The sequence below is a fragment of the Micromonospora costi genome, assembly GCF_003626655.1.
Taxonomy (GTDB): domain Bacteria; phylum Actinomycetota; class Actinomycetes; order Mycobacteriales; family Micromonosporaceae; genus Micromonospora; species Micromonospora costi.
Genome location: NZ_RBAN01000007.1, coordinates 1 through 56,400, shown reverse-complemented (window position 1 = coordinate 56,400; position 56,400 = coordinate 1). Strand labels below are relative to the sequence as shown.

Below are 56,400 nucleotides of genomic sequence, written 5' to 3'. Positions count from 1 at the left end.
GTCGGGCGCGCGCTGCCGGACGTCCGGGACGGGCTCAAGCCGGTCCACCGCAAGATCCTCTACGCGATGTTCGACTCCGGCTACCGGCCGGACCGCGGCTACGTGAAGTGCTCCCGCGTCGTCGGCGACGTCATGGGTCAGTTCCACCCGCACGGTGACTCCGCGATCTACGACGCGCTCGTGCGGATGGCACAGCCCTGGTCGCTGCGCTACCCGCTGGTCGACGGCAACGGCAACTTCGGCTCGCCCGGCAACGACCCCGCGGCCGCCATGCGGTACACCGAGTGCAAGCTCGACCCGCTCGCCATGGAGATGCTGCGGGACATCGACGAGGACACCGTCGACCTCCAGGACAACTACGACGGCCGGGCCAAGGAGCCCACGATCCTGCCGTCGCGGATCCCGAACCTGCTCATCAACGGGTCCGAGGGCATCGCGGTCGGCATGGCCACCAAGATCCCGCCGCACAACCTGCGCGAGATCGGCGCGGCCGTGCAGTGGTGCCTGGAGAACCCGGAGGCGGACGAGGCCACCACGCTCGAGGCGCTGCTGGGCATCGTCAAGGGCCCGGACTTCCCGACCCACGGTCTGATCGTCGGCACCGCCGGCATCCAGGACGCGTACCGGACCGGCCGCGGCTCCATCCGGATGCGGGCCGTGGTGGAGGTCGAGGAGGACAAGCGCGGCCGTGCGGCGCTGGTGGTCAGCGAGCTGCCCTACCAGGTCAACCCGGACAACCTCGCCGAGCGGATCGCCGAGCTGATCAAGGAGGGCAAGCTCGGCGGCATCGCCGACATCCGCGACGAGTCCTCCGGGCGTACGGGTATGCGGATCGTGCTCGTGCTCAAGCGCGACGCGGTCGCCAAGGTGGTGCTCAACAACCTCTACAAGCACACCCAGCTCCAGGAGACGTTCGGCGCCAACATGCTGGCGCTGGTCGACGGGGTGCCGCGCACGCTCAACCTGGCGCAGTTCATCCGCTACTACGTCGACCACCAGGTCGAGGTCATCCGCCGGCGCACCGCGTTCCGGCTGCGCAAGGCCGAGGAGCGGGCGCACATCCTGCGCGGTCTGGCCAAGGCGCTCGACGCCCTCGACGAGGTGATCGCCCTCATCCGGCGTTCGCCCACGGTCGAGGACGCCCGCCAGGGCCTGATCCGGCTGCTGGAGATCGACGAGATCCAGGCGACCGCGATCCTGGACATGCAGCTGCGCCGCCTCGCCGCCCTGGAGCGGCAGCGGATCCTCGACGACCTGGCCAAGCTTGAAGTCGAGATCGCCGACCTCAAGGACATCCTGGCCAAGCCGGAGCGGCAGCGGAGGATCGTCTCCGAGGAGTTGGGCGAGATCGTCGCGAAGTGGGGCGACGACCGGCGGACCCAGATCGTGCCGTTCGACGGCGAGGTCTCGATGGAGGACCTCATCGCCCGCGAGGACGTCGTCGTCACGATCACCCGCACCGGGTACGCGAAGCGGACGAAGGTCGACCAGTACCGGTCGCAGCGCCGCGGCGGCAAGGGCGTCAGCGGCGCCACGCTGCGCCAGGACGACATCGTCAGCCACTTCTTCGTCTGCTCGACGCACGACTGGATCCTGTTCTTCACCAACAAGGGGCGGGTCTACCGGGCGAAGGCGTACGAGCTTCCGGAAGCCAGTAGGGTGGCCAAGGGTCAGCACGTGGCCAACCTGCTTGCGTTCCAACCGGACGAGCAGATCGCACAGATCATCGAAATTCCGAACTACCAGGTGGCCCCCTACCTGGTACTGGCCACGAAGAACGGCCTGGTGAAGAAGACGCGGCTCGAGGAGTTCGACTCCAACCGTTCCGGCGGCATCATCGCGATCAACCTGCGCGATGAGGACGAGCTGGTCGGTGCCGCCCTGGTCGGGCCGGAGGACGATCTGCTGCTGGTGTCGAAGAACGCGCAGGCGATCCGGTTCAACGCCACGGACGAGGCGCTGCGGCCCATGGGCCGGGCCACGTCGGGCGTGATCGGGATGCGTTTCGCCGAGGACGACGTGCTGCTGGCCATGGAGGTGGTCCGGCCGGGCATGGACGTGCTGGTGGCGACGAACGGGGGATACGCGAAACGTACCCCCATCGAGGAATACCCGGTGCAGGGCCGGGGAGGTAAAGGCGTGCTGACTGCGAAGATCACAGAGCGACGTGGTGGTCTGGTCGGCGCGGTGGTGATCGACCCGGACGACGAGCTGTTCGCGATCACCAGCAACGGTGGTGTCATCCGGACTCCGGTGAAGCCTGTACGCCGTACGCGTGACCGGAACACAATGGGGGTCAAGCTGATGGACCTTCCGGACGGCGTGACTATCGTGGCGATTGCTCGCAATGCCGACGAGCCTGACGAACAGGACTAGTTGAATGACGGAGACACAGGCGAAGTCGGGGAACACGGGGACCTCGGCCAACCCGGTCGACGAGGAGGCCGCAGGAAGCGGCGCACCAGCGACCGGCCGCGCGGCCGTGGGCCGGGCCACGGTCCCCGCCGACGCGCCTGCCCCGAAATTCACCCGGGCTCCCGGGATGGCGCCGCCGCCGGACAAGCCGAACGACGAGGCCGGGTCCGGTGACAAGACCGAGGCGGTGCCGGCCGAGGCCGCTGCCGCTGCCGCCGGCGGTGGCGGTGCCGCGAAGGCGTCGGGCGGGGCCCGCCCGACCAGCACCCAGCCGATCCCGGTCCGGGCCGGAGCGTCCGCTGGGGCGGCGACCGGCACCCAGCCGCGGATCGCCGGTGCCGCGGCCGGGCCGGATGCCACCCGGCCGGGCCCCGGTCGGGCGCCCAACGGCGGTGGCCTGCCGCCCGGCATCGGCAACCCGTCCGCCGTCGGGGCCGCGCGGGTCGGTGACGCGGTGCGCGCCGCGCGTACGTCGGTCAGCTCGGCCGCGTCCCGCGGACCGCGCCGGGCCCGGCTGAACCTGAAGCGGATCGACCCCTGGTCCGTGATGAAGTTCGCATTCGCCGTGTCGGTGGTGCTCTTCATCGTGGTCGTGGTGGCCACCTCGGTGCTCTACCTCGCCCTGGACGCCATGGGCGTCTTCCAGAGCGTCAACGACAGCCTGACCGACCTGGTCAGCGCCGGCGGTGGGCAGAGCACAGACGGCTTCCAGATCACCGCGAAGGGCGTGATCCTCAGCTCGGCCCTCATCGGTCTGGTCAACGTCGTGCTGTTCACGGCGCTGGCCACGCTGGGGGCGTTCGTCTACAACGTGTGCGCCGACCTGGTCGGCGGCGTCGAGCTGACGCTCGCCGAGCGCGACTGAATCGACGGGACGCCGGGGCACCGCGGAAAGCGGTCGCCCCGGCGTTCCGTACTCCGGTAGGTTCAAACGGCGACGGCGACGGCGGCGCGCGGGCCGGCCCCCGATTTGGGGCGGCGCGAGCGCATGGGTTAACCTTGCTCGTCGCATCGCGGGGCTATAGCTCAGTCGGTTAGAGCGCAGAGCTGATAACTCTGAGGTCGCTGGTTCGATTCCAGCTAGCCCCACCGCACGTCGTCCGACGGCAGCCGAGCGCGAGGGGTCGCCCCATGGTCAAGAAGCTTCTGATTCTGGTCGGCGTTGTCGGCGTGGCTGCCGTCGTGGCCAAGAAGATCAAGGCCTCCAACGACGAGCGCGCGCTCTGGCACGAGGCGACCACCGCTCCCGACCTGCGCTGAGGCCCACGCCTACGGCGCCAGTGACCAGGCGGCGCCGCCCGCCCTCGGGGCCCTAGCTCAACTGGCAGAGCACTGCCTTTGCAAGGCAGGGGTTAGGGGTTCAAGTCCCCTGGGCTCCACCATTTCCGCCTGTGATCAGGCGTCTCGCCGAGACAAGATGAAGCGGGCCAGATTCGGCACAACTCGGCTTTGATCTTGCGCATTCTCAGCGTCGCCGCGCGCTTGCGGCGGCTTGGTTGGTGATCAGCGTGGTTTGGTGAAGACGTTGCCGACGCGAGGATCCTCGTGACCATGACGGACGTGAACGATCTCGTGGCGCGGGCTTACGGTGACCCGGCCGTCGTCGGCATGGTGTTGACCGGCTCACGGGCCCGAGGTTTGGCAACCCGGTACTCGGACATCGACCTGTGCGTCGTCGTCAGCGAGCGCCGCGAGTCGTGGTGGCAGGGCCGGCGAACTGCGGAAGTCGATGCCTTCGTGTGCACCGTCGATGAGCTCGCCGACACGTCCGACATATGGCAGCGGTACGCCTTTCGCGGTGCTCAGGTGCTTGTCGACAAGCTGGATGGCGTCATCGCCCAGCTGGTTCAGCGACAGGCCGTTCCCACTCAGGCAGAAGCCAATACATGGGCCCGCGAAGGCCTCGACGGCTACGTCAACCTTCTCTACCGAGCAGCCAAGAGCCGCCGTGACGGTGACCTGGCGGCCGCGGCCTTGGACATCGCCGAAAGCGTCTCCTGGTTGCTGACCACGATCTTCGCGCTGCACGGACGGCTGCGCCCATACAACAAGTACCTGCGGTGGGAGCTGACGACGTGTCCAATGGGTGAGCCGTGGAGCGCCGACACGCTTCCGGAGCGGCTCCTGCACGACCCAGCTGGGCTATTTCCCGACATCGAGCGGCTGGCGCGAGAACGCGGTCTTGCCGATGTGCTCGACGCTTGGGGCGACGACCTGCATTTGCTGCGTCAGCCTCGAACGGCGTAACGCGTCATCCGACGCCAACCTGTCACGCATCATCCGGAGTACGACAACGCCGGCTGCCGGCGTGTCGGGTCTCAGGACCTGCGTGACAGATCAGTCTCGGGACGTGGGTGACACGTCCGGCTAGACGATCTTGCTCCAGAGCAGCCAGCTGCCCGGTGAGCGGCTACGTGCTCTGGCCCACGTTGTCCGACCGCGCCTAATACCAAAAGGCTTTGATCACCGCGTGTCCGGCTTGTGCGGTCCGCTCATAGAAGGTGCGTAAGTCGTTGTGGTAGCCGAGGAAGATGTTCCTGGCCGCGTTCTCGTCCTCCCAGCCGACGTATGGCTTGGATAGTTTCGCCCCGGCGATCTGCCAGCGTTCGTCGAAGGAGAGGGTGCGGAGGAACTCGGCCGTTCCTCGCGTCTCGTCGGGGTTGAGGATGACGAACGGCGGTTGGTCCTTCACCGGGCTGCTGTATATGTGGCGGCCGCCGAAGATCGGCAGAGTGCTGGCGGCATTCGTGGCGTCGCCTTGATCCGTGCCCATGGTGTAGAGCTCGTCGACGTGGCCGAAGTCCTTCTCGATGGAGTCGGCGATGCCGGCTGCGTACTCTTCCGGGTGCGCCTCCCAGGCGGCCCACATGAAGGCATGCAGCGACGGGAAATCCTGTGGGATCTCGTTGGAGGCCGTGGCCCGCAGGTGCATGTGAAAGCTCACCGGGCTGCTACTCCTTGCGGTGGGCGGGCGAGCGGGACGGCTGCTCGTCGTGGGGCTCTGGTTTACGGGCTTTGAATCTAGCGATGGCCTTGGTGGTGCAATGAGCGACCTCGGTGATCAGTTGATCGGCGTCGTAGACGCGGAAGGTGGTGCCAGCGGCTTCGACGGTTAGGGATGTTCCGGCGTGGGCGATGCCGACGTGGATGCGTTGACCGGCGATGACCAGGGATCCTCGGCAGCTGACGCGGCGTTCCACCCGCATGGGTTCGGGTGCCGGGGTAGGTGGTGGCCCGGCGGGTTGACCGTCGGCGGCGAGGAGCTGGCGCAGGTGGTCGGGGGTAAGTCGGGACGCGTTGCGCCAGGGCCGGACCAGGCCAAGCCTGAACGACGTTGACATGCCGTTTCGACGTGCTTTGGTTGATCTCAGTCTAAGCACAGCCACGCCGTCCCCTCCTGGCTCAGCACGCGATCGATGGCCGAGGCAGCCTGCCGATGCGCTACGGTGCTCGGCGTGATCCGGCAGACCATGGCGGCCTCCGTAGACAAGCCGAGCGAGGTCGAGGCGGCTGAGGTGTGGCTGAACGCCAACCGGGACGCTCTGACCTACGCCGGAGAGGAAGGCGGCTGCGGTTGCTGCGTCCGGATGTGGAAGGTGGAGGGGCCTGCCGAGGTTCTGGTGACGATTCCCTACGAGGTCTCGGCTTCCTCCGACTGGGATACGGCCTAGCCGCCCTGGACCCACGTCAGCATGTCCCGCCAGTGGGCGGGAGACGGTGTGTGAGCAGCGTTCTCACCGATGCGGACCTCGGCGTCGGGCATCCGTGCGGCGATCAGCGGCGCGTCGGGAACAGCTCTGCCGGGGTCGTGTCGACCAGCCCAGATGAGGACGCGGCAGGGCACATCCCGAAGGTGGAATCCCCATGGACGAATGTCTGTGGCCAGCCAGTCGCCGACCAGGCCGGTGGCGCCTTGGCGGGCGCCTTCGAGGTTGGACTCCTCGCCTGGCTGCATCCAGGTGTCCTGGCCGGTCGCGAGCAGTTCGCGGTGCTGTTTGAGGGGGTCTTCCGCGTACCAGGCGGCAGCGCGAGCCACGTAGGGGCGGCCGAGTCCCGGGATGGTGCAAAGCGCCCACGCTTGTAGCCGCTGCCAGCCGCGTACCGTCCGCAGCTCCCGGTACGGGCCGGTGAAACCGGCGGCGACGACACCGGTCAGGCGTTGTGGAAAGCGGGCACCACAGGCCACGGCGTACGGTGCGCCGCCCGAGAACCCGACCACTCCGAAGCGCTCGATTCCCAGGGATGACATCAGCGCACCGACCGCATCGGCGACGCCGAGCAGCGTCGGCCGCCGGGCAGGTGTCGACCGACCGTATCCGGGCCGGTCCACGGTGATCAGGCGAACGCCGACCAGCGCCGCGTCGTCCGGGCGGCTGAGGCGAGAACCTGGCGTGCCATGCAGGTACACCACGGGCACCCCGGCCGGATCGCCGTACTCCGCCCAACCCAGAAGCCGATTGCCCGGTAGCGCGAAATCCATGTCGCTCCTCTGCTTCCAGCACCAGATCGCCGATATCGCGGGATCCCCGCGCCGCGGATACCGCCATATCGGCGAAACGGAGTTGATCAGGTTCGAGTCCGCCTCGGATTTCTCCGGCCAGCGGTAAACAGATCGGCGCGCTGGTGCGTAAACGAGGTGTGGAACGAGATCGTACGGACTTCCCGCGACGCGCTCAGGCTGTCCGTCCCGCGTTCCGGACGAGATCCGCGCCGGGCGGGATGGGTCACGCCGTGCAACCCCTGGCCACGACGTTCGCGTCTCAGGTGCGCGCCGCCCCTGGCGCCCTGCGATTGGGGAGCCCCATGATCACTCCGCGAACCTGGCCCTCGGACGACCGGCGACCGCCCCTTCCAAAAGACCGGCATACCAGGCGACACACCGGAAGCCGACGCGCCGCAAGCGGACGCACCGAAGGCAGACCCGCCGGAAGCGGACCGGTCGTCGGTGACACGCTGGCGGGGCGGGCCGAGTGAGCGGGCGCGGGCCGACCCGTCGCGGGCTGCTGGCCGTGGCGGTGCTGGCGATCACCGGCGGTGGTGCGGCAGGGGCGAGCGCCGCCTGGCGGCTGGCCGGTGGCCGTGACGAGCCGACGACCGGGGCGGGGGACCGCGCGCCTGCCGCGTCACCCACGCCCAGTCCGACGCCCGACCATCTGGCCGCGGCCCGCAGGAAGGTCGCGGCGTACGTGGAGAGGGTCGGGAAGGGCCAGGTCGCGGTGGCGGTGAAGGACCGGAGATCGGACGTGGCGCTCACGGTCGGCACCGCCCGTTTCCAGACGGCCAGCATCGTCAAGGTCGACATCCTGGCTGCCCTGCTGCTCCGGGCGCGGCAGCGGAACCAGGAGATCAGCGGCACCGATCGGCGCAACGCCAAGAAGATGATCACCGCTAGTGACAACGCCGCCGCGACCGCGCTGTACCAGCGGATCGGCGGGAAGGCCGGACTGGCGACGGCGAACAGGACCTTCGGCCTGAAGGAGACCACGCCCCAGACGTCGTGGGGTATGGCCACGACCACGGCCGCCGACCAGATCCGCCTGCTCACCTCCCTGACCGACGAGGACGGCCCCCTGGACGAGGCCGGCCGGAGCTACCTCTTCGACCTGATGAGCCAGGTCGAGGAGGACCAGGACTGGGGCGTTCCCGCTGCGGCCGGCCCCCGGACCACGGAGGCCTACGTCAAGAACGGGTGGGACACGGTCTCCGCCGACGGCGGCCTCTGGGAGGTCAACACGATCGGACGGCTCGTCGAGCCGGGCCGTGACTGGCTCGTGGCCGTGCTCTCCCGCCACCACCAGACGCAGACGGCGGGCGTACGGATGGTCGAGGCCGTGGCCCGGTACGCCGTCGGCGAGCTGCGGAAGATGCCCACGAACCCGACAGCCTGAGTCGCACGTTGCGCACCCCGACCCCGACCCCGACCCGCCGCCGCCGCCGGTCACTCCAACCGGTCAGTCCGTGGCGGTGGCCGCGCGTACCGTCCTGCTCAATGTCGCCACGATCGCGAGGCACGCGAGCCACCCGGCCAGGACGAACGTCAGCGTCGGCGCCCCGATCAGGGCGACCGCCGCACCGCTGGCCATGGTGCCGAGGGCCGCCGCCCCGCCGGTGAGGGTGTCGATCGCGCTGGTGACGCGGCCCCGGACGGCGTCGGGGGTGACCGCGAGCCGGTAGGAGTCGAGGGCGACGTTGTAGATCGGCGAGACCACGGACTCGGCGAACGCCACGACCAGCAGCAGCCACCAGGTCGGTGCCAGCGCGTAGAAGGGGAAGGCCAGGGCCTCGACCCAGAGCATCGTGATCGACAGTTTCCCGAGGGCGAACCGGCGGGTGAGTGTGGGAGCCAGCAGGCTGCCGAGGAGGGCGCCGACCCCGGCGCCGGTGAAGACGACGCCGACCTGTGTGGGGTTCGCGTGCAGGCCCTGGGCCAGCATGATGATCAGCAGGTAGCCGGCGCCGAAGCGCAGGCTGTCGCCCGCGTCGAGGAGGGCGAGCGTCCGGATCACCGGTTTGCGCCACAGCCAGGACAGGCCGTGACCGATGTCCGCCACGAGCGCGCGCGGCGCGGCGGTCGTGGCCCGTTCCGCCTGGAATCCGGCGCGGACGGCCCGCAGGGCCGCGGCCGACGCCAGGAACGAGACGGCGTTGAACGCGAACGGCACCAGACGGCCCAGGGCGTACGCGATGCCGGCCACCGAGGCGCCGACGATCCGCAGCGCGTTGGACATCACCCCCATCGCCGCGAGTGCGGCCGGAAGGTCGGACCGGCCGACGATGTTCGGCAGCGCCGAGCTGTTCGCCGCCTGGAACAGGGTGCTGAGCGCACCGCCGAGGACGGCAACGGCGTACAGCTGGGGCATACCCAGCGCTCCGGCTGCGGCGGCCACGGGAATGGTGGCGGTCAGGAGTCCCCGACCGATCTCGCACCAGATCATCGTGGCCTTGCGATTCCAGCGGTCGACCAGGGCGCCGGCCGCGAGCCCGAAGACGAGCTGAGCGGCGGTCTGGAGGCCGAGCACCACCCCGGCCTGGGTCGACGAGCCGGTCAGGGCCACGACGAGCAGCGGCAGGGCGAGGAACTGGAGCTGGTCACCCAGCTGTGAGATCAGCCGCCCGCCGACCAGCAGGCGGAAGTCGTGCTGCCGCCACAGGCTCCGGGGCGGCGTCGGGGTGAGGGTGTCCATGGTGAAGTCCTGTCGATGAGTGCGTCGTACGACGCGCCGTCACGGGATCGACAGACACGCGGGCGGCAGGTGCGGCCAGCAGGTACGGGCCGCATCGGGCCACCGGGAGCCACCGGGCGATGGGCAGACTCCACCCGCGTGTCGGAGCGTGACAGCTAGGACTTACGCGGCGAGGACATGGTCGGCACTCTATGGCGACGCCGCCGACGGCGGCAACGCACTTTCGCGGCAGGACTCAGTTCACCGGCGGCGCCCAGGTGGGGCGCCTGATGAGGCAGAACGGATGGCCGGCGGGATCGGCGTACACGTGGTCGCCGGCCAACCGCCGTGCCCCCAGCGCGAGCACCGTCTCACCCGCCGCGTCCTGGTCGTCGACCATCACGTCGAGGTGCATCTGCTGCGGCACGGTCGGCTCCGGCCAGGTCGGCCGCGTCAGGTCGGTGGCGCGCTGGAACGCCAACCCGGACGCCGCCGTGCTGGCCGAGACGACGACGAAGTCCTCGTCCGCGTAGGTGATCGGGTCGCCGAGGACGGCGCTCCAGAACCGCGCCTCGGCCATCGGGTCCGGGCAGTCGACGATCAGATGGTGAAGTCGGCCCACCGGCATTGCGGGCACCCCTTCCTGCACCGGCGCGACGAACCACCCGTGCCGGCGGCCGGTCCTTCCCGGTCGCGCGACGCCGTAGTCCATAGCCACGTTCCGGCAGTATCACAGCTCCTGCCGGCACACGCTGCCCGCACGGACGGCCGGCGCGAGCGGGCCGCCGTCGTCCGGAGTGGCCGGTCACGGGGTGTGCATGGCGCGGACGCCTCGGGGTAGGAGGAACAGCACCAACCCCCCGGAAAGTGAGGTGTGTGCCATGCCGACCGCACGCGAGATCATGACGAACGACGTGACCTGCATCCGCGAGCAGGACGACCTGCGGACCGCGGCCAAGCAGATGGCTCAGCTCGGGGTCGGCTCGCTGCCGATCTGCGGTGACGACAATCGGCTCAAGGGCATGCTGACCGACCGCGACATCGTGGTGAAGGTGCTGGCCGAGGGCCGCGACCCGGGCAACGTGACCGCCGGCGAGCTGGCCCAGGGTGAGGCGGTGACCATCGGCGCCGACGACGACGCGGCCGAGATCCTGCGCACGATGGGCGAGCACAAGGTACGCCGGCTGCCGGTCATCGACGGGCAGCAGCTCGTCGGCATCGTGGCCGTGGCCGACGTGGCCCGCTCGCTGCCGGAGCGCCCGGTCGGCGACCTCATCGAGGCCATTTCCGAGCGCGGCTGACCCCGCACCCCCTACCGTCGATCGCCGCCGCCGGCATCGGGCCGGGGCGGCGATCGGCGTACGGCCACAGCCGGCGGGGCCGGGGAGGCTGCCACTCAGCCGGGCGGGGTGAGCGGGACGGTCTCGCCGCGGGCGATGGTGCGGACCTGCCGGACGATTCCGCGCCGACGCGCCTCCTCGACGAAGTGCGACAGCGGCGACCGGAAGACCTCGTAGTCGTCGTAGTGGATCGGCACGGCCAGCTTCGGCCGGATCAGCTCGACCAGGTCGCAGCCCTGCCGGGCATCCATGGTGAGCAGGATCGCCGCGACCTTCGTGCCGCCGAGGTGGATGAGCATGGCGTCGATGTCCGGGTACCGCTCGGGGATCTGGGTCAGCTGCGGGCGGTTCAGCGTGTCGCCGGTGATGTAGAGGCGGAACCGGCGGCTGCCGTCACGCACCAGGTCGACCATCGTCCCCATCACGTCGGGAAGTAGCCGGTCGAGCACGCCGGGACCGTGCTGACCGGGCAGCGAGACGAGCCGGAGGGTCTCCCCGTCGCGGTGCAGCTCGTGGGTGTGCCAGGTGGGCAGCCCCTCGGCGGAACGGAAGCCCCAGCGGCGTAGCTTCCGTTCCGCCGAGGGCGTGGTCACGATCGGCAGGGAGCGGTCGAGCCCCCGGCGGGCCACCCGGTCGAAGTGGTCCCCGTGCAGGTGGGACAGGACCACCGCGTCCAGCGACGGCAGCTGGGCGATGGTCAGCGCCGGGTCCGTACGCCGTCGCGACCACATCCCCTTGCCCAGGTACGCCCGCTGGCCGCGGTGCAGGAAGTTCGGGTCGGTGAGCAGGGTGAACCCGCCGATCCGGAGCACCGTGGTGGCGGTGCCGATGAACGTGACCTCCGGCTGTTCTGCCAACGTGCCCACCTCCACCCGTCGCGGTACCCGGGAACGGGCGGGCCATGCGGAGCATTCACTCCGTCGGCGCGTCCCCGGAGTCGTCGACGCCGGAGTGTTCGGCGTCGGCGGGGCCCTTGGCCTGCGGCAGGCGCTCCACCAGCCGGCTCAGCGCCCCGTTGGCGAAGGTGGCCCCGAAGGCGGACCCGGCCGCGATGCCCCAGGCGACCGGTCCGAGCGGCGTGCAGCCGAAGAACTGGCTGAGCCCGGGCGTCTGCACCACGGCGACGAGCGTGCCGAGCGACGCCGCCGTCGAGGCGAGCACCGCCGGGCTCGTGCCGCCGGCCAGCACGGTCTGGCCGAGCTGCGTACCGACCAGGGACACCAGCGCCACGGTGCCGGCCCGCTGCGGGCTGCCGGGCGTGTAGCGGGCCAGGGTCCAGCCCGCCGTGGCGCCGAGGGTGGTGGCGGCGGCGCGTAGGCCGATCTCCCGGTTCAACGTCTCGCCCAGCGAGGTGTCCGGGCCCTCGCGGAGCAGGCTGTCGGCGTGGTCGGCGGCCGGCGGGCGGACCGCGATGGCCAGCGCGGGCGCCAGGTCGGTGAGCAGGTTGACCAGCAGCAGCTGCCGCCCGTTGATCGCGGACTGGCCGGTCGCCGCCGCGCTCAGGACGCTGAACGCGATCTCGCCCAGGTTGCCGCCCACCAGGATGCTCAGCGCGTGCCGGACCGAGGACCACATGGCCCGTCCCTCGACCAGCGTGGCGATGATGGTCTCCAGCCGGTCGTCGGTGACCACCAGATCGGCGGCGGCCCGGGCGGCCGGGGTGCCCCGCTGGCCGAGCGCGATGCCCACGTCCGCCAGGCGGATGGCGGGCGCGTCGTTGGCACCGTCGCCCGTCATCGCCACGGTGCGGCCGCACTTCTGCAACGCCTGGATGATCCGCACCTTGTGGGCGGGCGTGCAGCGGGCCACCACGTCGGTGCGGGCCAGCCGTTCGGCGAGGCCCTCGTCATCGAGCTGGTCCAGGTCGGTGGCGGTCACCACCCGCTGCTCGTCGTGTTCGGTGATGGTGGCGGCGATCGCCTCGGCGGTCGCCGGATGGTCACCGGTGATCATGATCGTGTGCACGCCGGCCTGGCGGATGCGCCGCACGGCGGGAGCGGCGCTCTTGCGTACCCCGTCGGCAAGCGCCAGGAAGCCGACGAAGCTCAGGTTGCGGACCTGCTCGTCGATGATCGTCCGGTCGGCCGCCCGGCACTCGGCGACCGCCAGGATCCGGTGCCCGGCGCCGGCCCGGTCGGAGAGCAGCCGGTGCAACTCTGCCCGCCCGGCGTCGTCCAGCGGCTCCTCCCGCCCGTCGACCCGCCGCGACGCGCAGCGGGGCAGCACCGACTCCGGGGCGCCCTTCACGCTGAGCAGCAGCCCGTCCTCGCTCTCGCCGATGCTCGCGTGGTAGCCCCGGGACGGCTCGAACGGCAGCCCGCCGACCGGCCGCCAGCCGGCCACCCCCGTCTGCTCGACCACTCCCGCGGTCGCGGCGCCCTGCCGGACGGCGCGGTCCGTCTGGTGGGTTAGGTCCGCCGGGTCGTTGGCGCCGGGGGTGGCGCGCAGCGCCGCGCCCAGGGTCTGCCGCAGGCGGTCGTCCAGCCGGTCGACCGGCGCGTACCGGCTCGCGTCGCCGTCACCGACGCCGGCCAGCATCAGCTGCCCCTCGGTGAGGGTGCCGGTCTTGTCGAAGCAGAGCACGTCCACCCGGCCGAGCGCCTCGATGGTGCGGGGGTTGCGGACCAGCGCGCCGTGCTCGGCGAGGCGCCGGGCCGCGGCCAGCTGCGCGGCGCTGACGAGGAACGGCAGGCCCTCCGGCACCGACGCCACGGCCAGGTTCGCGGCGGTCGCGGCCGTCTGCGCCAGGGGTACGCCCCGGAGCAGGCCGGCCCCGGCCACCGCGACCGCCGAGCCGGCCGCGAGCGGGATGGCGGCCCGGGTCAGCCGGCCCAGCCGGGCCTCCACGCCGCCGGACGGGGGCGCCTGCCGGGCCAGCGCGAGGCTGCGACCCGCCTCGGTGTCGGCGCCGGTCGCCACCACCACGGCGGTCCCGTGCCCGGCGGCGACCGTCGTGCCCTCGTACACCATCGAGTGCCGCTCGGCGACGGCGGCGGCCACCACCGGTGTCGGGGACTTGCCGACCGGAAGCGACTCGCCGGTCAGCGAAGACTCGTCCGTCTCCAGGCCGACCGCGTCGAGCACCCGGCAGTCCGCCGGAACGGCGTCCCCCGGCTCCAGCCGGATCACGTCGCCGGGTACGAGGGCGTCGGCCGCCACCACCCGGTCCGTGCCGTCCCGCCGCACCCGGGCGGTGACCGCCGAGCGGGACAGCAGCTCGGCCAGGGACCGTTCGGTGTTGCGCTGGTGCACCGCGCCGATCAACGCCGACCCGCCGACCACGCCGCCCACGAGAGCGGCGTCCACCAGCGAACCGAACGACGCGGAGAGCACCGCTCCGGCGGCCAGCACGGGCGTGAGCGGGTTGGACAGCTCGTCGACGAAGGCCCGGAGCAGTCCGCCCGTACCCGGTGCGTCACCGCCGCTCCCGCCGTGGTGCCGCCGCTGCGCCTCCACGTCGGCCAACCCGTCCGGGCTGGTGTAGAGCCGGTCGAGGACCGTCTCCACCGGCATCAGGTGCCAGGCGGTCGCCGCCGGTGCCGGTGTGTCGTCCGGCTTGGGCAGCCGGCTGGCCCGCCAGACGCCGTTACCGAAGGCCAGCGCCGCCGCGCCGTTCACCGCGAGCAGGGCTCGGCCGGGCAGTTGCTGGGGTGGTGCGGTGAACGCGTTCAGCGCGCCGAGACCGGTCCCGGCCATGGCCAGGTGGATGCTCTGGCGGGTCATCCGGCGCGCCACCCCGGCCGCCTCGATGAGCAGCGCCGCCACCCGCAGGTCGGTGCCGATCAGCAGGTGGGCGCCCCACGGCGGCAGGTCGTCCGGGCCGTAGATGCCGAGCCCGCAGTCCGAGGCGCCGAGCGCCGCCCGGTCGCCGGAGACCAGCATCACCGTGGCGCCGTCCCGCTGGAGCGAGCGGACCGACTCGGCCAGCCGTTCGCCGCCGGGCAGGACGGCGTCGGCGAAGCCGTACCGGTGCTCGTCCTCGCCGGCGACCACGAGCCGCAGTCCCGCGTGGCGGGCCGCGGTGGGCAGCCCGTCGACGCCCGGCGCGGGTTCGGCGTCCACCCGCAGCAGGGCGGCCAGGGTGCCGTTCTCGGCGAGGCCGAGCAGCCGGCCACCCTCCGAGCGCAGCCGGGCGCTCTCGTCGGTGTCGCCCGGGTCCTCGGCCTCCAGCCGGTCCAGCGGACCGATCCGCCACCCGTCGGCCTCGTGCAGGCGGTCCGGCTGCGCCGGGTCGAAGAGCGCGAACGCCCGCTCGGCCACCCTCCCGGTGTCCGCCCGGGCCAGCGGCGCCAGGTCGGTCAGGACGCCGCGGTCCGAGCCCAGCACGGCGGCGTCCAGCACCACCGTGTCGATCCGGTCGAGTTCGCGCAGCACGCCGCGGTCCATGGCGACGACGCCACGGCGGGCGAGGATGCGGCCCAGCTGGGCGCCGTACCCCTCGCGGCCACTGCCCGGCGCCTTCGGCAGCGCGGAGAGCCCGAGCGCGGTGGCGCGTTTCCGGCCGACCACCGGGAGGGCGCCCGCGGTCGCCGCGGCGCCGGCCGTCAGCATCCGGATCGCGTACCGCTCCAACGCGCTGTCCGGCTTCGGGCGGGGCCGGTCGGCCACCGGCCACCGGGCGACGGCCCGGTCCGGGTCACCCGTCAGCCGGGGCTCCGCCTTCTCCCAGATCCTCAGCTGGGCGCGGTCCTCGCCCCACTGCATGATCCGCTGGGCGCCGTCGAGGACGATCCCGGCCCAACCACCGGTGAGGCCCTGCACCACCGCCTCGGCGAGCGGGAAGATCAGGTCGGCGCGGGGATCGGCGCGCAGGCCGCGCCCGGCCAGGGCGTGCAGCCGCGGGTGCAGGTCCACCGCGCCGAGCAGGCCGGCCACCTCCCCAGGGACCGGGGTGAACGGCAGGATCCGGGTGGCCGCCGAGATGGTGAGGCCCAGCGCGTCCGAGGCGAGCGCACCCAGGGTCCGCGGGGTGCGGGGGCCCTCCTCCGGCGGATGCGGCGGGGGCACCTCCGGGTCCGGCTCGTACGGGCAGGTCCGCTCGACGCGCGCGATCGTGGCGATCAGGTCGCGCAGCTTCGGCTCCGGCGACTCGACGGCCACCACGACCCGCCCCGACGGCGCGTTGACCCGGGCCCAGGCCACGCCGGGCATGCGTTCCAGTGCGCCCTCGACCTGCCGGGCCAGGGCGTCGCCGCCGTCCTGGCAGACGCCGTGCACCTCGATGTGGTGGCGGCCGGGTCGGGACCACACGCGGCGGCTCGTGAGGCCGGCGAACCGGGCCAACCGTGACGCGGCGGAGCCGACGGTCCGCGACGCCTCCCCGACCAGCCGCGGTACGCCGACCGGCGGCAGGAGCCGGGCGGCGACGCGACCCGCCGGCGTCATCGAGGCGTACGGCCGGACGAGTACCGGCCCGACTCCCCGGTGCTGACGACCCTGCCGTACGCCATCTCGCCTCCCACGCGTCGCGTCCGACGGCCTGGCTTCCCGGCGTACCGTCCGTTATGCCCCCGGAGCAGGGGAAGTTTCCGTCGTCGGCGGGGCATGGACCGGATCGGTGGTGGAAAGCGTCGGCGGTCAGGCGTCAATCGGGGAGGCCGGAATGAGCACACTGACCCGACACCTCAACGGAGCATGCGAGACGATGGGAATGTACGGCCGGCGGATGCAGATGCCGGTGCTGGGTGAGGTGGCGGTTCCACCCCCCGACAAGCTCGCGTACTACGCGGCGCTCGGGCTGCTGGCCGCGGTCCAGGTCATCGAGTGGCCGATGGCCCTGGTGATAACCGCCGGGCACCTCCTCGCCGACCAGCACTTCAGCGGGCTGGTGAAGGGGATCGGCGAGGCGTTCCAGACCGCCTGACGAGACCCCGGTCACCCCCCGGTTGACCTCAATCGGGGTTGAGGTCGCAGGCTGGGGCGCATGCTGATCAGTGCGTTCCGCCACGCCTCACCGGACGGCGGCCGGTGACCGCCACCCTCGAGGCGACGGCTCCGGGACTCTTCGCCCCGCGGCTTCGCGCCATGACGGTGGGCAGCGTCGCGCTCATCTCGCTCCTCGCGTTCGAGTCGCTGGCGGTCGGTACGGCAATGCCGACGGTCGCGCGCAGCCTGGACGGGTTCTCGCTGTACGGGCTGGCGTTCGGCGGCCCGTTCGCCGCCAGCGTGATCGCCATGGTGGTGTCCGGCATCTGGTGCGACGCGCGCGGGCCCCGGCCGTCGATGTGGCACGGGCTCGTCTGGTTCGTGGCGGGATTGGTCGTCGCCGGGACCGCGCCGGCCATGGCGGTGCTCGTCGTCGGCCGGGTCGTGCAGGGCTTCGGCTCGGGGCTGCTGTCCGTGGCGCTGTACGTGATCGTGGCCCAGGTGTACCCGGAGGAGCTGCACCGGCGGATCTTCGCCGCGTTCGCGGCCGCGTGGGTCGTACCGTCGCTGGTCGGGCCCGCGGTGGCCGGGCTGATCGTGGAGCACGTCGGCTGGCGGTGGGTGTTCCTCGCGGTGCCGGCCGTGGCCGTACCGGCCGGGCTGCTCATCCACCCGGGCCTGCGCTCGATGGCCCGGGCCGCGGTGACCGGGCCGCCGGCCGGCGCGCGGGCGCGGATCGGCTGGGCGTGCGGGGCGGGGGTGAGCGCCGCACTGTTGCACATCGGGGGCCAGCAGCGCGGCGCGTCCGCCCTGCTCCTCACGGCGGTCGCGGTCGCCGGCCTGCTGGTCTGCGCTCCCCGGCTCCTGCCGGCCGGCTTCCTCCGGGCCGCGCGGGGGCTGCCGACCGTCATCGGTCTGCGGGGTCTGGCCTCGGCGGCGTTCGTGGGCGCCGAGGTGGTCATCCCGCTGATGCTGTCGAGGGAGCGCGGCCTCACCCCGACGGCCGCCGGGCTGGTGCTCACGGTCGGGGCCCTGGCCTGGTCGGCGGGCTCCTGGGTGCAGGGACGGATCCCGAAGCCGACCTCCCGGGCCAGCCTGCCCCGGGCCGGGATGGCCTGCATCACGGCCGGCATCGGCACGGTGGCGCTGACCGTCGCGCCCGGTACGCCGCTCGCCGTCGGTGTCGTCGGCTGGGCGGTCGCGGGCCTCGGGATGGGGCTCGTCTATCCGTCACTGTCGGTGCTCACCCTGGAGTTGTCCGCGCCCGGTGAGGAGGGCCGCAACAGTTCGTCGCTGCAACTGGGCGACGCGCTGTTCGCGGCCACCGTGCTGGCACTGACCGGCGCGGTGCTCGGCGCCGGCGCGGCGCCCGGCGTGCGCAGCTACCTCGCGACGCTCGTGGTGGCCGCCGGTCTGGCCCTCCTGGGCGCCCTCCTGTCCACCCGCGTAACCCCCCGCCCCGCCTGATCCCGGCCTCCGCTTCACGCTGGTGATCAAGAGATTTGCGTCGGAATTCCGGCGAGGGCTGACGCGAACCTCCTGATCAGCGGACGGGTAGTCGGAGGGAACGCGCCCGGGGCACCGTGGGGCGCCGGGAGGATGGGTCGGGATGAACTTCCTGACCGTCCTACCGCTGGCCGTGGTGATGGTCGCCGGGACGCAGATGGTCGCGGCGGTGCTGCTCACCTCGGCCGACCGGCCGCGCGCCGCGCCGCTCGGCTACCTGGCTGGCGTGGGCGCGGTGGTGACCGCCGGTGTGACGGTGAGCTGGGTGGTCACGAGGGCGCTGCGGGGGTTCGCCGACCGGGCGGAGACCGACGCCGTCCACCTCGAACGCACCGCGAAGCGGATCGACTGGTTCGTGCTCGCGGTGGTGCTCGTCCTCGCGGTGATCGTCTACCTGCGTCGTCACGAGAGCGGTACGCCACGGTGGATCACCCTGCTCCAGCACATCGGGCCGGGCCGCGCCGCGCGGCTCGGTGCTGTGTTCGTGGGGACCTCGCCGACGGACGACCTCACCATGGCGGCCGTCGGGGCGAGCGTCGCCCGGCACGACCTGTCCTGGTGGCACCTCCTGCCGTTCATCGGGGTGACGCTGGGGCTGCTCGCGCTGCCCCTGCTCGTCCTGCTGCTGGCCGGTCGGCGGGCCGCCACGGCGCTGCCCCGGATCCGGCACTGGTCGGACCGGCACGCGTGGGTGATCAGCGAGGTCGTGATCGCGTTCTACGCGGTAGTGACCGTGCTCGACCTGGTGAGCTGAGGCCGGGCCCGGACGGGCGGCCACGCACGACCGGTGAGCTGCCGCACACCCGGTCACCTCGGGGCTCGTCATTCCGTCCGGGTGGCGGGACCGGCGACGGCCGGAAGAAGGGGGGACGAGATGAGGGTGCTGGTCACCGGGGCCGCCGGTCGACTCGGCCACGAGGTGCTGCCGCGGCTGCTCGACGACGGCTACACCGTCCGGGCGACGAGCCGGCGGCCGCGTACGGATCCGGGCGTGGAGTGGGCGGTGACCGACCTGGGCACCGGCGCGGGACTGGCCGAGGCGGTGGCCGATGTGGACGCCGTCCTGCACCTGGCGTCCGCGCCGACGCCGGGGCGGCGCACCCACCAGGTCGACGTGCTCGGCACCCGCCGGCTCGCGGTCGCCGCCGAACGGGCCGGAGTCGGGCACCTCGTGTACGTCTCCATCGTGGGCGTCGACCGGGTGCCCATGCCGTACTACCGGCACAAGCTCGCGGCCGAGCAGGTCGTCGCGGCCGGTCCGGTGCCCTGGTCGGTGCTGCGGGCCACCCAGTTCCCCCAGTTCCTCGACGAGCTGCTGCAGGCGTCGAGCCGGTTCGGCCCCACGATCGGGGACAGGGCGATCCTCGCCCAGCCGGTCGACCCCGGCGAGGTCGCGGCCCGGCTCGCGGCCCGGCTGGCCGCGGGTCCGCTGCGCGGCATCGAGGAGTACGGCGGGCCGGAGGTGCTCCGGTTCGACGAGGCGGTACGCGCCTGGCGAGCGGCTCGACGGTCGCGCCGGCCACTGTTGCCGGTCCGGATCCCGGGGCGGCTCGGCCGTACGTTGCGCGATGGCGGACTGGTCACCGGGGCGCTGCCCCGGGGCGAACGCACCTGGGCCGACTACCTGGCCGACACGTACGGGGGAACCACCGGGAAATGAGAACCTGTCCTGTTCACGTTCGACCTAGCGTGACGGCATGTTCGCTGTCGTCACCGCTGTGATCCTGTACTGCTTCGGTTTCGTCTTCCTCTACGGCGTGATCCGGATCGCCGTCCGGCACGGCATGGAGGACCTGGAGGTGCGTCGCGCCCAGGCGCTGCGCGCCGAGGAACTGGCGGCCCACCGGGACCGTACGTTCCTCAAGGAGAACGCCTTCCTCGCCGGAAGCTGACGCGGCCCGCGGTCGGGCTGGCCTCCCAGCCGGCCGGCCGCGGCCGTTCGGCTTCCCAGCGGACGGACCGCGGCGCTGCGGGTGGGCGGGGCGGGCCGGCGGGTGCGAGGATCGCATCCGTGATGGGGACGCTGAAGACCGAACCCGCCCGCACCCGCCTCGACCTGCTCGCGCAGCCGGTCGCCGAGGCCCTCGGGCGGTGGCCCGCCGATGCTCCGGTCGACGTCGACCAGGTGCTGGTCGCGCCGATCGACGCCGACCTCGCCGACACCGCCGCGTTCTGCGCGGCGTACGAGGTGGGGCTCGACGTGTCGGCCAACTGCGTGGTGGTGGCCGGTAAGCGGGAGGGCGTGGTCCGTTACGCGGCCTGCGTCATCCTCGCCACCACCCGTGCGGACGTGAACGGGGTGGCCCGCCGGGCGCTCGACGTCCGCAAGGCCAGCTTCGCGCCGATGGCGGAGGCCGTCGAGCTGACCGGCATGGAGTACGGGGGCATCACGCCGATCGGCCTGCCCGAGCAGTGGCCGATCCTGGTCGACGCGCGGGTGATCGCCACGCCGCACGTGATCATCGGTTCCGGCGTACGCCACAGCAAGATCGCCCTGCCCGGTCCGGCGCTCGGCGCGCTGCCCGGCGCCCGGGTGATCGAGGATCTGGCCCGACCGGCCTGACGGACTCGCCGGGCGGAAGGCGGCCCGGCCCGTCCGCTCACCGTCGTCGATGCCGTTGCACGTGAAACATCACCGGCGTCGGTGCCCGGCCGGGCCGGCCCGGCTCACTTCGCGCCGGACTCCAGGCGTTCGACCTCGGCGAGCGCGGCGAGCATCGTCTGCGGCTCCTGCGCCCCGCTGATGCCGTACTTGCCGGCGAGCACGAACGTCGGCACGCTGCTGATGCCGAGGTCGCGGGCCTTGGCCAGCTCGGCGGCCAGCTCCTTGATGCCCTCGTCCGAATCGAGGTAGCGGCGTACGTCGCTGTCGTCGAGGCCGACCCGCCCGGCGAGCGCGGCGAGGGCGTCCCGCGACCCGACGTCGATCCCGTCGACGAAGTGCGCCCGGTAGAGCGCCTCCACCGTCTCCGCGGCCCGGCCGCGCTCGGCGGCGTACGCCACGAGGCGGTGCGCGTCGAACGTGTTCGCGGCGATGGCCCGGTCGTAGTCGAGCCGGAGCCCGGCATCGGCGGCCGCCTCGGTGACGCGGGCGACCATCTGCCGGGCGTTGGCCGGGCCGCCGAACTTGGCGCCGAGCGCGTCGACCACCGGAACCGGCTCGGGCACCGGCGACGGATCGAGCTGGAACGGCCGGTAGTGGACCGTCACCTCACCGTCGTACGACGCCAGGGCCTGCTCCAGCCGGTGCTTGCCGATGTAGCACCACGGGCACACCACGTCGGCGTAGATCTCGATCTCCATGACCGGTGGCAACTCCCTGGTCAGCCCAGTTGTTCCCGGACCTGGCGCTTGAGCCGGGCCAGGATGGCCGTGCCGCCGCGGACCCGCAGCGGGCTGATGGCCTGGGCCAGACCCATCCGCTGGTAGAGGTCGTCCGGCACGGCCAGCACCTCGTCGGCGCTGGCACCGGCCAGCCCTTCGGCGAGGATGCCGGCGAACGCCCGGGTGGTGGGCGCCTCGGGCGGGCAGTCGAACTGCGTCTCCACCGTCTTCTCCGGTGTCACGGTGGCGCGCAGGAAGAACGCCGTCTGGCACTCGGGGACCTGTTCCATCCCCTCCCGCTCGCCGGGCGGCAGCGGCGGGATCACGTCGGCGTACTCGAGCAGCATCTCCAGCACGACGTCCCGGGGGGCGGCCGCGAACTCGTCGACGATCTCGGCCAACCTGGCCGGCATGGCAGACATGCGTCGAGGCTACCGCCGCTCGTCAGGGCCCCCCACCGCTACCGGAGGGGGACCCTGATCGCTGCGTCACACCGTGGGCGCCTGCTCGGTGATCTCGCTCAGCGCGGACTGGGGGTCGAGCTGCATCGCCAGGTCGCCGAGGGACACGATGCCCACGAGCTTGCGATCGTTGTCGCAGACCAGCACCCGCCGGATCCCGCGTTCGCGCATCAGGCTCGCCGCCTCGCTGGCCGTCGCGTGCTGGTCGATCATCACCACCTCACGGGTGATGATCGAGCCGATGGTGGTGGTGGCCGGGTTAGCCCGCTCGGCCACGGCCCGGACGACGATGTCGCGGTCGGTGAGCATGCCCGCGAGGCTGGCGCCGTCGGTGACGACCACGTCGCCGATGTCGGCCTCCTTCATCACCGACGCCGCCTCGTCCAGAGTGGTCTCCGCCGGCAGGTAGACGACCTGCCTGGTCATCACGTCACTGACCCGGTAACCGGTCATGAGAGCCTCCAGGAACGCGAACCGCCCGATCCGTCTGCGGTACCCCGTGACGCGCCAGCTACACCCGGTGCCCGCGCGCGGCGCGCACCTGGGCGACGAGCCGGTCCACCAGCTCGTCCACCGGCAGTTCGGTGCGCTCGCCGGTCGACCGGTCGCGTAGTTCAACGTACCCCTCGGCGAGCCGGCGACCGACCACGACGGCGCAGGGAATGCCGATCAGCTCGGCGTCGGTGAACTTCACTCCGGCCGAGACGCCGGCGCGGTCGTCGACCAGCACCCGCAGGCCCGCCGCCGCGAGGCGTCCGCCGAGGTCGACCGCCGCCTCCAGCTGCGGCCCCTTGCCGGCCGCCACCAGGTGTACGTCGCACGGCGCGACCGACGCCGGCCACACGAGACCCCGGTCGTCGTGGTGCTGTTCGGCGATCGCCGCCACCGCACGCGAAACCCCGATGCCGTAGCAGCCCATGGTGGGTCGCACCGGCCTGCCCTCCGGGCCCAGCACGTCCACAGCGAACGCGTCGGTGAACCGGCGGCCGAGCTGGAAGATGTGCCCGATCTCGATGCCCCGCCGGATGGTCAGCTCGCCGGTCCCGCAGGCCGGGCACGGGTCACCGGCACGGACCTCGGCGGCCTCGATGGTGCCGTCCGGTGTGAAGTCCCGGCCGCTGACGACGTCGACGGCGTGCCGGCCGGGCTCGTTCGCGCCGGTCACCCAGGCCGATCCCGGCGCCACCCGGGGATCGACCAGGTAACGGAGCCCGAGCTTGGCGAGGATCTGCGGGCCGATGTAGCCGCGGACCAGCTCGGGGTGCTGCTCCCAGTCCTCGAAGACGGTCACCGTGGCCGGATGCAGCGCCGCGGCGACCCGCTTCAGGTCCACCTCGCGGTCGCCCGGCAGGCCGATCACCAGCACCTCGGTCTCGTCGGCGTCCGGCGGGCGTACGGTCAGCACGATGTTCTTGAGGACGTCGGAGGCGGTCCAGTCGTCCCGGCCGCCGTAACGGCGGGCGTTCGCCAGGTCGACGAGGCTGGCGACGGTGGGGGTGTCCGGGGTGTCGTGCACCTCGGCCGGCGGGTGCGCGTCCGGGTCGACGGCGGCCGGCGCCCGGGTGGTGACCGCCTCGGTGTTCGCCGCGTAGTCGCAGGCCGTGCAGCCCACGAAGGTGTCCTCGCCGACCGGCGTGGCGGCCAGGAACTCCTCGGAGGCCGAGCCGCCCATCGCCCCCGACATCGCGTGCACGATCGTGTACTCCAGACCCAGCCGGTCGAAGACCTTCCGGTAGGCCACCCGGTGCCGGTCGTACGCGGCCTGCAGACCCACCTCGTCCAGGTCGAACGAGTAGGCGTCCTTCATCAGGAACTCCCGCCCGCGCAGCAGCCCGGCGCGCGGCCGGGCCTCGTCCCGGAACTTCGTCTGGATCTGGAACAGCGTCACCGGGAAGTCCCGGTACGACGAGAACAGGTCCTTGACCAGCAGCGTCGCCGGCTCCTCGTGGGTCGGGGCGAGCAGGTGCCCGGCGCCCCTTCGGTCGGCGAGGGTGAAGATGTCGTCGCCGTACTCCGCCCACCGGCCGCTGGTCTGGTACGGCTCCGCCGGCAACAGCGCCGGGAAGTGCACCTCCTGGTCACCGATGGCGGTCATTTCCGACCGGACCACCTCGGCGACGCGGTCCAGCACGAGCTTGCCCAGCGGCAGCCAGGCGTAGCCGCCCGGCGCGGCACGGCGGATGTAGCCGGCGCGCACCAGGAGCCGGTGGCTCGGCACCTCCGCGTCCGCCGGGTCCTCCCGCAGGGTCCGGAGCAGCAGAGTCGACATACGCAGCAGCATCAGCGCAGCGTACGACCGACGCGCCGGGGCGGGCGATCCGTTTCCGTCGCTTGATCGGCTGCCTCGGGCTTGATCCACACCGTTTCCCCGATGTTGCGGTGTCCGGGTGGGTTGGACACCGCGACATCGCCGATCTGGTGTGGATCAAGCGGTGGTCAGTGGCCCTTGGTGCGCTCGATGAACGCCCGCCAGGCCCGGGGGTCGAAGGTCAGCACCGGGCCGGACGGATCCTTGCTGTCGCGCACCAGGACGACGCCGGGCAGATTCTCGGCCACCTCAACACACTCGCCGTTCCCGCTGCGGGTGGACGTGTGCCAGCTCGCGCCGGTCAGCTCCATGACGTCATCACTTCCTTCATCAGCAGCATGGACTGCCGCTGAGGTAGGGCCTCGCTGCGGATGCTCTCCCATCTATCGCTGAGGATAGCTACGGCCTCGTCCTTGTCGATGGTCGTGCCCCCGAGCTGGTTCTCCAGGTGGCCGACCCAGCCGCCGTCGTCACCCCGCGCGATGGTGAACGGGCCGGCGAGACCCACGTGGGTGCTCACCTCCGCCGGAACGAGGTGCACGCTGATGTGCGGATGCTCCATGAGCTCCAGCAGATGACCGATCTGCTCGGCCATCAGGCCGCGGAAGCCCTCGTCGGCTCGGCGGAGAACCGCCTCCTCGATCACCGCCACGAACTTCGGCGGCTGCGGCCGGCTGAGAACCGCCTGCCGATCCAGCCGGACCGCCACCCGCCTCTCCACCTCGTCGTGACCGAGCATGTCGTCGGCCCGGATCACCGCGCGGGCGTAGTTCTCGGTCTGTAACAGGCCCGGAATCAGCGTCGGGTGGTAACACCAGAGTTGCCTCGCGGTGCGCTCGGCCTCCAACCACGGCCGGAACCAGCTGGGCTGGCCGTCGCGCTCGGCCATCCTGAGCAGCGAGGCGAGCAGTCCGCCCGTCTTCAGCACCTCGTCGGCGCGCTTGAGGAAGAGCCGGTCGAGTGGCCGTTGGCCCAGCTCGACCGCGGACACCTGGGAACCCGAGTAGTGGACGAGCTTCCCGAACTCCTCCTGGCTGAGGTCGGCGTTCAGTCGCAACCGTCGCAGTTGTGCCCGGATCAGCTCGGCGGTTGGCCCACTCTCCACATTTCCTCCACGGTCTTCCCCGCGCCCTCCACGGCCGTTCCACGCGGACGGGACGGTCGACGCGACTCTGCCCAGACCGGCGTCGATGCCTTCCGAGCGTAGTGGCGTCCTCAGCAGACTGTCACGCAGCGGGTCGCCTCCGGTTCGGCCCGCTTCCGGGGCCCCGGCCCGTACCGCCAAGGAGGTCGAGATGCGCAATCCGCTCCGCCTGCCTCTGGCCCGGCTCGGGCCGTACGCCGACCGTCCCCGCCCGTACCCGCCGGGTCACCCGCCGCACCTGCCCGTACGCCCGACCTGGCTCTGCCGGGCGTGCGGGCGGCCGTGGCCGTGTGCGGAGGCGCGACTGCTCCTCCGGGTCGAGTACGACGGCAGCCCGGTCGACCTGGCCATCTACCTGTCCGGGCTCTACCACGAGGCGACCCACGACCTGTTCCGGCTGAACCCGTACGACGGTCCGACACCCCGTGACCTGTTCGAGCGGTTCGTCGGCTGGGGTCCGTACCGGAGGGGCATCGTCGAGCCGTCCGGGCGAAAGCGATGACCTCCGCCACGTTCGTTCCTCGGCGGGCACCGCCGAGGTGGTAGGCGGTGCCAAACTGGTCGCCGCAGGCAACCAGGGAGCGTGAGGAGGCCGCGGTGCGCTGGCGCAGCTTCGTGGCGGTGGGGGACAGCTTCACCGAGGGCATGGACGACCCGTACCCGGACGGCACCTACCGGGGCTGGGCCGACCTGGTCGCGACCCGGCTCGCCGCCGAGGCCGGGCCGGACTTCCGGTACGCGAACCTGGCCATCCGCGGGCGGCTCTTCCCGAACATCGTGGCCAACCAGGTGCCCGAGGCGCTCGCCATGAAGCCCGACCTCGTGAGCTTCGCGGCCGGCGGCAACGACGTGCTGCGTCGCAACTTCGACGGCGTGTCGCTGGTTGCCCGGTTCGACGAGGTGGTCGGGCAGTTCCGGGCCATCGGCGCGGACGTCCTGATCTTCCGGTTCGCGGACGTGATGGCCCGGCTTCCCGGCCAGCGTCTGGTCGCGCCCCGGGTGGACCTGCTCAACCAGGCGGTCGGCGAGACCGCCGAGCGGCACGGCGCGATCATGGTGGACCTGTACTCCGACGACACGTACCTCAACCCGATGCTGTGGAGCACGGACCGCCTGCACCTCTCCCCGGCCGGGCACCGGCGGGTCGCCGGCCAGGTGCTCGACGCGCTCGGCGTGGCCTGCGACGAGGACTGGCTCCTGGTGCCGCCGCATCCCGCGCCCACACCGTGGCTGGCCGCCCGCGCGGCCGACGTGCGCTGGGCCGGCCAGCACCTGGCCCCCTGGATCAAGCGTCGCCTCACCGGCCGCTCGTCCGGGGACACGGTCACGGCGAAGCGCCCGTCGCTCGGCCCGATCGTCGACTGAGGTCCGGCGGCCTGCCTGCCCCGTCACGTTTCGGGGTCGGCCGCGGGCCATCGGGCGTACCTTGGGGATCATGTCTGTGCCGAGCGATCCTGATCCCCGCCTTCAGTCGTACGCGGAGCCGCAGCGCCTGGTCACCACCGAGTGGCTGGCCCAGCACCTGGGCGACGAGGGCCTCGTGGTCATCGAGTCCGACGAGGACGTGCTGCTCTACGACACCGGTCACATCCCGGGTGCCGTCAAGGTGGACTGGCACCTCGAACTGAACGACCAGGTGACCCGGGACTACCTGGACGCCAAGAGCTTCGCCGAGCTGTGCGCCGCCAAGGGCATCGGCCGGGACGACACCGTCGTCTTCTACGGCGACAACTTCAACTGGTGGGCCGCGTACGCCCTCTGGGTCTTCTCCCTCTTCGGCCACCCGGACGTGCGGCTGCTCGACGGCGGCCGGCAGAAGTGGATCGCCGAGGGGCGGGAGCTGAGCCGCGACAAGGTGACCCGGCCCCGCGCCGAATACCCGGTGCCGCAGCGCGACGACGCGCCGCTCCGGGCGTACCGCGAGCAGGTCATGGCGCACGTCGCGGCGGGCCGTCCGCTGGTCGACGTGCGCTCGCCGGGCGAGTACACGGGCGAGATGCTGCACATGCCGGACTACCCGCAGGAGGGCGCGCTGCGCGGCGGGCACATCCCGGGTGCGGTCAACAAGCCGTGGAAGTCGGCGGCCAACGACGACGGCACGTTCAAGTCCGCGGACGAGCTGCGCGCCATCTACGCCGACCAGCTCGGGCTGAGCCCGTCCGACGACATCGTCGCGTACTGCCGGATCGGCGAGCGGTCGAGCCACACCTGGTTCGTGCTGCGGCACCTGCTCGGCTACCCGCAGGTGCGCAACTACGACGGCTCGTGGACCGAGTGGGGCAACCTCGTGCGGGCGCCCGTCGTGAAGGGCGACCAGCCGGGCGGCCTCAACCCCTGACCCGTGACCGGTGACGGCCCGCCCCCGAACCGGGAGCGGGCCGTCACCATGCCAGGGCCACCTGGCCGGGCAGCTCGGCCAGCACGCCGGTGACCGCGCCGGTCTCGGGCTGCCACCGGATCAGCCCGCCGGCGCTGTACCGCAGCAGCACGCCGCCGTCCGCGTCCCAGCCGAGCACCTCGCAGCAGCCCTTGCTCCGGCCCTCCCGGCCCAGGTCGAGCAGGCGGGTGACGATGCCGGTCTCGCCGTTCACCACCGCGACCCCTTCCACACCGCTCGTGGTGCCGGTGGTGAGCCAGCCGGCGCGCGCCACCTCGTCGCCGCGTTGCCAGCCCCGCCCGTAGAACTCGTCGACCCGGTTGCCCGCCGGCAGTGCGCGGAAGTCGAGTCGCTGCGTGCCGACGTCGTTCGACGTCCATCGGCTCAGTGTCAGACCCTGCTCGACACCGGTCAGCGTCAGCAGGACCCCGGACCCGTTTCCCGGGTCGGGGGTGACCACGTCCCAGGGCGACACGCCGGGCACCTTCTCGGTCGCGCCGGTGCTGGGGTCCACCTCGTACACCGTGTCGTCGTCGCCGACGAGGAGCCGGTCGCCGGCCCAGAGGACGTGCTCCAGGTAGCCCGCGAGCGGGTAGCGGCGCACGGCAGCGGTGGTCAGGTCGACCACGACCACCTCGTCGGTCTGGGCGAACGCGGCCAGCCGCCCGTCCGGTGACAGGTTGCCGCTCTTCAGCGCGGTGGCCTCGTTGCCGGCGGCGTCGCGGGTCGGGCCGAGCGTGACCACGTCGAGATTCCGGACGACGCCGTCGTCGCCGAGCACGCGGATGCCTCCCGCGGCGCCGGTGTTCGGGTCGACGGGCTGGTAGAGCGCCACGGCCCGGTGGACCGGGCGGGCGGACAGCGACGTGCTCGGCGGGCCGGCGAGCCGGGCGAGCGGGCCACCCGAGTACGTGAGCTGGTCCGGCGGACGCTGCACCGGCGACGCGCTCGGGACCGGGTTCGCGGTCGCCGTGGCCGGGGCGACGGGCGCCGGCCGGCCCCCGGGTCGCAGGGCCAGCGTCGTACCGCCGGCGACCAGGACGACCGCCACGGCAACGGCACCGACGGCGCGGCGGGTGCGGCGGACCCGGTGGGCCCGTTCCCAGGCGGCCGCCGCCGGCTGCGACGGGCGTACGTCCTCGGCGGCGAGGGTCAGCAGCTGTCGAAGGTCGCCGTCCCTCACGGTTTCACCTCCATCCCGCTGGCGAGGCCGTCGTCGCGGCCCAGTTCGGGCGCCACCGTCCGGAGCCGGCGCAGCGCGTCGTGGCACTGGCTCTTGACCGTGCCCACGCTCACGCCCAGCACCTCGGCGGTGGCCGCCTCGGTCAGATCCTCGAAGTAGCGCAGCACGACCACCGCGCGCTGGCGCGGCGGCAGTTGGCCCAGCGCCTGGTGCAGCGCGAGCCGGAGCGCGCCGTCCCGGTCGACGGCCACCTGCTCGGGCGGCTGCGCGCTCAACCACTCGCGGCGGCGGCGGCGCCACCACGACACCGCGTCGCGGTAGAGGATCGACCGCACGTACGCGGCCGGATCGCCCTCGCGCACGCTGCTCCAGCGCAGCGCCAGCTTCAGCAGCGCGTCCTGGAGCAGGTCCTCGGCCTGGTGCCGGTTGCCGCAGACGAGGTACGCCGCGCGCAGCAGGCGGTGCTGGTGACTCTCCACGAAGGCGACGTAGCCGTCGCGTCCGTCGGTCGCCGTCGGTGCCATCCGCCCCCTCCCCGGCCGTCGCGTTGCGTGTCATCCGGCAGACGCACCGGAGGCGGTGAATGGTTGGGTCAACGACCGGGATTTCCGGTGAGGTACCGCTGGAGGGTCGGCGCGACCCAGGCGACCAGCTCCTCCGGCGCCATCTCCACCATCGGCGGCAATCGGACGATGTAGCGGGTGAGGGCGAGCCCGAGGATCTGCGCGGCCACCAGGCCGGCCCGCTGGGCGGTGCCGGCCGGGTCCGTGCCGAAGGTGGCCACGGCGGCGGTGAGTTGATCGGCGAAGATGCCGCGCATCTTCTCGGCCGCGCCCGGGTTCGTGCTGGCGGCGCGGAGCAGGGCCGCCATCGTCTCGTCGCCCTCCCAGCGGTGGAGGAAGTGCCGGGCGAGGACCTCGCCGAGCTGCTCCGGCGGCACGTCGGTCAACTCGGGCAACCGCAGGTCGAATTCGGCGGCCGCCGCGAACAGCCCCTCCTTGCTGCCGTAGTAGCGCATCACCATCGACGGGTCGATCCGGGCGTCGGCGGCGATGGCCCGGATCGTGGCGCGCTCGTATCCGTCGGCGGCGAACCGCTCACGGGCTGCGCGGAGGATGGCGGCGCGGGTGGCGTCGGAGCGTTGGGTACGGGGCGTCGCGGTGGCCATGCCCACGACTGTAGGCCAACAACCGTTGACATCGAAGACGACCCACCTCTACCGTCAAGTCAACGAGTGTTGGCAAACGAGCGTTGGCAATCGGAGGTGGGTCATGCTGCGCGAACACACCCAGGTTCTGGTGGTCGGGGGCGGCCCGACCGGCCTCGCCACCGCGCTGACCCTGGCGCGGCGCGGGGTGGAGGTCACGGTGATCGACCAGGCGGCCCACCCACCCGTGACGTCCCGTGCGGCCGTCGTGCACGCGTACACCCTGGAGGTGCTGGACCGGATCGGCGCCGCCGCGCCCCTCGTCGACCAGGGTGTGCGGGCGCCGCGCTTCACCGTGCGCGACCGCGACCGGGTGCTGCTCGCGGTCCCGTTCGACCGGCTGCCGTCCCGCTTCCCCTACGCGCTGCTGGTCTCGCAGGCGGTCACCGAGGCGGTGCTCACCGGACGGCTGGCCGATCTCGGCGTGCGGGTGCGGCGGCCGTGCCGGCTGACCGCGTTGACCCGCACCGCGGACGGCGTGGTGGCGCACCTCGACGGGGGCGAGGTGCGTGCCCGGTACGTGGTGGGCGCCGACGGCATGCACAGCGCCGTCCGGCGGGAGGCGGGCATCGGCTTCAGCGGGCCCACCCACGAGGAGTCGTTCGTGCTCGCTGACGTCCGGGTGCGCAGCGCACTGCCCCGCGACGAGGCGGCGCTCTTCCTCGCCCGGTCCGGCCCGCTCATCTGGGCGCCGCTGCCCGACGAGGTGGTGCGGTTGGTGGCCGCCGTGCCGGAGGCGCCCTCGGTGCCGGACGTCGCGTACCTCCAGGCGTTGCTGGACGAGCGGGGGCCCGCGCGCCGGCCCGACCGGGTGACCGAGGTGCTCTGGGGCTCCCGGTTCCGGGTGCACCACCGGATCGCCGACACGTTCCGGCGCGGGCCGGTGCTGCTGGCCGGTGACGCGGGCCACGTGCACAGCCCGGCCGGTGGTCAAGGCATGAACCTCGGCATCTGCGACGCCGTCGCCCTCGGCACCGCCGTGGCCGACGTGCTCGCCGGCGGCCCGGAGTCCCTGCTCGACGCGTACGCCGCCAAGCAGCGGCCGATGGCCGAGGACGTGCTGCGTTTCGCAGCCGGGTTGACCCGGCTGGCCATCCTGCCACCGTCCCGCCGGCCGGCACGGGACCTGCTGCTCCGGGCGGTCGGCGCCGTGCCGCCGGTCCGGCAGCGGATCGCTTTGCGCCTCTCCGGGCTCGTGCACCGCGAACCGACGCCGGCCCGGCCGGTCGAGTAGCCGGGCGGCCGGGGCCGGCGTCGGCCTGGCCGGCGTGTCGCGGGCCGCACCGGCGGCATCGGTGGCGCCGGCGGCGGCATCGGCTCAGCCGGTGGCGACGGTCTCGCGGGGCGGCGCCGGTGTGGCCGGCTGCCGCAGCACCCGCCACGCCGCGAGGGTGACCAGGGCGAAGGTGGCGGCGGCGGCCACCATCACCGGCACCGTCCCGTACGCCGCGGCGACCACGCCGGCGAGCGCCGCGCCGACGGGTGCGGTGAGCAGGCCGACCATGCGTTGCGCGGCGCCCACCCGGCCGAGCAGCGCGGCCGGCACGTTGCGCTGCCCGTACGACGCCCAGAGGCTGTTCCACACCGACGTGCCGGCGGCGAAGGTGGCCAGCGTGAGGCCACCGGCCACCGGATGGCGGGCCAGCGCGAACCCGGTCAGCGCGACGGTCTGCGCGGCGAGCACCAGGCGCAACGCGGGCAGGGTGCCGAACCGGGCGGCGAGCCGCCCGGCCAGCAGCGCCCCGCCCACGGCACCGATGATCGCGGTGGCCGTGAACAGTCCGTACCCCGTCGGTGTCACCCGCAGCACGTCGAGCGCGTGCAGCACCAGCACGGCCATCATTCCGCTGATGGCCAGGTTGCTGCCGGCCGAGAGGAGCGTGACGTTCCACAGCGTCCGGTCCCCCCGAATCCACCGCACCCCCTCACTGATCTCCCCCCAGAAGCCCCTCTTCTCGTCGATCTTGCAGTTTCGGCCCTTGTTATGTGGCTTTGATCCCGGTTCGCCGGGGCGGAAAGTGCAAGATCGCGGGGAGGGGACGGAGAGGGCGAGGACGAGCGACGCCGCCAGCGCGAAGGTCACGGCGTCCAGGGCGAAGGGCAGGGCTGGTGCGGCGGCGAAGAGCACGCCGGCCGCGGGGGCGCCCAGGAAACCGCCGGCGAGCGCTGTACCGGCCTGGAGGCGACCGTTCGCCCGGGACAGCGCGGCCGGCGGCACCAGGGCGGGGAGCAGCGCGAAGGAGGCGGCGTCGAAGAGGGTGCCGAGCGTGGCGAGCAGGAACGCCGCCAGCAGCAGCGCCGCCATGCCCACCCGGTCGACGGCGACGGCCACGGCCAGCGCGGCCACCACGGCGGCGCGTACGCCGTCCACCAACGCCATCGTCCGCCGCCGGTCCCAGCGGTCCGCGTAGACGCCGCCGACCAGGCCGAAGAGCAGCGGCGGCACCTGAGCGGCCACGGTGACGCCCGCGATCCACCGTGGATCGCGGGTCAGGGTCGCGGCCAGCAGAGCCAGGGCCGGCGTACGCAGCGCGTCGCCGAAGCGGGAGGAGACGGCAGCCGACCACAGCAGGTGGTAGTCGCGGCCGAGTCGGGATCCGGGCATGCGGGCCACCTTGTGACCTCGACCCGGTCGAGGGTCAAACCGCCGGGTGAAAGGGGGACGCGCGGTGTCGGTGATCATCGGTACGGTGGGCGCCGGCATCGGACCGGGGAGCACAACAGGCGTGGACCGCACCTTCCAGGTCGACCTCCGTGGCGTGGTCGACCTCCTCAGTCATCACCTCTACGGGAGCCCGCGGGTGTACGTCCGCGAGCTGTTGCAGAACGCGGTGGACGCGATCACCGCGCGACGGGCCGTCGAGCCCGACGCGCCGGCGCTGATCCGCATCGAGCCGCCCGAGCTGACCGGCGACGGGACGCTTCGGGTGCACGACACCGGCATCGGCCTCACCGAGGCGCAGGTGCACGAGCTGCTGGCCACGATCGGCCGCAGCTCCAAGCGGGACGAGCTGGGTTTCTCCCGGCACGAGTTCCTCGGGCAGTTCGGCATCGGCCTGCTCTCCTGCTTCCTGGTCGCCGACGAGATCCGGGTGTTCACCCGGCACGGCGACCAGCCGACCGTGTGCTGGACCGGCCACTCCGACGGCCGCTACACGGTCGAGCCGGCACCGGCCGGAGCGGGGCGGAGCGAGCCGGGCACCACGGTCACGTTGGTCCCGCGCAGGGACGCCGACCAGTGGTTCGCCACCCCCACCGTCACCGACCTCGCCCGACTGTTCGGCTCGCTGCTGCCGGTCACCGTCCGGGTCGGCGACGTGGTGACCACCGCCGGCCCGCCGCCCTGGCCGACCACGCCGGGCGCGTCCGTCGACCGGCCGGCCCTCATCCGGTACGCGCGGGAGTCCCTCGGCTACGACCCGTTCGACGTGCTGCCGCTTGCGGTGCCGGAGGCGGGACTGACCGGCGTCGCGTACATCCTGCCGGAGCCGGTGAACCCGGCCGCCCGCGCCGGCCACCGCGTCCACCTCAAGCGGATGCTGCTCACCGAGCACGCCGACGGGCTGCTGCCCGACTGGGCGTTCTTCGCGCACTGCGTGGTGGACGCCAGCGAGCTGCGGCCGACCGCCAGCCGCGAGGCGCTCTACGAGGACACGCTGCTCACCGCCACCCGGGAGGCGCTGGGCGACCAGGTGCGCGGGTGGCTCGTACGGCTCGCCAAGCACGACCCGCGCCGCCTGGCCGAGTTCCTCCAGGTGCACCACCTCGGGGTCAAGGCGCTCGCGCTGCACGACGACGAGATGCTCCGCCTCGTCGACGAGTGGTGGCCGATGGACACCAACGTCGGCACGCTCACCCTCGCCGAGTTCCGGCAGCGGCACGGCCTGATCCGCTACGCGGCCAGCCTCGACGAGTTCCGCCAGCTCGCCGCGGTCGCCGCCGCGCAGGACCTCGCGGTGGTCAACGGCGGCTACACGTACGACACCGAACTCATCGAGCGGCTGCCCAGCGTGGACCGCTCGGTGCTCATCGAGCGGCTGGAGCCGAGCGACCTCACCACCCGCTTCGACAGCCTCGACCCGCAGGTCGAGTTGGCCCTGCGCCCGTTCCTCACGGCCGCGCAGCGGTCGCTGGAACGCACCGGCTGCGAGGTGGTGATCCGGGCGTACGATCCGGTGTCGCTGCCGGCGCTCTACCTGGTGAGCCGGTCGGCGGCCTTCAACGACCAGCTCGCCGCCAGCCGGGATCGGGCCGACGAGCTGTGGGGCGGTGTCCTCGACGCGCTCGCCGCGTCCGCACCGCCGGACCGCCCGCAGCTGGTGCTCAACCACCGCAACCCGCTGGTACGCCGGGTCAGCACGCTCACCGACCCGGAGCTGGTCGGGCTCGCCGTCGAGGCGCTGTACGGGCAGGCGCTGCTGCTCGGCCACCACCCGATCCGCGCGGCGGACGCCGCGCTGCTGAACAGTTCCTTCCTCGGCCTGCTGGGCCGGGCCGTACCGGGACGGGAGTGAGTCGTGGGCACGAACGAAGACGACCTCTGGCGGGTCCTCCGCGAGGTCAGCACCATGCCGTACGGGGCGGGCCAGATCGCCGCGCTGGAGCAGTTGCTCCGGCGGGTGGACGCCGCCGACGACCGGGAACTCGCCTTCGTCACCCGCATGCAGGGCACCACCGCGTACACCTACGGCGGCGAGCCGGCCAAGTCCTTCGTGACGTTCTCCTGGTGTCTGGGTGAGTTCGACCGGGACCCCCAGCCGTACCACGCCCGGCACGCGCGGCAGCTGCTCTGGCACTTCAAGTACATGGTCAGCGGTCTGCTGAAGTTCCCCGAGGTGCCGCTGGACCGGACCAACGCGGTGCTCGACGACATGGAACGGCGCTACCGGGCCGGCGGGCACAGCCTCCAGGCCGTCCACAAGCACCGGTTCCGGGTGGCCGACCACATCGGCGACACCGAGGCGGCCGCGCACTGGTACCGGCTCTGGCAGACCACCCCGCGGGACGACCTCTCCGACTGCGCCGGCTGCGACCCCACCACGGAGGTGCAGTACCTGTCCGACACCGGCCGGTACGCCGACGCGGTGGCCCTGGCCGAGCCGGTGCTCGCCGGCCGGCTGACCTGCAACGAGCAGCCGCAGGCCATCCTCACCGCACTGCTCGTGCCCTACCTGCGGGTCGGGCGCCACGACGAGGCGCGCAACGCCCACCGGGAGGCGTACCGGCGGGTGCGCGGCAACCTCTCCGACCTGTGGGACATCGGCGACCACATCGAGTTCTGCACCCTGACCGGCAACGAGGCGCGGGCCCTCGAACTGGTCGAGCGGCACCTGGACTGGCTGGACCGGGCGCCCTCGCCCGCCGCGGCCATGCACTTCGCGGCCACGGCCGCCGCCGCGCTGCGGCAGGTGGACGGTGACCTGGCCGTCTACCGCCGGGCCGCCGGGGACCGCCCGGCCGGTGACGTCCCGGCGGCCCGGCTCGCCGCCGAGCTGGCCGAGACCGCCGCCGCTCTGGCGGCCCGCTTCGACGCCCGCAACGGCACCACCCGCCAGTCGGAGCTGATCGCCGACCGCCTCGCGGTCCGGCCGACCGGCGAGCACCTGCCGCTCTCGGCGAGCCTGCGCCGCCGCCCCGCCCGGCCGGGGACCGCGCCGACGACCGGCGCGCCGGCCGCCGCTTCCGCGGAGGTGACGGGCGCGACCGGCCCCGGCGAGGTGCCCGGCGCCGGCCGCCCGGAGCCCGTGGCGGTGCCCGACGACGCCGGGCCCGACGACCTGCTCGACCTCGCCGAGGCGGGTTGGCACCGGCACGACCAGGCCACCCTTCGGGCCGCCCTGGCCGCGTACGACGAGCGGTTCGACGATGCCTCGTTGCCCCCGGCCACCGTGGCGCGGCGGCTGGAGCTGCGGGCGGCCGAGTTGAGCGACGCGGAGAAGATCCCGGCCGCGATCGACACCGCCCGGGCCGCGCTCGCGGCGTACCGGGAGGTGGGCGACGAGCTGCGGGAGCAGGTGGTCGCGAGCCGGCTCGGCGTGCTGCTCACCATGACCGAGGAGGGGCGCGAGGAGGGGTTGGCGCTGGCCGAGGCGGCCGCCGAAGCGCTCGACCGGATCGGCGACGAGCGGCGGCGGGCCGCCGCGCACGACCGGGTGGCGCTGGCGCTGATGCACGGTGGGCGCTGGGCGGAGGCGCTCGCCGCGCTCGACAAGGTGCCGGCCGGAACGGGCGATGATCCGTACCTGGCACTGCGGGTGGCGCTGCACCGCACCCACATCCTCGAAGAACTGGAGCGCGCCGAGGAGTTCCGGTCGGCGGCCGAGCAGGCGCGTCGGCACGCCCGCGAGCTGGGCGTCGGTGAGCTGCTGATGAGCGCCAGCCTGGCGTACGCCCGCGCGGTCGACGACCCGGCCGAGGCGCTCGCCGCCTGCGACGAGGCGCTGCGGGTGGCGCCGCCGGAGGCGCTGGTGCCGGCCCGGGTCACCCGTGCGCGCGTGCTCATGGCGGCGGGACGTGCCGACGAGGCGGTGGACGACTTCGCCGAGGCGGTCACGCTCTGCGTGGAGCGGGGCGCCGAGGGGGACGCCCTGCTGCGGTGGGAGCTGGCGAACGCGTACCGGGTCGCCGGCCGGCTGGGCGAGGCGGCGGAGGTCGCCGAGGAGGCGGTGATCGGGCTCGACAAGCTCGGCGCGCAGGCGCAGGCGGACCGCTGCCGCTACCTGCTGGCCGGCATCTACCAGGGGCTTGGCGAGGTCGATCCGGCGCTGGCGCTGCTCGAACAGCTCGCGGACAACCTCGACGGTCCGGACAATCTCCCGCACCGCGCGCAGATGCTGGAGGAGGCCGGCGGGCTGCTCTACGACGCCGACCGGGACGCGCTGGCCGCCGAGCGGTTCGCCGCGGCGGCGGGCACGTACGAGCTGTCCGGGCTGCCGGTGGACCAGCTGCGGGCACGCCGCCGCGAGGCGTACGCCTGGATGTGGGCGGGCGACACGGCGGCGGCGCTGCGGACGGTGGACGCGATGGACGGCCTCGCCGCGTCGCTCGGCGCGCAGCCGGAGCCGGAGCCGCCCGTGACGTACGAGCGGGCGATGGCCGCGGAGGCGGCCGCGCGGGTGCTGGCCGGCGACGGTCGGGAGGGCGAGGCGTTCGACCGGCTGACCGGGCTGCCCGACCGGCTCCGGTCGATCGAGGCGTTCGGCGAGGCGGCCCAGGTGGAGATCTTCACCGGCGAGCTGCTGCTGCGGCTGGACCGGCCGGCCGACGCGGAGCGCCTGCTCCGGGTCGTGCTCGGTGGGCTGCCGACCGGCTCCCGTCCGGTGCAGCAGACCGCCTGGCTGTTGGCCCGCGCGCTGGACGAGCTGGGCCGCGCGGAGGAGGCCGCCGCGCTCCGCGCGGAGCACGACCTCGACCACGACCACTGACCCGGGCGCCGGGCCGGTCACCACGGTGGCCGGCCCGGTGTGTCCACCTGATGAACTGGTCGGTAACCGTGCTTCCACCTCGCCGTGCGCGCGGGTCTACGCTTGCCCGGTGACGGTGGAGCAGCAGGCACGAGGCGCGGCGGGCGGTGCGACGAACGCGGGCCGGCGCCGCTCCCGCAAGGACGAGATCCTCGAAATCGCGGTCGGTCTCTTCGCCGCGCGCGGCTACCACGGCGTCTCGATGGACGACATCGGCGCCGCGGCCGGGGTGACCGGGCCCGCGCTCTACCACCACTTCGCCGGCAAGGAGGCCATGCTGGTCGCGGCGCTCGTGCCGGTGAGCGAGGGCCTGCTCGCCGGCGGTCGGGAGCGCGCCTCCGCCCACCCGGACGACCCGCGCGGCGCGCTGACGTCGCTCATCGAGTTCCACGTCGAGTTCGCGCTGGCGAACCCCGCCGTGATCGCCCTGCACCTCCACGAGCTCGACCGGCTCCCCGAGGAGCCGCGCCGCCGGATCCGGCGGCTCCAGCGGCTCTACGTCGAGGAGTGGGTGATCGTGCTGACCGCCCTGCACCCCGGCATGCCCGACGGCGAGGCCCGGGTGCTGGCGCACGCGGCGTTCGGCCTCATGAACTCGACCCCGTTCCTCGGCGGCGAGGTGGACCGCCGCCGCCGGGCCGAACTGCTCCGCGAGGCCACCCAGGCCGCCCTCCTGGCCTGACCCCCGGCCCCGCCCTGCCCCCCACCCCTCCCTCCCCGCGCCGCCGGCCGCCGGTTCGTCGGGTGATCAAGAGGTTTGCGTCATCATCCGGCCCCGGGATGACGCAAACCTCTTGATCACCCGCCGTCAGGGCCGGGGGGTCGGGGGGCCGGTGGGGTGGACGCGCGTGGTTTTCTGACACCGTCCCCACCCCTGGACGCGCTGGAGGAAAGATGATCGAGTCGCTGCTGGTCGCCAACCGGGGCGAGATCGCCCGCCGGATCATCCGCACCGCGAAGCGGCTCGGCATCCGCGCGATCGCGGTGCATTCGGAGGTCGACGCCGACCTGCCGTTCGTCACCGAGGCGGACGAGGCGGTCTGTGTGGGCCCGGCCAACCCGGCGCAGAGCTACCGCAACGTGGAGGCGATCCTCGCCGCCGCCAAGTCGACCGGTGCCCAGGCGATCCACCCCGGTTACGGCTTCCTGTCGGAGAACGCGGACTTCGCCCGTACCGTCGAGGCGAGCGGGCTGATCTGGGTCGGGCCCGGCGCCGACGCGATCAGCGCGATGGGTGACAAGATCAACGCTCGGAACCTGATGGCGGCGGCCGGTGTGCCGGTGGCGCCCGGCACCACCGAGCCGGCCGCCGATCTGGCAGCGGCGGTCGCGGCCGCCGCCGAGATCGGCTACCCGGTGATGGTGAAGGCCGCGGCCGGCGGTGGCGGCATGGGGATGGGCGTGGCCGCCGACGAGGCGGCTCTGCGCACGGAGTACGACAAGGTGCGCGCGTTCGCGGAGCGGATGTTCGGCGACGGCTCGGTGCTGATCGAGCGGTACTTCCCCCGGGTACGCCACGTCGAGGTGCAGATCCTCGGCCTCGCCGACGGCCGGGTGGTGGCGCTCGGCGAGCGGGAGTGCTCGGTGCAGCGGCGCAACCAGAAGCTGGTCGAGGAGTCCCCGTCGCCCGCGGTCTCCCCGGAACTGCGGGAGCGGTTCCTGGCCGCGGCCGTACGTGCGGGCGAGGCGGTGAACTACCGCAACGCGGGCACCGTCGAGTGCCTGCTGGACCCCGCCGCGAACGAGTTCTTCTTCCTGGAGATGAACACCCGGCTCCAGGTGGAGCACCCGGTCACCGAGCTGGTCCACGGCATCGACCTCGTCGAGGAGCAGCTGCGGGTCGCGTCCGGGCTCGCGCCGACGTTCGACCCGGACGCGCTGGCGCCGCGCGGCCACGCCATCGAGCTGCGCGTCAACGCGGAGGACCCGAAGCGTTTCCTGCCCGGCCCGGGTGTCATCGGCACGTGGAACGAGCCGACCGGTGACGGGGTGCGGGTCGACTCCGGGTACGTGGCGGGCAACACCGTGACCCCGTTCTACGACAGCCTCATGGCGAAGCTCATCGTCAGCGGCGCGGACCGGGCGGAGGCGATCGAGCGGGCGAGGGCGGCGGTGGCGGCGTTCGAGATCGCCGGCCCGAAGTGCAACCTGCCCTTCTTCGTCGAGCTGCTGGAGAACCCGGAGTTCCTCTCGGGCGACTACGACACGGCCATCGTGACCCGCATGCGCTGACCCCGGCCCCCGCACCCCGCACGGCCCCGCCCCCGCTTCGCCCCGGTGATCATGAAGTTATTGCCGCGACACGCCGACGTGGCGCGCAACAACTTCATGATCAACGAGGTGGGGTGGGGGCCGGCCGGCGGGGTGACATGCTGGAGGGACCAGGACCCAGCACCGCGTCACAGTGAGGTGACCCCTTATGACGAGCCTGCCGAACTCCGTGTCGATCCGGGAGGTCGGGCCCCGCGACGGGTTGCAGAACGAGGACCCGATCCCGACCGACGCCAAGGTGCGCCTGCTCGACGCGCTCTCGCGTACGGGCGTCGGGCGGATCGAGGCGGTGTCCTTCGTGCACCCGAAGGCGATCCCGCAGATGGCCGACGCGGACGAGGTCTGGCAGCGGGCCAGCCGGGTCGACGGGGTGCGCTACTCCGCGCTGGTGCCCAACACCCGAGGCGCGCAGCGCGCCCTGGCCGCCGGCTTCACCGAGATCGAGGTGGTCGTCTCGGCCAGTGACACCCACAACCGGCGCAACGTGAACCGGTCGACCGAGGAGTCGCTCGACGACATCGCCGAGCTGATCGACCTGCTGCACGGCGCGGGGGCGCGGGCCGAGGTGATCGTGGCGACCAGCTTCGGCTGCCCGTACGAGGGGGACATCGACCCGCAGCGGGTGGCCGGCATCGTGGACCGGGTGGTCCGCGACGGCGCGGACCGCGTGGCGTTCGGCGACACCACGGGCATGGGTACGCCGCGACGGGTCCGCGAGCTGCTGACGGCCGTACGCGACCGCAACGCCCACGTCCCGGTGCTCCTGCACTTCCACAACACGCGGGGGACCGCGCTCGCGAACCTGCTCACGGCACTGGAGCTCGGGGTCACCGAGTTCGACGCGAGCGTCGGCGGCCTCGGCGGCTGCCCGTACGCCCCGGGGGCCAGCGGCAACCTGGCCACCGAGGAGGCGGTGCACATGCTGCACGACATGGGCATCGACACCGGCATCGACCTGGAAGCCCTCATCGAGGTGGCCGAGCTGGCCGAGGAACTGGTGGGCCGGCAGCTGCCCTCGGGCGTCCTGCGCGCCGGCCCCCGCACCCGCCTGGCCGGCTGAGCGGGGCTCACCCGCCTGGCCGGCTGAGCGGGGCTCACCCGCCTGGCCGGCTGAGCGGGGCTCACCCGCCTGGCCGGCTGAGCGGGCCTCACCCGCCTGGCCGGCTGAGCGGGCCTCGCCGGCCTGGCCGGGTGAGCGGGACGGGACGAGCGGAGGGGCCGGCGCGATGCCGGCCCCTCCGTCGTCAGCGGAATCTGCCCGTCAGCCCACGGTCGCGGGGACGGCCGGCCAGCTGTCCCGGAAGACCTGGCTTCCGGTGCTGTCCGTGGCGCGCTCGGTGGCGCTGCGGGTGCCCGCGAAGAGGTTGCTGACCCGGCTCGCCTCGGCGCTGCTCGGGTACGGGTTGGTGCAGCTCGTGCCCGCGCTGCCACCGGACATCAGGATCGCGCAGCTGCCGTTGTAGTTGTCCGGCAGACCGAGGATGTGGCCGATCTCGTGCGTCATGATCCGCAGCGGGCTGTACTGCTGGGCCTGCTGGGTGTCGATGTAGACGCGGCCGTTGCCGAGGCTGGTCCGGATGGCGTACGAGCCGCCCCCGGTGATCTGGTAGATCCGGAGGTTGGAGCCGCAGTTCGCCGAGAGGGTCAGGTTCGTCGTGGCGTTGTTCCAGATCGACGCGGCCTGGTTGGCGATGCTGGCGTAGCTCGGTGCCTGGCTGGTGTTGTAGCAGATGGTCATGGCGGCGGAGGCGGGGCCGGGGTTCGCGACCGTGACGCCGAGCGTGGCCACCGCCGTCGCGACGGACGCGACCGCGAGCCGGGTGATCCGTGAGGTCATGGCTCACTCCAATCCGGAAGTGTCGGGGTGCCAGGAGCCTAGCGACATCCATAGGTACTTATCAATATCTGCCCGAGTGGTCCGGCGTGGCCGCGATGCGCTAACCTAACGATCGTTCAGGCCAGTACGGTGAGGGAGTCGGCGTGACGCTCGACGGTGAGGCACTGGAGCAGCTGCGCAAGCGCGCCAAGGCCGGCGGTGCGGACAAGTACCACGCGGCGAACGCCGCGAAGGGCAAGCTGTTCGCCCGCGAACGGGTCGCGCTCCTGGTCGACGAGGGCAGCTTCGTCGAGGACGGTCTGTACGCCAACGCGATGGCCGACGGGCTCCCGGCCGACGGCGTGGTCACCGGCACCGCCACCATCGACGGCCGGCCGGTCTGCCTCATGGCCAACGACTCCACGGTCAAGGCGGGCAGCTGGGGCGCGCGCACCGTCGAGAAGATCATCCGGATCATCGAGCGGGCCTACACGACCGGCGTGCCGATGGTCTACCTCGTCGACTCGGCCGGCGCCCGGATCACCGACCAGGTCGACCTGTTCCCCGGTCGGCGCGGCGCCGGCAAGATCTTCTGGAACCAGGTCCGCGCCTCCGGCTCCATCCCGCAGGTCTGCGCGCTCTTCGGTCCGAGCGCGGCCGGTGGGGCGTACATCCCGGCGTTCTGCGACGTGGTCGCCATGGTCGACGGCAACGCCAGCATGTACCTGGGCTCCGACCGGATGGTCGAGATGGTCACCGGCGAGAAGACCACCCTCGAGGCGATGGGCGGCGCCAAGGTGCACTGCGCCGAGTCCGGCGTCGGCCACTTCCTCTGCAAGACCGAGGCCGAGGCGCTCGACGTGGTGAAGCGCTACCTGTCGTACCTGCCGGCGAACTGGACCCAGGCGCCGCCCGCGGCGGCCGCCGCGGACGCGCCCGAGAAGGCCGACCTCGCGGCGCTCGTGCCGGCCAGCGAGCGGCAGGCGTTCGACATGCGGCGGTACGTCAAGGGCCTGCTCGACGAGGGGTCGTTCTTCGAGATCCAGGCGCTCTGGGCCAAGGAGCTGACCATCGGCTTCGGCCGGCTGAACGGCGAGGTCGTGGGCGTGGTCGGCAACAACTCGATGTTCAAGGGCGGCGTCCTCTTCGTCGACTCGGCCGACAAGGCCACCCGGTTCGTGCAGCTCTGCGACGCTTTCAACGTGCCGCTGCTCTTCCTCTCCGACGTGCCGGGCTTCATGGTCGGCACCGCCGTCGAGAAGCAGGGGATCATCCGGCACGGCGCCAAGATGATCACCGCGATCTCCGAGGCGACCGTGCCGAAGATCTGCGTGGTCGTCCGCAAGGCGTACGGCGCCGGCCTCTACGCGATGGCCGGGCCCGGCTTCGAGCCGGACGCCACCATCGCGCTGCCCACCGCCAAGATCGCCGTGATGGGCGCCGAGGCCGCCGTGAACGCCGTCTACGCCAACAAGATCGCCGCGATCGCCGACGAGACCGAACGGGCCGCCTTCGTGGCGGCGAAGCGCGAGGAGTACGAGCGGGACATCGACATCGTCCGGCTCGCCAGCGAACTGGTGGTGGACGCGATCGTCGAGCCGCACGACCTGCGTGCCGAACTCGTCCGCCGGTTCGCCGCCGCGCGCGGCAAGGACCGCCACTTCTCCCGGCGCCGGCACGGCGTCACCCCCGTCTGACCGCCGCGCCGCCGCGCTCACCCGCGCGGCGGCCGGCACAGGGTCCAGCACGACCCGTCCCGGCGTCACGAACGCCCGGCGGCCCGTCGACACAGGAGGAACCGATGGACTTCCGCCTCACCGAGGAACAAGAGGCACTGCGGGAGAGCGTGCGGGACTTCGCGCGCGAGGTGGTCGCCCCGGTCATCGCCGAGCACTACGAGAAGCACACCTTCCCGTACGAGGTCGTCCGGCAGATGGGCAAGATGGGCCTCTTCGGGCTCCCCTTCCCGGAGGAGTACGGCGGCATGGGCGGTGACTACTTCGCGCTCTGCCTGGCCCTGGAGGAACTGGCCCGGGTCGACTCCAGCGTCGCCATCACGCTGGAGGCCGCCATCTCGCTCGGCGCCATGCCGATCTACCGGTTCGGCAGCGACGAGCAGAAGGCCCGGTGGCTGCCGAAGCTGGTCAGCGGCGAGGCCCTCGCCGGCTTCGGGCTCACCGAGCCGGGCTTCGGCTCGGACGCCGGCGGCACCCAGACCCGCGCGGTGCTCGACGGCGACGAGTGGGTGATCAACGGGTCGAAGGCGTTCATCACCAACTCGGGCACCGACATCACGGCGCTGGTCACCGTGACCGCCGTGACCGGCACGCGACCGGACGGCTCGAAGGAGCTGTCGACGATCATCGTGCCCTCGGGCACCCCCGGCTTCACCGTGGCGCCCGCCTACTCGAAGGTGGGCTGGAACGCGTCCGACACCCACGAGCTGACGTTCGACGACTGCCGGGTGCCGGCCGCGAACCTGCTCGGCGAGCGGGGCCGGGGCTTCGCCCAGTTCCTGCGCATCCTCGACGAGGGCCGGATCGCCATCGCGGCGCTCGCCGTGGGCCTCGCCCAGGGCTGTGTCGACGAGTCGATCCGGTACGCCGGTGAGCGGCAGGCGTTCGGCCAGCCGATCGGCAACTACCAGGCGATCCAGTTCAAGATCGCGGACATGGAGCTGCGGGCGCACACCGCCCGCCTGGCCTACTACGACGCCGCCGCACGGATGCTCGCCGGCGAGCCGTTCAAGCGGCAGGCGGCCATCGCGAAGCTCCACGCGAGCACGATCGCCGTGGACAACGCCCGCGAGGCCACGCAGATCCACGGCGGCTACGGCTTCATGAACGAGTACCCGGTGGCCCGGTTCTGGCGCGACTCGAAGATCCTGGAGATCGGCGAGGGCACCAGCGAGGTGCAGCGGATGATCATCGCGCGCGACCTGGGTCTCTGATCCGGCCGGCCGCTGTCGGGTTTCGGCGTTCAGCCGTCGGCAGCCCGACGCTCGACTGCCGGTGGTCGCACCCGGTCCGTACTCTTCCACCCCGTGACTCCGGCTGACGATCGTCCGCCCGGCTCGGCCGGTCGTACCGCCCTGCCGGAGCTGCTGCGCTCACACCGGCTGGCCGCCGGCCTCACGCAGGCGGAGCTGGCGGGCCGGGCCGGCGTCGGCGTGCGGACGGTGCGCGACCTGGAGCGGGGGCGGTCCTCCCGCCCCCAGCGCACCACGGTCGAGCTGCTGGCCGGTGCGCTCGACCTCGGCGGCACGGCCCGGGCCGCCTTCCTCGCGGCGGCGCGGGGGCCCGTCGCCGACACGGCCGCCACCACGTGGAGTGGCGGGGGGCCGGGCGGCGGTGGCCCGGCGGTGGCCCTTCCACCCCCGATCGAGCTGATCGGGCGGGACCGCGACGTCACCGAGCTGGCAGGCATGCTCACCGACGACCTCGGGCCGCGGCTGGTGAGCCTGGTCGGGCTGGCCGGCGTAGGCAAGACCGCGCTGGCCCTGGCCGTGAGCCACGCGGTGGCCGGCAGCCACCCCGGCGGCGTCGCCGGAATCCTGGTCAGCGAGGGGTCCGACGCGGACGACGTGCTCGCCGCGTCGCTGGGCGTGCTCGGCGCGGCCCGGGTACCGGAACTCGCGGCCCGCCTGGCGGGCCGGCCGGCGCTGCTGCTCGTGGACGCCGCCGAGCGGGCGCCCGGCGCGGTGGCCGAGGCGCTGCACCGGCTCGCAACCGCGGTGCCGTCGATGCGGCTGCTGGTCGCCGGGCGGCATCCGGTCGGGCTGTCCGCGGAGCGGGTCTGGCCGGTCGCGCCGCTCGACGTGCCGCCACCCGAGGCCGAGGATTCCGGTCCCGCGGCGCTGGCCGCCTGGCCGGCGGTCGCGCTCTTCATCGCCCGCCTCGCCCAGGTACGGCGGGAGCCTCCCGTCCCGGCCGAGTTGCCGGCCCTCGCGGCGCTGGTCCGCCGGCTGGGCGGGCTGCCCCTGGCCATCGAGCTGATGGCCGCCCGCGGCCGGATCCTCGATCCCACCGAGCTGCTCGACCGGTACGGCGACCGCGTCCTCGACCTGGCGGCCACGGGTGACGGCGGGCACCGGCCTCGCTGGGACGGGCCGGGCGGGACGGATGGCGGTCGGACCGCTGCGGTGGTCACGCTCCGGGACGCGGTGGCGGCCAGTTACCGGCTGCTCGCCCCTGAGGAACGGGCCGCCCTGCGCCGGCTGGCCGCGTTCGGCAACCGCTGGTCCGTGGACCTCGCGGAGGAGATGCTCGCCGACGACGCGGACCCGGACGGCACCGTGGCCATCGACCCGGTGCCGGTGCTGAACCGGCTCGCCGAACTGGGCCTGCTGGGCGTACGCGGCACCGGGCCGCTGCGGTTCCGTCTGCTGGACGCCGTACGCGACTTCGCGGTGGAACAGGCGGCCGGTGCCGGGGAGCTGGCCCGGATCCGGCGCCGGCACGCCACGGTGATCGCCGATCTGGTGATCCGGACGGCTCCCGACATGGTCGGCCCCCGGATCACCGAGGCGGTGCACCACCTCGACCAGGTGAGCACCGACATCAGTTCGGCCCTCGCGTACGCGGCCACCGACGATCCCCTCACGGCGCTGCGCCTGGCCTCGTGCCTGGCCCGCTGGTGGCGCTTCCGCGGGCGTGACGTGGTCGGACGCCAGTGGCTGCGCCGCCTGCTGGCCGATCCGCGTACCGCCGACGCCGACCCGATGCTGCGGGCCTGGGCGTCGCTCGGGGTGGCCCGGCTCGCCGCCGAGCACGGGGCGGGCACCGAGGAACTTCCCGCCGCGCGGGCCGCGCTGGACGCGTTCCGCCAGGCGGGGGACGTCTCGGGTGAGCTGGCCGCCCGTACCGTGCTCGGCGCCCTGCTCGCCACCGGGGGCAGCCAGGACGAGGCGCGGGAGCACGCCGAGTCGGTCCTCCGGCTGGCCGCCCGGCACGGCCGCGTCCGCGACATGGCGGTGGCGCAGAACAACCTGGCCTGGCACGACATCCGGGTGGCCGACCTGGCCGCGGCCCGGCGCCGGCTCGCCGCGGTGGACCGGCTCGGCGCCCAGTGCGGTGAGCAGCGGCTACGGGTGCTCGCGCGGGCGAACCTTGCCGAGGTGGCCCGGCTCGACGGCCGGTACGGCGACGCGGTGGACCAGGGGCGGCGGGTGGCGGCGGTGCTCGGCGACCTGGGCGACCCGGGGCAGCACCGCCGTGTGCTCGGCCGGGTCGGGCTGGCGCTCGCCCAGGACGGGCGGACGGCCGAGGCGGCCGAGGTGCTGGAGGAGTTGCGTGCCTGCGCCCCGGCCCGCCCCTCCGCGACGGCGCACCGGGTGCCCCGCCAGCGGTCCGCCTCCTCGACGGCGCGTCCCGCCGGTGACTGGCCCCTTCCGGAAGCGGGGATCTGCGCGCTGGTCGAGGGACATCTCGCGCTGCACCGGGGGGACCGCGAGCTGGCGGCGGAGTGGTTCGCCGCGGCCGCGGCCGATGCCGAGGAGCAGGACCGGCGGGACGTGGTGGAGGCGTTGGTCGGCCTGGCGGCCAGCACCGGCGATCCGGCCGTACTGGACCGGCTCGACGGGGTGTGCCGGGAGAACGGGATCCGGCTGCTTCCGCAGGAGGTGGGCCTGCTCTACGCGCTGCGCGCGGCCCGGGGCGTACGGCCCTCGCGCTGACCAGACCGGCTGGGGCCGGAGGCGGGAGCGGGACTGCGGGCCGAGGTGGCAGCGGGGCCGGGGGCGGCGCGAGCGAAGAGCCCCCTTGGTGCTACCCCTCGCTTTTCGCCCGCGCCGTCACCCCCCGGTGCGTCCCCGCTGAGCCGAACACTAGCCAGCGCCGGCAAGGCGAATGGTCCGATTTCGGGGACCGTGTCCGGTGCCAGCGCCAGTTCTGCCGGTCTTTCTGCCGGTGCGGCGCGTCGTCCCTGTCTGCTGGCGCGGCGCGTCCGTCACCAGGTCGGGTTCCTCAGCAGGCCGCGTCCGCCGGCTTGTCCTCACCGCTGCTGCCCGCCGTCGCGCACGGATGCACGGCGTCCCGGATCTGGCGGAGCCCGTCGAGCATCGCCTGGAGGGCCGCCGGCTCGAGCTGGCCGGTGAACCACTCGTCGATGATGCGCAGGTGACCGGGCAGCACCTCGTCCAGTCGCTGCATGCCAGCGGCGGTGACCACCGCGAACGAGCTGCGCCGGTCGGTGGGACAGGCGCGGCGGGTGAGCAGGCCGTCCCGCTCCATCCGGTCCACCACGCGGGTGACGCCACTGGTGGAGAGGGACGTCTGCGCGGCCAGGTCGGTCATCCGGAGCTGGTTGTTGGGTGAGCGGGCCAGGCGGGTCAGCACCTCGAACTCGACGCCGGAGAGGCCGTGCTCCTCGAACTGGGCGGCGAACCGGGCCGACAGCCCGGCGTGCACCTCGTACAGGAGGCCGATGGCGGTGAGCCGGGAATCGTCCAACACGTTCTTCACCGCTTCATCGTACCAGTACTTGACACGGGGAATATTGCCGTGGCTATAGTTGCTTCGACAGTCGTTGGGCTACTAAACGATCCCCCTGGAGGAGAGCACCATGACCAGCAGCACCGATGCGGTTACCCGCGACTGGGAAGGCCTCACCATCCCGACCGCCGGCACCTACGAGTTGGACGCCGCGCACAAGCGGGTCGGTTTCGTCGCACGCCACATGATGGTGTCCAAGGTACGCGGTGAGTTCGTCGAGGCGAGCGCCACCATCACGGTCGGTGAGGACCCGCTGCAGTCCTCGGTGACCGCCACCATCCAGGCGGCCAGCATCACCACCGGCCAGGCCGACCGGGATGCGCACGTGCGCAGCGGCGACTTCCTCGACGTGGAGAAGTACCCGACGCTGGAGTTCCGGAGCACCGGCGTGAAGTCCCGCGACGGTAACGAGTTCGTCCTCCTCGGCGAGCTGACGATCAAGGACGTGACCCGCCAGGTCGAGCTGGAGGTCCAGTTCGAGGGTGTCGGCCGCAGCCCCTTCGGCCAGGACATCTTCGGCTTCTCGGCGCGCACCGAGATCGACCGCGAGGAGTTCGGCCTGACCTGGAACGTCGCCCTGGAGTCCGGCGGCGTGCTGGTCGGCAAGAAGATCAAGATCGAGATCGAGGGCGAGGCCATCCGCCAGGCCTGACGCCTCCTGCTCGCGTACGCCCGGGCCCGCGCCGCACTTCCGGCGCGGGCCCGGCGTCGTCTTCACGTGCGGATTGTCACGACTTGTTCGCCGCCACGGGCGGTGGCCGGCGCCGCGGGCGGGGTAGAGATGCCCCCGAGGGCGCACCCTCCGGCCCGGAGCCGGCCGGCTCGTGGACGGACAACCCGAATCGGCCTCTGGTTTTTGGCAGGTGGGCGCTCCTAACGTAATGGGCTGAACAACGCGCGACAGGGACGGCACGACCGGTTGCGCCTTATGCCGGGAGGGCACATGGGCAGGGACGTCTCGCAGGGCGCCTTCACCCGCGAGGACCGGGTCCGCTACCGGCAGAAGGTCCGGCGCTGCCTGGACGTCTTCGCTCTGATGCTGGACGACTTCGGGTTCGACGCCGACCGGCCGATGACCGGTCTGGAGATCGAGCTCAACCTGGTCGACTCGGCGGCCGAGCCGGCCATGCGCAACGAGGAGATCCTCGCCGACATCGCCGACCCGCTGTTCCAGACCGAGCTGGGCCAGTTCAACCTGGAGCTGAACGCCCTGCCCCGGCTCATCGAGGGCACCGGCTTCGCCGACTACGAGCAGGACCTGCGCGGCAGCCTGGCCCGCGCGGACGAGCGGGCCGCCAAGTCGGACGCGAAGATCGTGCTGGTCGGCATCCTGCCCACGCTCACCGAGGGTCACCTGGTCGAGGACAACCTGTCCACGAACGAGCGCTACCGCGTGCTCAACGACCAGATCGTCGGCGCCCGGGGCGAGGACATCGAACTCGACATCCGCGGCGTCGAGCGGCTGCGTACGCACACCGACTCGATCGCGCCCGAGGCCGCCTGCACGAGCCTCCAGTTCCACCTCCAGGTCGCGCCGGACAGCTTCGCCGACTACTGGAACGCGTCCCAGGCGATCGCGGGGGTCCAGGTCGCCATCGGCGCCAACTCCCCGTACCTGTACGGACGCCAGCTCTGGGCGGAGACGCGGATCGCCCTGTTCGAGCAGGCCACCGACACCCGCCCGGACGAACTCAAGGCCCAGGGCGTACGACCCCGGGTGTGGTTCGGCGAGCGGTGGATCACCTCGATCTTCGACCTGTTCGAGGAGAACGTCCGGTACTTCCCGCCGCTGCTGCCGATCTGCGAGGACGAGGACCCGGTGGAGGTGCTGCACGCGGGCGGGGTGCCCCAGCTCGGCGAGTTGCGCCTGCACAACGGCACGGTCTACCGGTGGAACCGGCCGGTGTACGACATCATGGACGGCCGCCCCCACCTGCGCGTGGAGAACCGGGTGCTGCCGGCCGGGCCCACGGTGGTGGACATGCTCGCCAACGCGGCCTTCTACTTCGGTCTGGCCCGTGCCCTGGCCGAGGCGGACCGGCCCATCTGGAGCCAGCTCACGTTCAGCTCGGCCGAGGAGAACTTCCACGCCGCCGCCCGCCGGGGCATGGACGCCGTCCTGCACTGGCCCCGGCTCGGCGACGTGCCGGTGACCGAGCTGGTGCTGGACGTCCTGCTGCCCCGGGCCGCAGACGGGCTGGACGGGTTCGGGGTGGCCCCGGCGCAGCGGGACCGCCTGCTCGGCATCATCGAGCAGCGCTGCCGTACCGGCCGTAACGGCGCCGCCTGGCAGACCGAGGCGGTCTGGGCCGCCGAGCGGCACCGGGGCATGGACCGCGACGCCGCCCTGCACCACATGCTCCAGCGCTACGCCGACCTCCAGCGCAGCAACGAGCCGGTGCACACCTGGCCGGTCGACTGACCGCTCAGCTCGTACGGCGCGACGACCGGCCCCGGCGGCCGGTCGGTGTGTCCGGCGTGGCCGCGCCCTCCTGGTCACCGGCTCCGACCGGGTCCACCCGGTCGTGTTCCGCGGCGCGTTGCGCCGGCACCCGCGCCCCCGCGGCCTTGTCCGTCGTAAGCGTGGTGGTCGCGCCGCCGTCGCTGCCGTCCCCCGGCACACCGGGTCGCGCCGGTCGGGCGGGCGCCGGTACGGCCGGTGCGGTCGTCGGCTCGGGCCCGTCGGGGCTGCCGTCGGTCGTGGCGTCGGGGCGCGTCCCGTCCACGCGGGGCGTCCCGCCGGCGGTGGCGGTCACCGCCCGCCGCGCGGTGCGCTGCGCGAGGGCGGCCACCAGCACCGAGCCACCGACACCCACGATCACCGCGTACGGGGCGATCAGGTGCGCCGAGACCTGCTCGGGGGTGATGGCCGACAGCCGGGGCAGCGCCAGCAGGTACGCGATCGCGACGAGCAGCGGACCGGCCGCGCCCGAGGTCGCCGCGCCGATGCGCTGCCGCGGGGCGCGGGCGGCGCGCCGGGCGGCCAGTGCCCCGATCACCAACGCGGAGCCGAGCGACAGCACCGCGCCGGGCCAGTAGAGGTAGTCCCGGATCCAGAAGTCCGGCCGGTCCGAACTGATCTGCCAGATGCCGAGCTGGGCACTGGTCAGCCCGCGACCGGCGAGCACGCCGTCGACGACCGCGACCACGGCGAGCAGCCACAGCCAGGCCACCGTCGCGACGACGTTGCCGGCGGCGGCGCGGGACCGCAGGGCCCAGAGCGCGGTGAGGACGCCCATGAGCACCCCGATCGCCGCGTACGCGGCCGCGACCCGCTGCGGCGTGCCGGTGTCCGGCGGCGACGCGACCCGGGCGGGCACCGCGACCAGCAGCACGGTGACGAGGCCGCCCAGGCCGGCGGCGACCGCGATGCCGACCCGGCGGAGTCGTCCCGGTTCCGTGGTCGGCCGGTCGACGGGGGCCGGGTCGGACGGTGCGGCGACCGGATCCGTGCCGGAGGGTGCGTCGGTGGCCGCGTCACCCGCGGCCGGATCGGCCCCGGGCGCTGCGTCAGTCGCTGCTTCACCGCTGACCGGCGGCGGGACGGTTGGGTCCACCGGCGCGTTGGCGCGGCCCCGCTCGTGCAGCCGGTACGCGCAGACCGCACCCAGGATGGTCGAGGTCGCGGCGATCCAGGTCGCCCAGATCAGGCTGGCGACCCAGGCCGCCGGCGCCGCGTCGGCGTCGGCCGGCGCCCAGTTGATGATGCCCAAGCCGTAGCCGAAGCCCAGTTGAGCCGCGCCCGTGCCGGCGGCAACGCCGGCCGCGGTCGCGATCGATCCTCCCCAGCCGCGTCTGGCCATGCCGGGCAGCGTAACGTCCCGTCGTCGGCGCGGCGAGTCGTCGACGACGACTGTCCCCGATGGACGGTCGCGCGGCGGCTTGGCGGCGACCGGTACGGTCGCCGGTGACTGAGGCGGTGGCGGGATGACGGACGGGCACACGGGCGGGGTCTCGCCCCGGGACGGCGGGGGCGGGTCGGGGCGGCTCGGTCTCGTGCTGGGCGGCGGGCTGGTCACCGTCATGCTCGCCACGATCGGGGCGACGGCGGGCTGGCTCCTGGCCGGCGAGGACGACGTACCCGGGGACCAGCCGGTGGCGGCCACGAGCACGACCGGCGCACCGAGCGTGTCGCCCACGCACCGCCCGACGGCGACCCGGACCACGCCGTCGGCGCCGCGCACCTCCGCGTCGACCGCGTCCGGGCTGTCGGTTCCTCCCGTGATCGGTACGGACTTCGTCGAGGCCCGCGACGAACTGCACGACCGGAAGTTGGGCTGGCGCCTGGTCTTCGGCACCGGGGTCGGCCGCACCGTCGAACGCACCGATCCCGCGGTCGGCAGCCCGGTGCGGCGCGGGACGACCGTGACCATGTACGTGGCCGGGCCGGCACCGACCACCGACGTGCCGGACGTCGTGGGCGACGACTGCGACGACGCGGCGGAGGAACTGGGCGAGGAGGGGCTCTACCCGCAGTACCCGAGCGGCCGGAGCGGCCGGGTGGTACGCCAGGAGCCGACGGCCGGCAGCGCGGCCCGCTGGAACGAGCAGGTCGCCATCTGGTGCGGTACGGAGAAGCCCACCTGGCCCGGGGTGTCACCGACGCCCTGATACGGGTCCGGCACGTCGATCCCAGGTGACGGTTGCGCCGACCGCTAGGTTGGCGGTCAGAGGGCCATGCCGCCCGCCCGGCTCGGGAAAGGACGTGCGATGAGCGACGACCACCAGGAGCCGACGCCGGGGGACCACGAGGGTGACGAGACCCGTCCCCTGCCGCGTCCGGATGCCGAACCCGCCGAGCTGACCCGACGACTGCCCGGCCCGGCCGACCGTGGTGGCCCGCCGCCGGCCGGCCCCACCCCGTCCGACGCCACCGCAGCGGACCGCACCGCCGCGTTGCCCCCGGAGCGGCCCTGGTCCGGGCGGGCCGAGGTGCCGCCGCCCCGGTCGTCGGACTACCGGGAGCCCTCCGGCGAGTGGTACGCGGAGGACCAGGGCGGCCGCCGCTGGTGGCTGCCGATCCTCTGGGGCGTTCTGGCGCTGCTGCTGCTCGCCCTGCTGGGCACCGCGCTGTGGTTGCTGAGCAACGTCGACGACGGAGACCGGACGGGCCCGGACCCGACGCCGTCCGCCTCCGTGGCCAGCAGTGCCGCGCCGACCAGCGCCGCGCCCACCTCGGCCGAGCCGACGACCGAGCCGCCGAGCAGTGCCCCGCCGACCACCGAGGCCGCGTCGGTGCCGGTGCCCCCGCTCGCCGGCCTGCCGCAGGAGACGGCTGAGGCGCTGCTGGACCGGTGGGGGCTGAGCCACCGGGTCGAGTACCGCCCGTCGGAGCTGCCGCCGGGCACCGTCATCGGCACCGAGCCCGGGGCGGGCGAGCCGGTGACCGAGGACGGGGAGGTCGTCCTCCTGGTCTCCGAGGCCGACCCTTCGGCGTCCCCGAGCGCGGTGACGCCGAGCCCCACGGCCACGGGCACGCCCTGAGGCCGGGGCGCCGTCACCACATTCGTCGTCTGGTGCCCACCAGGCCGAGCCCGGCCAGGGAGATGGTGAGCCCGATGACGCCGGACCAGAAGAGTGACCGGCGGATGTCCGCGGCCGCGTGCGGGCCGGTCGCCGGAGCGGCCTCGCCGGCGGGCGCACCGCCGCCGCCACCGGTCACGGAGTCCTCGTGACCGCCCGGTCCCGTGCCGGTGTGGGCGTCGCTCGGGTCGTCGACGCCGGGAGTGCCGTCCCAGCCGGGCTCGTCGTCCGTGGCCGGCGAGGCGCCCTCGCCGATCACGGTGATCTCCGGTGCGGGCACCGGTTCGGACAACTGGGTGGAGGAGAGAGCGGGATCGCGGACCAGGACCACCAGGGTGGTCGCGGCGCCGAAGAGCGCCAGGAGTCCGAAGGCATAGGCGATACGGGAGCGGTGGGGCCGCCGCGCGGCGGGCATATTGAGCATGGCCATCCCAGGTTCAGGGTCCTGGACGCGCGGGGTGGAACGTGCCGGGGTGGGCGTGCCTTGAGTCTAAGGCGAGACACGCCCACGAACGGCGGATTCGGCGCTGGTCAGCCCACCCGGACCGGCGTACGCGAGACCGGACGGCGCTGCCGTACGGTGTGCGGTCGCTGTTCCGGCGCGGGTCGCAGCTGGCGCAGCCCCTGCCGCTGTACGTAGATCGACCGCCGGTTGACCGCGTCCCCCGCCGCGTTCAACTCGTAGCCGTCGAGCCAGAGCCAACCGTCGTAGGTCGGCCAGTCGAGCACCCGGATTACCCGGAACATGAAGGGCCGGAGGAACTGGACACTCGCCGCGCGAGTCACGTGCAGTACGTCACCAGAGCGGGGAAGCACATGGGCTCCTGGAGAGGGTCGGCCGGCGTGCGCGCCGGCGATGTCGGATCGGGGGACGTCTCTCCACCGGGGGACGGGGTCGTGCCTCCTGAGCCGGCGGTCGTGCGGGTGGTGGTGGTCGGGCCGAACCCGCTGGTGGCGCGTCGCCACCCGACCAACACCCGACTGCTCCCGGGTATCGCGCCCGCCGCCACAGCCAGCTGGCTTGCAGCGGCGGGGACATCGCCCCGGTGCAGACCTCGTCGCAGCCCGGGCCGGGCCGTCCGGACGCCCGACCCGTCTGGCATGATCACTAACGGGGATCGGACGGGGACGGTGAGTGACCCGTGCATACGGACAGAGTGCACCAGTGGCGTCTGACATGCAAGTTGCACGTAGCGTTTTGCCGAGACGTGAGTGCACCACGCAAATCAGCGCTTGAAGCCGTCCGCCCCCGGACTGCACACTGAGGGCCGGTTTCCGGGCGGGCGTGTGCCCGCCCGCGGCGGATCGGGGTGGAGCGGTGAGCGAACGGCGCAGTCCGACCATCCGCCGGCGCCGGCTCGGCGCGGAACTGCGGCGCCAGCGCGAGGCGGCCGGCATCACCATCGAGGCGGTGGCCGAGCAGCTGGAGTGCTCGGCGTCGAAGATCTCCCGGATCGAGACCGGCCACACCACGGCCACCCCGCGCGACGTGCGGGACATGCTCCGGATCTACGGGGTCGTCGGCGCCGAGAGCGACGAGCTGGTCCAGATCGCCCGCGAGGCCCGCCAGAAGGGCTGGTGGCACCCGTACAGCACGGTGCTGGTCGGCGCGTACGTCGGGCTGGAGGCCGCGGCGAGTTCCATCCGGGCGTACGAGCAGCAGGTGGTGCCCGGGCTGCTGGAGACCGAGGAGTACGCGAGCGCGATGATCCGTGCCGCCCGGCCGGACTTCAGCGCCGACCAGGTCGCACAACGTGTCCGTGTCCGGCTCGGTCGACAGTCGTTGCTGACACAGGATGATCCGGTCGATCTGTGGGTGGTGCTCGATGAGGCGGTGGTGAGCCGACCGGTGGGCGGGGACGAGGTCATGCGTAACCAGCTCAGACGGCTCGTCGAGGTGGCCGAGCTGCCGAACGTGACGTTGCAGATCCTGCCGTTCGACGTGGGGGCGCACGCCGGCATGGACGGCACCTTCACGATCCTCAGCTTCCCCGAACCCGGTGATCCGGATGTCGTGTACGCGGAGAACGCCACGGGTGGGCTCTTCCTGGAGAAGAGCGACGAACTGCAGAAGTACAGCTTCATCTTCGATCACATTCGAGCGGCGGCCATCCGTCCGGAGGAGTCCATCGCACACATCGCGAAACTGGCAGAGGAGCCGTTGTGGAAATGGCGACCAAGGGGTTCCCCGTGGACCTGACGCAGGCAACGTGGTTCAAGAGCTCGAAGAGCGGGCCGAACTGTGACAACTGCGTGGAGGTGGCGTACGTGACCGGGGCGGTCGGCGTTCGGGACTCGAAGGACAAGACCGGGCCGGCCCTGATCTTCGGTCGGGGTGACTGGCGCGCCTTCGTCGCCGGCACCAGGGACGGCGCCTTCGGCCCGGCCTGAGCACCGCGAGGCAGATGACGGGCGGGCCGTGCGCAGCCCGGAAATGGCGTCGACCGTTTGGCGCGTCACGATCCGCCGGGAATCCCGTCGCCACATCCGTCCCGCCTCGTTGTACCCGTCGGTACGGCGCCGGTCGACAACCGGCCGCGGGA

Annotated in this window: 53 protein-coding genes and 2 tRNA genes (1 of these 55 only partly in view); 33 read left to right on the top strand and 22 right to left on the bottom strand. The window is 73.0% G+C overall.

The features are described 5' to 3' along the window. The 6 genes from gyrA to D7193_RS29035 form a co-directional block, all read left to right on the top strand. Positions 1-2,376 carry the 3' portion of a DNA gyrase subunit A gene (gene gyrA / locus D7193_RS29055; RefSeq protein ID WP_120782845.1) on the top strand. The gene continues 144 nt to the left of window position 1, outside the view, so the window shows 2,376 of its 2,520 coding nt (coding positions 145-2,520); its start codon lies beyond the left edge, outside the window; its stop codon occupies positions 2,374-2,376. A gap of 4 nt (positions 2,377-2,380) precedes the next feature. Next, positions 2,381-3,280: a DUF3566 domain-containing protein gene (locus tag D7193_RS29050; protein WP_120782844.1), complete on the top strand. Its 900-nt coding sequence runs from the start codon at positions 2,381-2,383 to the stop codon at positions 3,278-3,280. Between the two features lie 150 nt (positions 3,281-3,430). Beyond that, a tRNA-Ile gene (locus D7193_RS29045) sits at positions 3,431-3,504 on the top strand. A 42-nt stretch (positions 3,505-3,546) separates the two neighbouring features. Continuing rightward, entirely contained in the window at positions 3,547-3,675 is a 129-nt protein-coding gene (locus D7193_RS34400) for a DLW-39 family protein (RefSeq protein WP_240032904.1), read from the top strand. Between the two features lie 46 nt (positions 3,676-3,721). Continuing rightward, a tRNA-Ala gene (locus D7193_RS29040) sits at positions 3,722-3,797 on the top strand. Positions 3,798-3,966: 169 nt separating this feature from the next. Then, the gene (locus tag D7193_RS29035) at positions 3,967-4,662 is read left to right on the top strand and encodes a nucleotidyltransferase domain-containing protein (protein WP_147434471.1); all 696 of its coding nucleotides are present in this window, start codon (positions 3,967-3,969) and stop codon (positions 4,660-4,662) included. A 196-nt stretch (positions 4,663-4,858) separates the two neighbouring features. Here D7193_RS29035 and D7193_RS29030 read toward each other — a convergent pair whose 3' ends face one another. Further along, positions 4,859-5,359 (bottom strand): DUF1877 family protein, encoded by a 501-nt coding sequence (locus tag D7193_RS29030; protein WP_120782842.1) that lies wholly within the window; start codon positions 5,357-5,359, stop codon positions 4,859-4,861. A 7-nt stretch (positions 5,360-5,366) separates the two neighbouring features. Further along, entirely contained in the window at positions 5,367-5,756 is a 390-nt protein-coding gene (locus tag D7193_RS29025; protein WP_241563602.1) for a hypothetical protein, read from the bottom strand. A 114-nt stretch (positions 5,757-5,870) separates the two neighbouring features. Here D7193_RS29025 and D7193_RS29020 point away from each other — a divergent pair, with 114 nt between their 5' ends. Then, a complete protein-coding gene (locus D7193_RS29020) occupies positions 5,871-6,086 on the top strand; it encodes a hypothetical protein (protein ID WP_206612020.1) in 216 nt (71 codons plus the stop codon). Here D7193_RS29020 and D7193_RS29015 read toward each other — a convergent pair. Further along, complete coding sequence (locus D7193_RS29015; RefSeq protein WP_120782840.1) at positions 6,083-6,895, bottom strand: alpha/beta fold hydrolase; 813 nt, start codon at positions 6,893-6,895, stop codon at positions 6,083-6,085. The genes D7193_RS29020 and D7193_RS29015 overlap by 4 nt on opposite strands. A 490-nt stretch (positions 6,896-7,385) precedes the next feature. On the opposite strand from D7193_RS29015, the gene D7193_RS29010 reads away from it, so the two are divergent. Then, a complete protein-coding gene (locus D7193_RS29010; RefSeq protein ID WP_120782839.1) occupies positions 7,386-8,303 on the top strand; it encodes a serine hydrolase in 918 nt (305 codons plus the stop codon). 63 nt (positions 8,304-8,366) lie between these two features. Here the strand turns inward: D7193_RS29010 and D7193_RS29005 are convergent, their stop codons facing one another. Continuing rightward, positions 8,367-9,599 (bottom strand): MFS transporter, encoded by a 1,233-nt coding sequence (locus D7193_RS29005; protein ID WP_120782838.1) that lies wholly within the window; start codon positions 9,597-9,599, stop codon positions 8,367-8,369. Positions 9,600-9,834: 235 nt separating this feature from the next. Beyond that, entirely contained in the window at positions 9,835-10,290 is a 456-nt protein-coding gene (locus D7193_RS29000) for a VOC family protein (RefSeq protein WP_338324148.1), read from the bottom strand. Between the two features lie 169 nt (positions 10,291-10,459). Between D7193_RS29000 and D7193_RS28995 the strand changes: the two genes are divergently transcribed. Beyond that, the gene (locus tag D7193_RS28995) at positions 10,460-10,879 is read left to right on the top strand and encodes a CBS domain-containing protein (protein WP_120782837.1); all 420 of its coding nucleotides are present in this window, start codon (positions 10,460-10,462) and stop codon (positions 10,877-10,879) included. A 95-nt stretch (positions 10,880-10,974) separates the two neighbouring features. Here the strand turns inward: D7193_RS28995 and D7193_RS28990 are convergent, their stop codons facing one another. Together D7193_RS28990 and D7193_RS28985 are read right to left on the bottom strand one after the other, a co-directional pair. Then, positions 10,975-11,775, bottom strand: coding sequence for an MBL fold metallo-hydrolase (locus D7193_RS28990; protein ID WP_241563599.1), 801 nt, complete (start codon positions 11,773-11,775; stop codon positions 10,975-10,977). A 55-nt stretch (positions 11,776-11,830) separates the two neighbouring features. Then, on the bottom strand, positions 11,831-16,303 hold the full coding sequence (locus D7193_RS28985) for a cation-translocating P-type ATPase (protein WP_120782836.1): 4,473 nt from the start codon (positions 16,301-16,303) through the stop codon (positions 11,831-11,833). A 217-nt stretch (positions 16,304-16,520) separates the two neighbouring features. Between D7193_RS28985 and D7193_RS28980 the strand changes: the two genes are divergently transcribed. From D7193_RS28980 to D7193_RS28955, 6 genes are all read left to right on the top strand, one after another. Further along, on the top strand, positions 16,521-16,781 hold the full coding sequence (locus D7193_RS28980; RefSeq protein WP_120782835.1) for a hypothetical protein: 261 nt from the start codon (positions 16,521-16,523) through the stop codon (positions 16,779-16,781). 104 nt (positions 16,782-16,885) lie between these two features. Further along, entirely contained in the window at positions 16,886-18,250 is a 1,365-nt protein-coding gene (locus D7193_RS28975; protein WP_241563597.1) for an MFS transporter, read from the top strand. A 142-nt stretch (positions 18,251-18,392) separates the two neighbouring features. Beyond that, positions 18,393-19,043, top strand: coding sequence for a GAP family protein (locus D7193_RS28970; RefSeq protein WP_120782834.1), 651 nt, complete (start codon positions 18,393-18,395; stop codon positions 19,041-19,043). A gap of 120 nt (positions 19,044-19,163) precedes the next feature. Continuing rightward, on the top strand, positions 19,164-19,949 hold the full coding sequence (locus D7193_RS28965) for an SDR family oxidoreductase (protein WP_120782833.1): 786 nt from the start codon (positions 19,164-19,166) through the stop codon (positions 19,947-19,949). Between the two features lie 37 nt (positions 19,950-19,986). After that, a complete protein-coding gene (locus D7193_RS28960) occupies positions 19,987-20,181 on the top strand; it encodes a hypothetical protein (protein WP_120782832.1) in 195 nt (64 codons plus the stop codon). A gap of 122 nt (positions 20,182-20,303) precedes the next feature. Continuing rightward, positions 20,304-20,852 carry a YbaK/EbsC family protein gene (locus tag D7193_RS28955; RefSeq protein WP_120782831.1) on the top strand — a complete coding sequence of 183 codons (549 nt, stop codon included), beginning with the start codon at positions 20,304-20,306 and terminating at the stop codon, positions 20,850-20,852. Positions 20,853-20,956: 104 nt separating this feature from the next. On the opposite strand, the gene D7193_RS28950 is transcribed toward D7193_RS28955, so the two are convergent. The 6 genes from D7193_RS28950 to D7193_RS28925 form a co-directional block, all read right to left on the bottom strand. Further along, positions 20,957-21,592 carry a DsbA family oxidoreductase gene (locus D7193_RS28950; protein ID WP_120782830.1) on the bottom strand — a complete coding sequence of 212 codons (636 nt, stop codon included), beginning with the start codon at positions 21,590-21,592 and terminating at the stop codon, positions 20,957-20,959. 20 nt (positions 21,593-21,612) lie between these two features. Further along, positions 21,613-22,035: a SufE family protein gene (locus tag D7193_RS28945; protein ID WP_120782829.1), complete on the bottom strand. Its 423-nt coding sequence runs from the start codon at positions 22,033-22,035 to the stop codon at positions 21,613-21,615. 66 nt (positions 22,036-22,101) lie between these two features. Beyond that, complete coding sequence (locus D7193_RS28940) at positions 22,102-22,527, bottom strand: CBS domain-containing protein (protein WP_120782828.1); 426 nt, start codon at positions 22,525-22,527, stop codon at positions 22,102-22,104. Between the two features lie 58 nt (positions 22,528-22,585). Continuing rightward, on the bottom strand, positions 22,586-24,355 hold the full coding sequence (locus D7193_RS28935) for a proline--tRNA ligase (protein ID WP_120782827.1): 1,770 nt from the start codon (positions 24,353-24,355) through the stop codon (positions 22,586-22,588). A gap of 155 nt (positions 24,356-24,510) precedes the next feature. Then, a complete protein-coding gene (locus tag D7193_RS28930; RefSeq protein ID WP_120782826.1) occupies positions 24,511-24,693 on the bottom strand; it encodes a DUF397 domain-containing protein in 183 nt (60 codons plus the stop codon). After that, a complete protein-coding gene (locus tag D7193_RS28925) occupies positions 24,684-25,487 on the bottom strand; it encodes a helix-turn-helix domain-containing protein (RefSeq protein ID WP_120782825.1) in 804 nt (267 codons plus the stop codon). The genes D7193_RS28930 and D7193_RS28925 overlap by 10 nt, the downstream gene beginning before the upstream one ends. Before the next feature lie 190 nt (positions 25,488-25,677). Here D7193_RS28925 and D7193_RS28920 point away from each other — a divergent pair, with 190 nt between their 5' ends. From D7193_RS28920 to D7193_RS28910, 3 genes are all read left to right on the top strand, one after another. Then, positions 25,678-26,028: a hypothetical protein gene (locus D7193_RS28920; protein ID WP_120782824.1), complete on the top strand. Its 351-nt coding sequence runs from the start codon at positions 25,678-25,680 to the stop codon at positions 26,026-26,028. 95 nt (positions 26,029-26,123) lie between these two features. After that, a complete protein-coding gene (locus tag D7193_RS28915) occupies positions 26,124-26,891 on the top strand; it encodes an SGNH/GDSL hydrolase family protein (RefSeq protein WP_120782823.1) in 768 nt (255 codons plus the stop codon). A gap of 70 nt (positions 26,892-26,961) precedes the next feature. Continuing rightward, the gene (locus tag D7193_RS28910) at positions 26,962-27,864 is read left to right on the top strand and encodes a sulfurtransferase (RefSeq protein WP_120782822.1); all 903 of its coding nucleotides are present in this window, start codon (positions 26,962-26,964) and stop codon (positions 27,862-27,864) included. Positions 27,865-27,907: 43 nt separating this feature from the next. On the opposite strand, the gene D7193_RS28905 is transcribed toward D7193_RS28910, so the two are convergent. The 3 genes from D7193_RS28905 to D7193_RS28895 form a co-directional block, all read right to left on the bottom strand. Beyond that, complete coding sequence (locus tag D7193_RS28905) at positions 27,908-29,086, bottom strand: YncE family protein (protein WP_120782821.1); 1,179 nt, start codon at positions 29,084-29,086, stop codon at positions 27,908-27,910. Further along, on the bottom strand, positions 29,083-29,610 hold the full coding sequence (locus D7193_RS28900) for a SigE family RNA polymerase sigma factor (protein ID WP_120782820.1): 528 nt from the start codon (positions 29,608-29,610) through the stop codon (positions 29,083-29,085). The genes D7193_RS28905 and D7193_RS28900 overlap by 4 nt, the downstream gene beginning before the upstream one ends. A gap of 68 nt (positions 29,611-29,678) precedes the next feature. After that, positions 29,679-30,254, bottom strand: a complete 576-nt coding sequence (locus tag D7193_RS28895; protein WP_120782819.1) for a TetR/AcrR family transcriptional regulator — start codon at positions 30,252-30,254, stop codon at positions 29,679-29,681. On the opposite strand from D7193_RS28895, the gene D7193_RS28890 reads away from it, so the two are divergent. Beyond that, complete coding sequence (locus D7193_RS28890; protein ID WP_338324144.1) at positions 30,139-31,527, top strand: FAD-dependent oxidoreductase; 1,389 nt, start codon at positions 30,139-30,141, stop codon at positions 31,525-31,527. The two genes, D7193_RS28895 and D7193_RS28890, sit on opposite strands and share 116 nt — an antisense overlap. An 84-nt stretch (positions 31,528-31,611) precedes the next feature. Here the strand turns inward: D7193_RS28890 and D7193_RS28885 are convergent, their stop codons facing one another. Further along, positions 31,612-32,898: an MFS transporter gene (locus D7193_RS28885; RefSeq protein WP_120782817.1), complete on the bottom strand. Its 1,287-nt coding sequence runs from the start codon at positions 32,896-32,898 to the stop codon at positions 31,612-31,614. A gap of 121 nt (positions 32,899-33,019) precedes the next feature. Between D7193_RS28885 and D7193_RS28880 the strand changes: the two genes are divergently transcribed. The 5 genes from D7193_RS28880 to D7193_RS28860 all read left to right on the top strand — a co-directional run bounded on the left by D7193_RS28880 (position 33,020) and on the right by D7193_RS28860 (position 41,087). Continuing rightward, the gene (locus D7193_RS28880) at positions 33,020-34,807 is read left to right on the top strand and encodes an HSP90 family protein (RefSeq protein WP_120783011.1); all 1,788 of its coding nucleotides are present in this window, start codon (positions 33,020-33,022) and stop codon (positions 34,805-34,807) included. Positions 34,808-34,810: 3 nt separating this feature from the next. After that, positions 34,811-37,717 carry a tetratricopeptide repeat protein gene (locus D7193_RS28875; protein WP_241563595.1) on the top strand — a complete coding sequence of 969 codons (2,907 nt, stop codon included), beginning with the start codon at positions 34,811-34,813 and terminating at the stop codon, positions 37,715-37,717. Positions 37,718-37,826: 109 nt separating this feature from the next. Next, positions 37,827-38,438 (top strand): TetR/AcrR family transcriptional regulator, encoded by a 612-nt coding sequence (locus D7193_RS28870; protein ID WP_120782816.1) that lies wholly within the window; start codon positions 37,827-37,829, stop codon positions 38,436-38,438. A 212-nt stretch (positions 38,439-38,650) separates the two neighbouring features. After that, positions 38,651-39,988, top strand: a complete 1,338-nt coding sequence (locus D7193_RS28865) for an acetyl-CoA carboxylase biotin carboxylase subunit (protein WP_120782815.1) — start codon at positions 38,651-38,653, stop codon at positions 39,986-39,988. 187 nt (positions 39,989-40,175) lie between these two features. Beyond that, entirely contained in the window at positions 40,176-41,087 is a 912-nt protein-coding gene (locus tag D7193_RS28860; RefSeq protein WP_120782814.1) for a hydroxymethylglutaryl-CoA lyase, read from the top strand. Positions 41,088-41,288: 201 nt separating this feature from the next. Here D7193_RS28860 and D7193_RS28855 read toward each other — a convergent pair whose 3' ends face one another. After that, the gene (locus D7193_RS28855) at positions 41,289-41,864 is read right to left on the bottom strand and encodes a snapalysin family zinc-dependent metalloprotease (RefSeq protein WP_120782813.1); all 576 of its coding nucleotides are present in this window, start codon (positions 41,862-41,864) and stop codon (positions 41,289-41,291) included. A 143-nt stretch (positions 41,865-42,007) separates the two neighbouring features. On the opposite strand from D7193_RS28855, the gene D7193_RS28850 reads away from it, so the two are divergent. The 3 genes from D7193_RS28850 (at position 42,008) to D7193_RS28840 (ending at position 47,517) form a co-directional block, all read left to right on the top strand. Continuing rightward, positions 42,008-43,540 carry an acyl-CoA carboxylase subunit beta gene (locus tag D7193_RS28850; RefSeq protein ID WP_120782812.1) on the top strand — a complete coding sequence of 511 codons (1,533 nt, stop codon included), beginning with the start codon at positions 42,008-42,010 and terminating at the stop codon, positions 43,538-43,540. Positions 43,541-43,644: 104 nt separating this feature from the next. Beyond that, positions 43,645-44,793, top strand: coding sequence for an acyl-CoA dehydrogenase family protein (locus tag D7193_RS28845; RefSeq protein ID WP_120782811.1), 1,149 nt, complete (start codon positions 43,645-43,647; stop codon positions 44,791-44,793). Between the two features lie 93 nt (positions 44,794-44,886). Continuing rightward, positions 44,887-47,517, top strand: a complete 2,631-nt coding sequence (locus D7193_RS28840) for an ATP-binding protein (protein ID WP_120782810.1) — start codon at positions 44,887-44,889, stop codon at positions 47,515-47,517. 289 nt (positions 47,518-47,806) lie between these two features. Here D7193_RS28840 and D7193_RS28835 read toward each other — a convergent pair whose 3' ends face one another. Beyond that, positions 47,807-48,304 (bottom strand): MarR family winged helix-turn-helix transcriptional regulator, encoded by a 498-nt coding sequence (locus tag D7193_RS28835; RefSeq protein WP_120782809.1) that lies wholly within the window; start codon positions 48,302-48,304, stop codon positions 47,807-47,809. 100 nt (positions 48,305-48,404) lie between these two features. On the opposite strand from D7193_RS28835, the gene D7193_RS28830 reads away from it, so the two are divergent. Both D7193_RS28830 and D7193_RS28825 read left to right on the top strand, forming a co-directional pair. Continuing rightward, a complete protein-coding gene (locus tag D7193_RS28830) occupies positions 48,405-48,986 on the top strand; it encodes a YceI family protein (RefSeq protein ID WP_120782808.1) in 582 nt (193 codons plus the stop codon). Positions 48,987-49,277: 291 nt separating this feature from the next. Next, positions 49,278-50,756 carry a glutamate-cysteine ligase family protein gene (locus D7193_RS28825; RefSeq protein WP_120782807.1) on the top strand — a complete coding sequence of 493 codons (1,479 nt, stop codon included), beginning with the start codon at positions 49,278-49,280 and terminating at the stop codon, positions 50,754-50,756. A gap of 4 nt (positions 50,757-50,760) precedes the next feature. Here D7193_RS28825 and D7193_RS28820 read toward each other — a convergent pair whose 3' ends face one another. After that, a complete protein-coding gene (locus D7193_RS28820; RefSeq protein ID WP_120782806.1) occupies positions 50,761-52,137 on the bottom strand; it encodes a hypothetical protein in 1,377 nt (458 codons plus the stop codon). A 124-nt stretch (positions 52,138-52,261) separates the two neighbouring features. On the opposite strand from D7193_RS28820, the gene D7193_RS28815 reads away from it, so the two are divergent. Together D7193_RS28815 and D7193_RS28810 are read left to right on the top strand one after the other, a co-directional pair. Continuing rightward, positions 52,262-52,945 (top strand): PASTA domain-containing protein, encoded by a 684-nt coding sequence (locus D7193_RS28815; RefSeq protein ID WP_120782805.1) that lies wholly within the window; start codon positions 52,262-52,264, stop codon positions 52,943-52,945. 99 nt (positions 52,946-53,044) lie between these two features. Beyond that, positions 53,045-53,818, top strand: a complete 774-nt coding sequence (locus tag D7193_RS28810; protein ID WP_120782804.1) for a PASTA domain-containing protein — start codon at positions 53,045-53,047, stop codon at positions 53,816-53,818. Positions 53,819-53,831: 13 nt separating this feature from the next. Here the strand turns inward: D7193_RS28810 and D7193_RS28805 are convergent, their stop codons facing one another. Continuing rightward, positions 53,832-54,287: a hypothetical protein gene (locus tag D7193_RS28805; protein WP_174242767.1), complete on the bottom strand. Its 456-nt coding sequence runs from the start codon at positions 54,285-54,287 to the stop codon at positions 53,832-53,834. Positions 54,288-54,388: 101 nt separating this feature from the next. After that, the gene (locus D7193_RS28800; protein ID WP_120782803.1) at positions 54,389-54,673 is read right to left on the bottom strand and encodes a hypothetical protein; all 285 of its coding nucleotides are present in this window, start codon (positions 54,671-54,673) and stop codon (positions 54,389-54,391) included. Positions 54,674-55,175: 502 nt separating this feature from the next. On the opposite strand from D7193_RS28800, the gene D7193_RS28795 reads away from it, so the two are divergent. Beyond that, positions 55,176-56,057 carry a helix-turn-helix domain-containing protein gene (locus D7193_RS28795; protein ID WP_120782802.1) on the top strand — a complete coding sequence of 294 codons (882 nt, stop codon included), beginning with the start codon at positions 55,176-55,178 and terminating at the stop codon, positions 56,055-56,057. After that, entirely contained in the window at positions 56,027-56,248 is a 222-nt protein-coding gene (locus D7193_RS28790; protein ID WP_120782801.1) for a DUF397 domain-containing protein, read from the top strand. The genes D7193_RS28795 and D7193_RS28790 overlap by 31 nt, the downstream gene beginning before the upstream one ends. Positions 56,249-56,400 lie beyond the last annotated feature (152 nt).

Bases quoted from the DNA above. Each gene is read 5' to 3' on its own strand.
- D7193_RS29050 (WP_120782844.1), top strand. From the start codon at position 2,381: ATGACGGAGACACAGGCGAAGTCGGGGAACACGGGGACCTCGGCCAAC.
- D7193_RS34400 (WP_240032904.1), top strand. From the start codon at position 3,547: ATGGTCAAGAAGCTTCTGATTCTGGTCGGCGTTGTCGGCGTGGCTGCC.
- D7193_RS29035 (WP_147434471.1), top strand. From the start codon at position 3,967: ATGACGGACGTGAACGATCTCGTGGCGCGGGCTTACGGTGACCCGGCC.
- D7193_RS29025 (WP_241563602.1), bottom strand. From the start codon at position 5,756: ATGTCAACGTCGTTCAGGCTTGGCCTGGTCCGGCCCTGGCGCAACGCG.
- D7193_RS29015 (WP_120782840.1), bottom strand. From the start codon at position 6,895: ATGGATTTCGCGCTACCGGGCAATCGGCTTCTGGGTTGGGCGGAGTAC.
- D7193_RS29005 (WP_120782838.1), bottom strand. From the start codon at position 9,599: ATGGACACCCTCACCCCGACGCCGCCCCGGAGCCTGTGGCGGCAGCAC.
- D7193_RS29000 (WP_338324148.1), bottom strand. From the start codon at position 10,290: ATGGACTACGGCGTCGCGCGACCGGGAAGGACCGGCCGCCGGCACGGG.
- D7193_RS28995 (WP_120782837.1), top strand. From the start codon at position 10,460: ATGCCGACCGCACGCGAGATCATGACGAACGACGTGACCTGCATCCGC.
- D7193_RS28985 (WP_120782836.1), bottom strand. From the start codon at position 16,303: ATGACGCCGGCGGGTCGCGTCGCCGCCCGGCTCCTGCCGCCGGTCGGC.
- D7193_RS28980 (WP_120782835.1), top strand. From the start codon at position 16,521: ATGAGCACACTGACCCGACACCTCAACGGAGCATGCGAGACGATGGGA.
- D7193_RS28970 (WP_120782834.1), top strand. From the start codon at position 18,393: ATGAACTTCCTGACCGTCCTACCGCTGGCCGTGGTGATGGTCGCCGGG.
- D7193_RS28965 (WP_120782833.1), top strand. From the start codon at position 19,164: ATGAGGGTGCTGGTCACCGGGGCCGCCGGTCGACTCGGCCACGAGGTG.
- D7193_RS28960 (WP_120782832.1), top strand. From the start codon at position 19,987: ATGTTCGCTGTCGTCACCGCTGTGATCCTGTACTGCTTCGGTTTCGTC.
- D7193_RS28955 (WP_120782831.1), top strand. From the start codon at position 20,304: ATGGGGACGCTGAAGACCGAACCCGCCCGCACCCGCCTCGACCTGCTC.
- D7193_RS28950 (WP_120782830.1), bottom strand. From the start codon at position 21,592: ATGGAGATCGAGATCTACGCCGACGTGGTGTGCCCGTGGTGCTACATC.
- D7193_RS28945 (WP_120782829.1), bottom strand. From the start codon at position 22,035: ATGTCTGCCATGCCGGCCAGGTTGGCCGAGATCGTCGACGAGTTCGCG.
- D7193_RS28940 (WP_120782828.1), bottom strand. From the start codon at position 22,527: ATGACCGGTTACCGGGTCAGTGACGTGATGACCAGGCAGGTCGTCTAC.
- D7193_RS28935 (WP_120782827.1), bottom strand. From the start codon at position 24,355: ATGCTGCTGCGTATGTCGACTCTGCTGCTCCGGACCCTGCGGGAGGAC.
- D7193_RS28930 (WP_120782826.1), bottom strand. From the start codon at position 24,693: ATGGAGCTGACCGGCGCGAGCTGGCACACGTCCACCCGCAGCGGGAAC.
- D7193_RS28920 (WP_120782824.1), top strand. From the start codon at position 25,678: ATGCGCAATCCGCTCCGCCTGCCTCTGGCCCGGCTCGGGCCGTACGCC.
- D7193_RS28910 (WP_120782822.1), top strand. From the start codon at position 26,962: ATGTCTGTGCCGAGCGATCCTGATCCCCGCCTTCAGTCGTACGCGGAG.
- D7193_RS28900 (WP_120782820.1), bottom strand. From the start codon at position 29,610: ATGGCACCGACGGCGACCGACGGACGCGACGGCTACGTCGCCTTCGTG.
- D7193_RS28890 (WP_338324144.1), top strand. From the start codon at position 30,139: ATGGCCCGGATCGTGGCGCGCTCGTATCCGTCGGCGGCGAACCGCTCA.
- D7193_RS28895 (WP_120782819.1), bottom strand. From the start codon at position 30,254: ATGGCCACCGCGACGCCCCGTACCCAACGCTCCGACGCCACCCGCGCC.
- D7193_RS28885 (WP_120782817.1), bottom strand. From the start codon at position 32,898: ATGCCCGGATCCCGACTCGGCCGCGACTACCACCTGCTGTGGTCGGCT.
- D7193_RS28865 (WP_120782815.1), top strand. From the start codon at position 38,651: ATGATCGAGTCGCTGCTGGTCGCCAACCGGGGCGAGATCGCCCGCCGG.
- D7193_RS28860 (WP_120782814.1), top strand. From the start codon at position 40,176: ATGACGAGCCTGCCGAACTCCGTGTCGATCCGGGAGGTCGGGCCCCGC.
- D7193_RS28855 (WP_120782813.1), bottom strand. From the start codon at position 41,864: ATGACCTCACGGATCACCCGGCTCGCGGTCGCGTCCGTCGCGACGGCG.
- D7193_RS28845 (WP_120782811.1), top strand. From the start codon at position 43,645: ATGGACTTCCGCCTCACCGAGGAACAAGAGGCACTGCGGGAGAGCGTG.
- D7193_RS28830 (WP_120782808.1), top strand. From the start codon at position 48,405: ATGACCAGCAGCACCGATGCGGTTACCCGCGACTGGGAAGGCCTCACC.
- D7193_RS28825 (WP_120782807.1), top strand. From the start codon at position 49,278: ATGGGCAGGGACGTCTCGCAGGGCGCCTTCACCCGCGAGGACCGGGTC.
- D7193_RS28820 (WP_120782806.1), bottom strand. From the start codon at position 52,137: ATGGCCAGACGCGGCTGGGGAGGATCGATCGCGACCGCGGCCGGCGTT.
- D7193_RS28815 (WP_120782805.1), top strand. From the start codon at position 52,262: ATGACGGACGGGCACACGGGCGGGGTCTCGCCCCGGGACGGCGGGGGC.
- D7193_RS28810 (WP_120782804.1), top strand. From the start codon at position 53,045: ATGAGCGACGACCACCAGGAGCCGACGCCGGGGGACCACGAGGGTGAC.
- D7193_RS28805 (WP_174242767.1), bottom strand. From the start codon at position 54,287: ATGGCCATGCTCAATATGCCCGCCGCGCGGCGGCCCCACCGCTCCCGT.
- D7193_RS28790 (WP_120782801.1), top strand. From the start codon at position 56,027: ATGGCGACCAAGGGGTTCCCCGTGGACCTGACGCAGGCAACGTGGTTC.